The sequence below is a fragment of the Streptomyces sp. NPDC091376 genome (genome assembly GCF_044757085.1).
GTDB classification, from domain to species: domain Bacteria; phylum Actinomycetota; class Actinomycetes; order Streptomycetales; family Streptomycetaceae; genus Streptomyces; species Streptomyces pratisoli.
The window spans coordinates 1-55,669 of sequence record NZ_JBIVUF010000016.1 but is presented as its reverse complement, the minus strand read 5'-3'; the positions used below and the strand labels follow the sequence as shown (position 1 = coordinate 55,669).

The 55,669-nt window shown below is 70.2% G+C and carries 55 protein-coding genes and 2 pseudogenes (1 of these 57 cut by a window edge); 13 read left to right on the top strand and 44 right to left on the bottom strand.

Annotation, left to right across the window (positions count from 1 at the left end):
- Positions 1-422, bottom strand: the 5' portion of a protein-coding gene (locus ACIQMR_RS29070) for an outer membrane lipoprotein carrier protein LolA (protein WP_401393377.1). Its footprint begins 856 nt before the window's first position; the window shows 422 of its 1,278 coding nt (coding positions 1-422); the start codon lies at positions 420-422; the stop codon falls past the left edge of the window.
- 412 nt (positions 423-834) lie between these two features.
- Entirely contained in the window at positions 835-1,845 is a 1,011-nt protein-coding gene (locus ACIQMR_RS29065; protein WP_401393375.1) for a polyprenyl synthetase family protein, read from the bottom strand.
- A 282-nt stretch (positions 1,846-2,127) separates the two neighbouring features.
- On the opposite strand from ACIQMR_RS29065, the gene ACIQMR_RS29060 reads away from it, so the two are divergent.
- Entirely contained in the window at positions 2,128-4,155 is a 2,028-nt protein-coding gene (locus ACIQMR_RS29060; RefSeq protein ID WP_401393372.1) for a CocE/NonD family hydrolase, read from the top strand.
- Positions 4,156-4,306: 151 nt separating this feature from the next.
- On the top strand, positions 4,307-5,548 hold the full coding sequence (gene fahA, locus ACIQMR_RS29055; protein WP_401393369.1) for a fumarylacetoacetase: 1,242 nt from the start codon (positions 4,307-4,309) through the stop codon (positions 5,546-5,548).
- A gap of 379 nt (positions 5,549-5,927) precedes the next feature.
- Here the strand turns inward: fahA and ACIQMR_RS29050 are convergent, their stop codons facing one another.
- From ACIQMR_RS29050 to ACIQMR_RS28975, 16 genes are all read right to left on the bottom strand, one after another.
- Positions 5,928-6,224 carry a hypothetical protein gene (locus ACIQMR_RS29050; protein WP_401393366.1) on the bottom strand — a complete coding sequence of 99 codons (297 nt, stop codon included), beginning with the start codon at positions 6,222-6,224 and terminating at the stop codon, positions 5,928-5,930.
- Between the two features lie 99 nt (positions 6,225-6,323).
- A complete protein-coding gene (locus ACIQMR_RS29045) occupies positions 6,324-6,485 on the bottom strand; it encodes a hypothetical protein (protein WP_401393364.1) in 162 nt (53 codons plus the stop codon).
- Positions 6,486-6,613: 128 nt separating this feature from the next.
- Positions 6,614-8,263, bottom strand: coding sequence for an NADH-quinone oxidoreductase subunit NuoN (gene nuoN / locus ACIQMR_RS29040; protein ID WP_401393362.1), 1,650 nt, complete (start codon positions 8,261-8,263; stop codon positions 6,614-6,616).
- A complete protein-coding gene (locus tag ACIQMR_RS29035) occupies positions 8,260-9,831 on the bottom strand; it encodes an NADH-quinone oxidoreductase subunit M (RefSeq protein WP_401393359.1) in 1,572 nt (523 codons plus the stop codon). Before ACIQMR_RS29035 ends, nuoN begins: the two co-directional genes overlap by 4 nt.
- 4 nt (positions 9,832-9,835) lie before the next feature.
- Positions 9,836-11,740, bottom strand: a complete 1,905-nt coding sequence (gene nuoL, locus ACIQMR_RS29030; protein ID WP_401393356.1) for an NADH-quinone oxidoreductase subunit L — start codon at positions 11,738-11,740, stop codon at positions 9,836-9,838.
- A 14-nt stretch (positions 11,741-11,754) separates the two neighbouring features.
- Positions 11,755-12,054: an NADH-quinone oxidoreductase subunit NuoK gene (gene nuoK / locus ACIQMR_RS29025; protein WP_266381381.1), complete on the bottom strand. Its 300-nt coding sequence runs from the start codon at positions 12,052-12,054 to the stop codon at positions 11,755-11,757.
- Positions 12,051-12,944 (bottom strand): NADH-quinone oxidoreductase subunit J, encoded by an 894-nt coding sequence (locus ACIQMR_RS29020; RefSeq protein WP_401393353.1) that lies wholly within the window; start codon positions 12,942-12,944, stop codon positions 12,051-12,053. The genes nuoK and ACIQMR_RS29020 overlap by 4 nt, the downstream gene beginning before the upstream one ends.
- On the bottom strand, positions 12,941-13,543 hold the full coding sequence (gene nuoI, locus ACIQMR_RS29015; protein ID WP_401393350.1) for an NADH-quinone oxidoreductase subunit NuoI: 603 nt from the start codon (positions 13,541-13,543) through the stop codon (positions 12,941-12,943). The genes ACIQMR_RS29020 and nuoI overlap by 4 nt, the downstream gene beginning before the upstream one ends.
- A complete protein-coding gene (gene nuoH / locus ACIQMR_RS29010; protein ID WP_401393347.1) occupies positions 13,536-14,927 on the bottom strand; it encodes an NADH-quinone oxidoreductase subunit NuoH in 1,392 nt (463 codons plus the stop codon). The genes nuoI and nuoH overlap by 8 nt, the downstream gene beginning before the upstream one ends.
- Complete coding sequence (locus tag ACIQMR_RS29005) at positions 14,924-17,434, bottom strand: NADH-quinone oxidoreductase subunit G (RefSeq protein WP_401393344.1); 2,511 nt, start codon at positions 17,432-17,434, stop codon at positions 14,924-14,926. Before ACIQMR_RS29005 ends, nuoH begins: the two co-directional genes overlap by 4 nt.
- A 175-nt stretch (positions 17,435-17,609) precedes the next feature.
- The gene (nuoF, locus tag ACIQMR_RS29000; RefSeq protein ID WP_401393341.1) at positions 17,610-18,974 is read right to left on the bottom strand and encodes an NADH-quinone oxidoreductase subunit NuoF; all 1,365 of its coding nucleotides are present in this window, start codon (positions 18,972-18,974) and stop codon (positions 17,610-17,612) included.
- Positions 18,974-19,780: an NADH-quinone oxidoreductase subunit NuoE gene (gene nuoE, locus ACIQMR_RS28995; protein ID WP_401393668.1), complete on the bottom strand. Its 807-nt coding sequence runs from the start codon at positions 19,778-19,780 to the stop codon at positions 18,974-18,976. Before nuoE ends, nuoF begins: the two co-directional genes overlap by 1 nt.
- Positions 19,781-19,797: 17 nt before the next feature.
- Positions 19,798-21,120, bottom strand: a complete 1,323-nt coding sequence (locus ACIQMR_RS28990) for an NADH-quinone oxidoreductase subunit D (protein ID WP_401393338.1) — start codon at positions 21,118-21,120, stop codon at positions 19,798-19,800.
- Complete coding sequence (locus ACIQMR_RS28985; RefSeq protein WP_401393335.1) at positions 21,117-21,857, bottom strand: NADH-quinone oxidoreductase subunit C; 741 nt, start codon at positions 21,855-21,857, stop codon at positions 21,117-21,119. Before ACIQMR_RS28985 ends, ACIQMR_RS28990 begins: the two co-directional genes overlap by 4 nt.
- Entirely contained in the window at positions 21,854-22,408 is a 555-nt protein-coding gene (locus ACIQMR_RS28980; protein WP_007383964.1) for an NADH-quinone oxidoreductase subunit B family protein, read from the bottom strand. The genes ACIQMR_RS28985 and ACIQMR_RS28980 overlap by 4 nt, the downstream gene beginning before the upstream one ends.
- A gap of 30 nt (positions 22,409-22,438) precedes the next feature.
- Positions 22,439-22,798, bottom strand: coding sequence for an NADH-quinone oxidoreductase subunit A (locus ACIQMR_RS28975; protein ID WP_266381359.1), 360 nt, complete (start codon positions 22,796-22,798; stop codon positions 22,439-22,441).
- Positions 22,799-23,488: 690 nt separating this feature from the next.
- On the opposite strand from ACIQMR_RS28975, the gene ACIQMR_RS28970 reads away from it, so the two are divergent.
- Positions 23,489-24,295: a C40 family peptidase gene (locus ACIQMR_RS28970; RefSeq protein WP_401393332.1), complete on the top strand. Its 807-nt coding sequence runs from the start codon at positions 23,489-23,491 to the stop codon at positions 24,293-24,295.
- Between the two features lie 78 nt (positions 24,296-24,373).
- Here the strand turns inward: ACIQMR_RS28970 and ACIQMR_RS28965 are convergent, their stop codons facing one another.
- Both ACIQMR_RS28965 and ACIQMR_RS28960 read right to left on the bottom strand, forming a co-directional pair.
- Positions 24,374-26,275: an FAD-dependent oxidoreductase gene (locus ACIQMR_RS28965; RefSeq protein ID WP_401393329.1), complete on the bottom strand. Its 1,902-nt coding sequence runs from the start codon at positions 26,273-26,275 to the stop codon at positions 24,374-24,376.
- A gap of 100 nt (positions 26,276-26,375) precedes the next feature.
- On the bottom strand, positions 26,376-27,665 hold the full coding sequence (locus ACIQMR_RS28960; protein ID WP_401393327.1) for a geranylgeranyl reductase family protein: 1,290 nt from the start codon (positions 27,663-27,665) through the stop codon (positions 26,376-26,378).
- Between the two features lie 99 nt (positions 27,666-27,764).
- On the opposite strand from ACIQMR_RS28960, the gene ACIQMR_RS28955 reads away from it, so the two are divergent.
- Entirely contained in the window at positions 27,765-28,277 is a 513-nt protein-coding gene (locus tag ACIQMR_RS28955) for a GNAT family N-acetyltransferase (RefSeq protein WP_401393324.1), read from the top strand.
- 164 nt (positions 28,278-28,441) lie between these two features.
- Here ACIQMR_RS28955 and ACIQMR_RS28950 read toward each other — a convergent pair whose 3' ends face one another.
- The 5 genes from ACIQMR_RS28950 to ACIQMR_RS28930 all read right to left on the bottom strand — a co-directional run bounded on the left by ACIQMR_RS28950 (position 28,442) and on the right by ACIQMR_RS28930 (position 34,028).
- The gene (locus tag ACIQMR_RS28950) at positions 28,442-29,353 is read right to left on the bottom strand and encodes a glutaminase (RefSeq protein WP_401393321.1); all 912 of its coding nucleotides are present in this window, start codon (positions 29,351-29,353) and stop codon (positions 28,442-28,444) included.
- A gap of 16 nt (positions 29,354-29,369) precedes the next feature.
- On the bottom strand, positions 29,370-30,065 hold the full coding sequence (locus ACIQMR_RS28945) for a demethylmenaquinone methyltransferase (protein ID WP_401393319.1): 696 nt from the start codon (positions 30,063-30,065) through the stop codon (positions 29,370-29,372).
- A 226-nt stretch (positions 30,066-30,291) separates the two neighbouring features.
- Positions 30,292-30,951 carry an imidazolonepropionase-like domain-containing protein gene (locus ACIQMR_RS28940; protein ID WP_401393316.1) on the bottom strand — a complete coding sequence of 220 codons (660 nt, stop codon included), beginning with the start codon at positions 30,949-30,951 and terminating at the stop codon, positions 30,292-30,294.
- Positions 30,952-30,957: 6 nt separating this feature from the next.
- The gene (gene mqnC / locus ACIQMR_RS28935; RefSeq protein WP_401393313.1) at positions 30,958-32,157 is read right to left on the bottom strand and encodes a cyclic dehypoxanthinyl futalosine synthase; all 1,200 of its coding nucleotides are present in this window, start codon (positions 32,155-32,157) and stop codon (positions 30,958-30,960) included.
- Between the two features lie 155 nt (positions 32,158-32,312).
- The gene (locus ACIQMR_RS28930) at positions 32,313-34,028 is read right to left on the bottom strand and encodes a serine/threonine-protein kinase (RefSeq protein WP_401393310.1); all 1,716 of its coding nucleotides are present in this window, start codon (positions 34,026-34,028) and stop codon (positions 32,313-32,315) included.
- A gap of 239 nt (positions 34,029-34,267) precedes the next feature.
- On the opposite strand from ACIQMR_RS28930, the gene ACIQMR_RS28925 reads away from it, so the two are divergent.
- Positions 34,268-35,305 carry an alpha/beta hydrolase gene (locus tag ACIQMR_RS28925; protein WP_401393307.1) on the top strand — a complete coding sequence of 346 codons (1,038 nt, stop codon included), beginning with the start codon at positions 34,268-34,270 and terminating at the stop codon, positions 35,303-35,305.
- Between the two features lie 53 nt (positions 35,306-35,358).
- On the opposite strand, the gene ACIQMR_RS28920 is transcribed toward ACIQMR_RS28925, so the two are convergent.
- Positions 35,359-36,264 (bottom strand): menaquinone biosynthetic enzyme MqnA/MqnD family protein, encoded by a 906-nt coding sequence (locus ACIQMR_RS28920; protein WP_401393304.1) that lies wholly within the window; start codon positions 36,262-36,264, stop codon positions 35,359-35,361.
- A 270-nt stretch (positions 36,265-36,534) separates the two neighbouring features.
- On the opposite strand from ACIQMR_RS28920, the gene ACIQMR_RS28915 reads away from it, so the two are divergent.
- Positions 36,535-36,738: a cold-shock protein gene (locus tag ACIQMR_RS28915; RefSeq protein WP_003967102.1), complete on the top strand. Its 204-nt coding sequence runs from the start codon at positions 36,535-36,537 to the stop codon at positions 36,736-36,738.
- Positions 36,739-36,913: 175 nt separating this feature from the next.
- Here the strand turns inward: ACIQMR_RS28915 and ACIQMR_RS28910 are convergent, their stop codons facing one another.
- On the bottom strand, positions 36,914-37,396 hold the full coding sequence (locus ACIQMR_RS28910) for a GNAT family N-acetyltransferase (protein WP_401393301.1): 483 nt from the start codon (positions 37,394-37,396) through the stop codon (positions 36,914-36,916).
- A 57-nt stretch (positions 37,397-37,453) separates the two neighbouring features.
- On the opposite strand from ACIQMR_RS28910, the gene ACIQMR_RS28905 reads away from it, so the two are divergent.
- Positions 37,454-37,852 carry a DUF1992 domain-containing protein gene (locus ACIQMR_RS28905; RefSeq protein ID WP_401393298.1) on the top strand — a complete coding sequence of 133 codons (399 nt, stop codon included), beginning with the start codon at positions 37,454-37,456 and terminating at the stop codon, positions 37,850-37,852.
- Between the two features lie 52 nt (positions 37,853-37,904).
- On the opposite strand, the pseudogene ACIQMR_RS28900 reads toward ACIQMR_RS28905, so the two are convergent.
- Positions 37,905-38,158, bottom strand: a pseudogene (locus tag ACIQMR_RS28900) (acetyl-CoA C-acyltransferase); the annotation flags it as partial.
- Between the two features lie 194 nt (positions 38,159-38,352).
- On the opposite strand from ACIQMR_RS28900, the pseudogene ACIQMR_RS28895 reads away from it, so the two are divergent.
- Both ACIQMR_RS28895 and ACIQMR_RS28890 read left to right on the top strand, forming a co-directional pair.
- Positions 38,353-38,544, top strand: a pseudogene (locus tag ACIQMR_RS28895) (short chain dehydrogenase); the annotation flags it as partial.
- Position 38,545: 1 nt separating this feature from the next.
- Positions 38,546-39,421 carry a MaoC family dehydratase gene (locus ACIQMR_RS28890; RefSeq protein WP_401393296.1) on the top strand — a complete coding sequence of 292 codons (876 nt, stop codon included), beginning with the start codon at positions 38,546-38,548 and terminating at the stop codon, positions 39,419-39,421.
- Here ACIQMR_RS28890 and ACIQMR_RS28885 read toward each other — a convergent pair.
- The 9 genes from ACIQMR_RS28885 to ACIQMR_RS28845 form a co-directional block, all read right to left on the bottom strand.
- Complete coding sequence (locus tag ACIQMR_RS28885) at positions 39,384-40,004, bottom strand: TetR/AcrR family transcriptional regulator (RefSeq protein ID WP_401393293.1); 621 nt, start codon at positions 40,002-40,004, stop codon at positions 39,384-39,386. The two genes, ACIQMR_RS28890 and ACIQMR_RS28885, sit on opposite strands and share 38 nt — an antisense overlap.
- Before the next feature lie 157 nt (positions 40,005-40,161).
- Positions 40,162-40,236 carry a 50S ribosomal protein bL37 gene (locus ACIQMR_RS28880; RefSeq protein ID WP_099048249.1) on the bottom strand — a complete coding sequence of 25 codons (75 nt, stop codon included), beginning with the start codon at positions 40,234-40,236 and terminating at the stop codon, positions 40,162-40,164.
- A gap of 190 nt (positions 40,237-40,426) precedes the next feature.
- Positions 40,427-41,773 (bottom strand): dicarboxylate/amino acid:cation symporter, encoded by a 1,347-nt coding sequence (locus ACIQMR_RS28875; protein WP_401393290.1) that lies wholly within the window; start codon positions 41,771-41,773, stop codon positions 40,427-40,429.
- A gap of 85 nt (positions 41,774-41,858) precedes the next feature.
- Entirely contained in the window at positions 41,859-41,936 is a 78-nt protein-coding gene (locus tag ACIQMR_RS28870) for a putative leader peptide (RefSeq protein ID WP_323137333.1), read from the bottom strand.
- 219 nt (positions 41,937-42,155) lie between these two features.
- Complete coding sequence (locus ACIQMR_RS28865) at positions 42,156-42,461, bottom strand: DUF4229 domain-containing protein (protein ID WP_401393287.1); 306 nt, start codon at positions 42,459-42,461, stop codon at positions 42,156-42,158.
- 152 nt (positions 42,462-42,613) lie between these two features.
- Positions 42,614-43,138: a GNAT family N-acetyltransferase gene (locus ACIQMR_RS28860; protein ID WP_401393284.1), complete on the bottom strand. Its 525-nt coding sequence runs from the start codon at positions 43,136-43,138 to the stop codon at positions 42,614-42,616.
- Between the two features lie 63 nt (positions 43,139-43,201).
- Positions 43,202-44,380 (bottom strand): aminofutalosine synthase MqnE, encoded by a 1,179-nt coding sequence (gene mqnE, locus ACIQMR_RS28855; protein WP_266381303.1) that lies wholly within the window; start codon positions 44,378-44,380, stop codon positions 43,202-43,204.
- Between the two features lie 49 nt (positions 44,381-44,429).
- On the bottom strand, positions 44,430-44,885 hold the full coding sequence (locus ACIQMR_RS28850; protein WP_266381302.1) for an Lrp/AsnC family transcriptional regulator: 456 nt from the start codon (positions 44,883-44,885) through the stop codon (positions 44,430-44,432).
- Positions 44,886-45,016: 131 nt separating this feature from the next.
- Positions 45,017-45,682, bottom strand: coding sequence for a UbiX family flavin prenyltransferase (locus ACIQMR_RS28845; RefSeq protein WP_266381301.1), 666 nt, complete (start codon positions 45,680-45,682; stop codon positions 45,017-45,019).
- 89 nt (positions 45,683-45,771) lie between these two features.
- On the opposite strand from ACIQMR_RS28845, the gene ACIQMR_RS28840 reads away from it, so the two are divergent.
- Complete coding sequence (locus tag ACIQMR_RS28840; RefSeq protein ID WP_401393279.1) at positions 45,772-46,377, top strand: rhomboid family intramembrane serine protease; 606 nt, start codon at positions 45,772-45,774, stop codon at positions 46,375-46,377.
- 53 nt (positions 46,378-46,430) lie between these two features.
- Here the strand turns inward: ACIQMR_RS28840 and mqnP are convergent, their stop codons facing one another.
- Both mqnP and ACIQMR_RS28830 read right to left on the bottom strand, forming a co-directional pair.
- Complete coding sequence (gene mqnP / locus ACIQMR_RS28835) at positions 46,431-47,333, bottom strand: menaquinone biosynthesis prenyltransferase MqnP (RefSeq protein WP_401393276.1); 903 nt, start codon at positions 47,331-47,333, stop codon at positions 46,431-46,433.
- Positions 47,330-48,781: a menaquinone biosynthesis decarboxylase gene (locus ACIQMR_RS28830; RefSeq protein WP_401393274.1), complete on the bottom strand. Its 1,452-nt coding sequence runs from the start codon at positions 48,779-48,781 to the stop codon at positions 47,330-47,332. Before ACIQMR_RS28830 ends, mqnP begins: the two co-directional genes overlap by 4 nt.
- Before the next feature lie 85 nt (positions 48,782-48,866).
- On the opposite strand from ACIQMR_RS28830, the gene ACIQMR_RS28825 reads away from it, so the two are divergent.
- Genes ACIQMR_RS28825 through ACIQMR_RS28815 form a run of 3 tightly spaced genes read left to right on the top strand, consistent with a single transcriptional unit; the run spans position 48,867 to position 50,638 of the window.
- The gene (locus ACIQMR_RS28825; RefSeq protein ID WP_401393271.1) at positions 48,867-49,232 is read left to right on the top strand and encodes a PLD nuclease N-terminal domain-containing protein; all 366 of its coding nucleotides are present in this window, start codon (positions 48,867-48,869) and stop codon (positions 49,230-49,232) included.
- A gap of 16 nt (positions 49,233-49,248) precedes the next feature.
- Positions 49,249-49,719 carry a nucleoside deaminase gene (locus tag ACIQMR_RS28820; protein ID WP_401393270.1) on the top strand — a complete coding sequence of 157 codons (471 nt, stop codon included), beginning with the start codon at positions 49,249-49,251 and terminating at the stop codon, positions 49,717-49,719.
- Positions 49,709-50,638 (top strand): isopenicillin N synthase family dioxygenase, encoded by a 930-nt coding sequence (locus ACIQMR_RS28815; protein WP_401393268.1) that lies wholly within the window; start codon positions 49,709-49,711, stop codon positions 50,636-50,638. Before ACIQMR_RS28820 ends, ACIQMR_RS28815 begins: the two co-directional genes overlap by 11 nt.
- Positions 50,639-50,642: 4 nt before the next feature.
- On the opposite strand, the gene ACIQMR_RS28810 is transcribed toward ACIQMR_RS28815, so the two are convergent.
- From ACIQMR_RS28810 to ACIQMR_RS28790, 5 genes are read right to left on the bottom strand one after another with little or no spacing between them, the layout of a single operon-like run.
- On the bottom strand, positions 50,643-51,173 hold the full coding sequence (locus ACIQMR_RS28810; protein WP_401393265.1) for an SRPBCC domain-containing protein: 531 nt from the start codon (positions 51,171-51,173) through the stop codon (positions 50,643-50,645).
- Positions 51,174-51,211: 38 nt separating this feature from the next.
- Entirely contained in the window at positions 51,212-52,294 is a 1,083-nt protein-coding gene (ccsB, locus tag ACIQMR_RS28805) for a c-type cytochrome biogenesis protein CcsB (protein WP_401393262.1), read from the bottom strand.
- On the bottom strand, positions 52,291-54,096 hold the full coding sequence (locus ACIQMR_RS28800; protein ID WP_401393259.1) for a cytochrome c biogenesis protein ResB: 1,806 nt from the start codon (positions 54,094-54,096) through the stop codon (positions 52,291-52,293). The genes ccsB and ACIQMR_RS28800 overlap by 4 nt, the downstream gene beginning before the upstream one ends.
- A 3-nt stretch (positions 54,097-54,099) precedes the next feature.
- Positions 54,100-54,837, bottom strand: a complete 738-nt coding sequence (locus ACIQMR_RS28795; protein ID WP_401393256.1) for a cytochrome c biogenesis CcdA family protein — start codon at positions 54,835-54,837, stop codon at positions 54,100-54,102.
- A gap of 2 nt (positions 54,838-54,839) precedes the next feature.
- Positions 54,840-55,442 (bottom strand): TlpA family protein disulfide reductase, encoded by a 603-nt coding sequence (locus ACIQMR_RS28790; protein WP_401393253.1) that lies wholly within the window; start codon positions 55,440-55,442, stop codon positions 54,840-54,842.
- Between the last annotated feature and the right edge of the window lie 227 nt (positions 55,443-55,669).

Here is a 55,669-nt window from a genome sequence, read left to right as displayed (position 1 = left end):
TTCTGCCGGTCCGGACCGTCGGCCGCCACCCGCAGCGTGTGCGTGCCGGACGCCAGTTCCATCAGCTTGGCGTCGGGCGACGCGGCGGAGCCGCCTTCGCCGCCGTCCTCGCCCTTCGGCGCGAAGCTGCTCGCGGCGTCCCCCGCGAGCCCGCCCAGCGACGGAAGGCCCAGGTCGGTGCTGATCTTGACCGTACCGGACAGCTGCTCGACGTCCGACGCGGCCATCTTCTCGATGAGTTGCTGTGCGGTGACCTCCGGCAGATCGGGGTCGCCGGACGCGGCGAGCGCCGGGACGAGCCCGATGGTCGCCGCGGCAACCCCCGCCACCGCGACGGGGACCGCGTACCGCGCCGCCTTGCGGCGGACGGCGGAGCGCTCCCCGGCCTCCTCGGTGGTCCGTGCGTTGTCGTTCGGTGCCATGGTGTGCCCTACCTCCGTGATCGGCGGCGTCGTCCGTCCAGTGCACGAGTCCACCCCGCGCCGCCATTCTCACCCGTATCGGTCAGGTTGGTGAGGAGTGGTTGTCTCCATCTGACCAAATCGGCCGGTACGAAGCGTCAGCCCCCGGGATCAACTCCGCGTACTGCTCCGGTATGACCCGAGGGCCTGTCCCGTCCCCCGTCCATTAGGGGTCACGACGGCGGAAGTCGCACGATCGGGGTCGCGGGTGAAGGTGCGGGTCGTGCGAAGGAGGTCACGCGGCACCGGTAGGCGTCACGCTGTACCGGTAGGCGTCACGCGCTAACGGCAGCCGTCGCACGATCAGCCGTCGGAGGTACCAGGTACCAGGCAGCGGGCAGCGGGCGCGACACCGTGAGCCGCGCGGGTCGCCTCAGGCGGCGCGGTGGACCACCGCGTCGCACAGCTCCACCAGCGCGGCCTTCGCCCAGCACTCGGGCAGCGGCGCCAGCATGGCCCGTGCCTCCTCCGCGTACCGCACGGTGTCCCGCCTGGCCTGCTCCAGCGCGGGGTGGACCCGCAGCCTGGCCAGCGCCTCCGCGTGCCGGGTGTCGTCCGTCAGATCACCCGCGAGGAGCTCGACCAGCTCCAGGTCCTCCGGCCGGCCGTGCACGGCGGCCTGCTCGCGCAGCCGGAGCACCGGCAGGGTGGGGATGCCCTCGCGCAGATCGGTGCCGGGGGTCTTGCCGGACTCGTGCGAGTCGGAAGCGATGTCGAGGACGTCGTCGGCGAGCTGGAAGGCGACCCCGAGCCGCTCCCCGTACTGGGTGAGAACGTCCGTGAGGTGCTCGTCCGCGCCGGACATCATCGCGCCGAAACGGCACGAGACGGCGACCAGCGAGCCGGTCTTGCCCGCGAGCACGTCGAGGTAGTGGTCGACGGGGTCGCGCCCGTCGCGCGGGCCCGCGGTCTCCAGGATCTGGCCGGTGACCAGCCGCTCGAAGGCCTCGGCCTGGATGCGGACGGCCTCGGGACCCAGATCGGCCAGGACGTGCGAGGCACGGGCGAACAGGAAGTCACCGGTCAGGACGGCCAGCGAGTTTCCCCAGCGGGCGTTGGCGCTGGCCACCCCGCGGCGCACCTCGGCCTCGTCCATCACGTCGTCGTGGTACAGCGTCGCCAGGTGCGTCAGCTCGACGACGACGGCCGAGGGCACGACGCCCGGCGCGTACGGGTCACCGAACTGTGCCGCCAGCATCACCAGCAGCGGCCGGAAGCGCTTCCCGCCCGCGCGGACGAGGTGCTGCGCCGCTTCCGTGATGAAGGGCACCTCGCTCTTGGTGGCATCGAGCAGCCCCGCCTCGACAGCCGCCAACCCGGTCTGGACATCGGCCTCAAGAGCCTGGTCCCGCACGCTCAGCCCGAACGGCCCGACGACGGTCACGAGAGGTACTCCTGTCTGCTGACGATCACACGGATTGTCGATGTGTCGCTGCCTTCACTCAAGTCAGCGTATCCGGTCGCCGTTCGATCACCATGGGCGCCTTCCCGCCACCCCCGGTATGTTCTTGATCAGCTCATACGACCGGGAGTGAGAGTTTTGTCCGGAACCACGATCGAACACGAAGGGAACGGCGAACGGCCGTCCGGCGAAGTCGATCGTGCGTCGTTCGGCCGGCCGGGCGTACCCGGCGTACGCGCCGTCCGGGCCCGCTGAGGTCCCGCCATGAAGATCCGTACCGCGTACCCGTACGAGACCCGCCACCAGGACCTGCGCATCCCGGTGCCCGACGGCGCGGGAGGCACCACCCTGCTCCACGCCCGCGTGTGGCGGCCGGTCACCGACGAGCCCGTGCCGGCGCTGCTCGAATACCTCCCCCACCGGCTGAGCGACGGGACCGCACCCCGCGACTCCCAGCGTCACCCCTGGTACGCGGGCCACGGCTACGTCTCCGTACGGGTCGACGCGCGCGGCCACGGGAACAGCGGAGGCCTGCCGGCCGACGCCTGCCCGGCCATCGGCACCGCCGACGCGGCCACCGTCGTCGAATGGCTCGCCGGACAGACGTGGTGCACCGGACGGGTCGGCATGTTCGGGGTCGGCTCGGGCGGGACCGCCGCGCTCCGGATCGCTGCACTCGCGCCCGAGCCGCTCAAGGCCGTCGTCACGGTCTGCTCCACCGACGACCCGTACGACGACGACGGCCACTACCTGGGCGGCTCGGTCGCGGCCTGCGCGACGCACTCCTCGGCCGCGGCCATGCTCGCCCGCACCGCCCGGCCGCCCGATCCGCTGTTCGCGGGCGACGAGTGGCGCAGGATGTGGCTGGAACGGCTGGAGGCGATGGAACCCCTCGTCCACACCTGGCTGGCCCACCAGACCCGCGACGACTACTGGAAGGGTGGCAGCGTCCGCGAGGACTACGGCGCCGTCCGGGCCGCCGTCCTCGCGGTGGGCGGTTGGCACGACCCGAGCCGGGACACCGTCCTGCGGCTCGTCGAGCACCTCGACCCGGCGCGCGTACGCGGGATCATCGGCCCCTGGCCGCGGGGATACCCGGACGAGGAGCGACCGCCGGCCCCCGCGATCGGTTTCCTCCAGGAGACGCTGCGCTGGTGGGACCACTGGCTCAGGGACACGGACACGGACCCGGGCGTGATGGCCGGGCCGCTGCTGCGCTCCTGGATCACCGGGCCGCATCCCCCCGCGACGGTCTACGAGGAGCTGCCCGGCCGCTGGGCGGGCGAGACCGCATGGCCCTCGCCGCGCGTCACCCATGTGGCCTATCCCTTCCAGGGGCCGCCGCAGATCGTCGACTCCCCGCAGCACACCGGACTCGACGCCGGCCGCTTCACCCCCCGCGGCAGTGACGCCGATCTGCCGCCCGACCAGCGCGACGAGGACGCGAAGTCGGCGAGCTTCGAGTTCACGGTGACGGAACCACTGGAGGTCCTCGGACGGCCACGGGTGACCCTCCGGCTGCGCATGGACGTCCCCTTCGGGCAGGCCGTGGCACGGCTGTGCGACGTGGCCCCCGACGGCTCGTCGACGCTCCTCACCCATGGCGTCCTCGATCTCTCGGCCCGGGCCGGTCGCGACCACGCCGACGCCTGGCCGGCCGGCTCGGCCGTGGACGTCACCTTCGAGCTGGCCGGCACCGGCCACACCTTCGCGCCCGGCCACCGCATCCGGCTCGCCGTCTCCTCCGCGTACTGGCCCTGGATCTGGCCCCGGGCGGACTCCGCGGGCTTCACCCTCGACCCTGCGGGCTCCGTCCTCGAACTCCCCGTCCACGCCGTCACCGGGTCCGGCACCACGGAAGCCGACGCGGCCGTCGCCTTCGAGGCCCCCGAGCACGCCGAGCCGCTCGGCGTCGTCATTCCTGTCACGCTCGACCCACCCCGTCCCGGACGGCTGATCGTCCGGGACGTCGCCGAGGGCGAATGGCGCCTGGAGGTCGTCCCGGAGAACGGCGGCACCCGTGTCCACCCGGACGGTCTCGAGCACACCGAGCAGTCGGTGGAGACGTACACGATCCGGGAGAACGACCCGCTGTCCGCCCGCACCCGCTCCGACTGGCGCATCCGGCACCACCGCCCCGACCTCGCCTGGGACGTGACGATCGAGACCCGGTCCGAAATCGCCTGCGACACGGGCCACTTCCTCACCTCGGACGAGGTGGTGTGCCGGCACGGACAGGAAGTCGTCTTCCACCGCACCTGGGAGAAGCGGATCCCGAGGACGGCGGGCTAGGTGTATTGATCACGAGCGTTGTTGACGCGAACGGGGGCCCGGCCGGAGGGAATCCGGGCTCCGCCCGCGACCCCGGTCGGGCGCCGCTGTGCCGGTGCCCCGGCCCCACGTAACGTGTCCCCCACACACGTGGAAAGCGAGGCAAGCACCGATGCCCGAGCAGAGCCCGCTCGATCTGGCCGAGGGCGATCCCTTCGGCCCGCACAACCTTCCGTACGGCGTGTTCACCACGGCGGACGAGCCGGACCGGCGGCGGCTCGGCGTCCGCATCGGTGACCACGTGCTCGACGCGGGGGCCGCGGCGCACACCCTCGGCTCCCCGTACGCCGCGCTGCTCGCGCAGCCGGATCTGGGCCCGCTGCTCGCGGCCGGGCGCACGGCCTGGCGGGACGTGCGCCGCGCGCTCACCGCGTGGGTGACGGTGCCGGCCCACCGTCAGGACATCGAGCCGCTGCTGCACCCGCTGGGCGCGGTCACCCTGCACCTTCCGTACGAGGTCGCCGACTACGTCGACTTCTACTCCAGCGAGCACCACGCCACCAACGTCGGGCACATCTTCCGTCCCGACGGCGAGCCGCTCACGCCCAACTGGAAGCACCTGCCGATCGGTTACCACGGCCGTTCCGGAACGGTCGTCGTCTCCGGCACCGACGTCATCCGCCCCTCCGGGCAGCGGAAGGCCCCCGCCGACCCGGCGCCCGTCTTCGGCCCCTCCGTCAAGCTCGACATCGAGGCGGAGGTCGGATTCGTCGTCGGCACGCCCTCCGCACTGGGCCGGCCCGTCCCGCTGAACGGCTTCCGCGACCACGTCTTCGGGCTGCAGCTGCTCAACGACTGGTCCGCGCGCGACATCCAGGCCTGGGAGTACGTGCCGCTCGGCCCGTTCCTCGGCAAGTCGTTCGCCACCTCGGTCTCCGCGTGGGTCACCCCGCTGGAGGCCCTGGACGCCGCACGCGTCTCCCCGCCCGCCCGGGACGTCGATCCGCTCTCCTACCTGGACGACTCCGCCGACGAGGAACCCGGCGGCTTCGACCTCCGCATCTCCGTCGCGATCAACGGACAGACCGTGTCCGAGCCGCCGTTCGCCACCATGTACTGGACGGCCGCCCAGCAGCTCACGCACATGACCGTCAACGGCGCTTCCCTGCGCACCGGAGACCTGTACGGCTCCGGCACGGTCAGCGGCCCCGAGGTCCACCAGCGCGGCTCGCTCCTCGAACTCACCTGGAACGGCCGCGATCCGCTGGAACTGCCGTACGGGAAGCGGACCTTCCTGGAGGACGACGACGAGGTCACCATCACCGCGTGGGCCCCCGGCCCGGACGGTGTGAAGGTCGGACTCGGCGAGGTCACGGGCCGTGTCGTTCCCGCCGTCCCCTTCGGCGACGAGTGAGTGCGGCAGGACGGATCGGACGAAGGGCCTGTGAGGGCCGCGGGCCGGCCGGAGCCAGGACCGCCGTGAGCGTGCGGCGACCGGTGGCAGATCCTCCCGGCACGACCGCGTAACGCGGTTCAGAGCCGCCCTCCCGGAGCACGGGAGTGGCGCGACTCTGCCGCAGCACGAACGGCGGGCACGCGTCGGCATGGTCCGACGCATGCCCGCCGACGAGCCTTGCGGAGCGCTGCACGCGCTCGGCGACACGGACGCCGATGTCCGCATGCGGCCGTCCTCGCACTGCCGCGTCACGACGGAGTCGAGGCCCGTGCCGCGCTCGTCGGCACGGCCGCGGACGATCCCGGGGCCGGCGTACGGGCCTACGCGGCCCGCGGCGTCACCAGCGCTCGGCCAGTCTGAGCACCAGGTGCACCGACGCGGCCACCAGCACGAGGAGGACCCAGACCGCGACCCACGGCTTGCGCCGCTTCGCCAGGTGCTTGGCCGCGGCGGTGATCTCGAAGGCCGCTCCGGTCAGTCCGAACAGGCCGATGACCGCCCCGGTCCAGTAGGCCCAGCCGTGCTCGCCGACGTACCTCAGCAGCAGGAGGGCCGGGAGGAGCAGCACCGTCGGCCAGGTGTCGGCGCTGCTCGCGGCCCGTCGCTGCTCGGCCTGCGCCGCTGATGCCCCCATGGTGTCCCCCCCACGTACATGATCAAGGTCCTGCGCCCTGGAGGACGTCGGGCGGCGGCCGTGGGTTGCCCGGGCGCCGGGGCCGATCCGGCCGGCCGCTCAGCGGTCGTCGTCCGCCGTCCGCTCGCCCTCGGCCTGGGACGGGGTCGTCCTCGGGGTTTCGGGGTGCTGTTCCTCGGTCGACTCGGTGTCCTCGCCCTCGGCCTGCGAGGGGGTGGTGTACTCGGGGTACTGGTACTGGTTCTGGTACTGGTCGATCATGACGGCTCTCCTTTGACCTGCCAGCCCTCCCGCTGTCGAGCGTAGTCCTCTTCCGGCGGCCCGGCGCAGCCGAAGGCCCGGCCCTCCGTCGGGAGGAGCCGGGCCTTCGGGATGATCACGCCCCGGGGCTACCGGACGAACACGCTCGCCTGCCCGGCGAGATCCAGGAAGTACTGCGGCGCCACACCGAGGACCAGCGTGACGGCGACGCCGACCGCGATCGTCGTCATGGTGAGCGGCGACGGCACGGCCACCGTCGGCCCCTCGGGCGTCGGCTCGCTGAAGAACATCAGCACGATGACCCGGATGTAGAAGAACGCGGCGATCGCGGACGAGATCACACCGACCACGACCAGCGCTCCGGCGCCGCCCTCCGCCGCCGCCCGGAAGACGGCGAACTTGCCGGAGAAGCCGGACGTCAGCGGAATGCCGGCGAAGGCCAGCAGGAACACCGCGAAGACGGCGGCCACCAGGGGCGAACGCCGCCCGAGCCCCGCCCACTTGGACAGATGCGTGGCCTCGCCGCCCGCGTCCCGGACCAGTGTGACGACGGCGAACGCGCCGATCGTCACGAAGGAGTACGCGGCCAGGTAGAAGAGCACGGACGAGACGCCGGTGGGGGTCACCGCGATGACACCGGCGAGGATGAACCCGGCGTGCGCGATGGACGAGTACGCGAGGAGCCGCTTGATGTCGGTCTGGGTGATCGCGACGATCGCACCGCCGAGCATGGTGACGATCGCGATGGCCCACATGACCGGCCGCCAGTCCCAGCGCAGGCCGGGCAGCACCACGTACAGCAGCCGGAGCAGCGCACCGAACGCGGCGACCTTGGTGGCCGCCGCCATGAAGCCGGTGACCGGGGTCGGCGCACCCTGGTAGACGTCCGGGGTCCACATGTGGAACGGCACGGCGCCGACCTTGAAGAGCAGCCCCATCAGGATCAGCGCGCCGCCGATGAGCAGCAGCGCGTCGTTGCCCATCGTGCCGGCGAGGGCCGGGTCGATCGTCTTGACCGTGCCGTCGACGACGTCGGCGATCCGGGCGTACGAGACGGAGCCCGCGTAGCCGTACAGCATGGCGATGCCGAACAGCAGGAACGCGGAGGAGAACGAGCCGAGCAGGAAGTACTTGACCGCGGCCTCCTGCGACATGAGCCGCTTGCGGCGGGCCAGGGCGCACAGGAGGTACAGCGGCAGGGAGAAGACTTCGAGGGCGACGAACAGCGTCAACAGGTCGTTGGCCGCCGGGAAGACGAGCATGCCGGCGACGGCGAAGAGCGCCAGCGGGAACACCTCGGTGGTGGTGAACCCGGCCTTGACCGCGGCCTTTTCGCTGTCGCTGCCCGGCACGGACCCGGCCTGAGCGGCGAAGGAGTCGATGCGGTTGCCGTGGGTGGCGGGGTCGAGCCGGCGCTCGGCGAAGGTGAAGATCGCGACGAGCGAGGCCAGCAGGATCGTGCCCTGCAGGAACAGCGCGGGCCCGTCGACCGCGATGGCGCCCATCGCGGCGATGTGCGCCTTGGTCGTGCCGTATCCGCCGGCGGCGAGGCCGACCACCGCGGCGAACGCGGCAGCCAGCGCGACGACGGCGAGGAACACCTGGGTGTAGTGGCGGCTTCGACGCGGGACGAAGGCCTCGACCAGGACACCGAGGACCGCCGCGCCGACCACGATCAGGGTGGGCGCGAGCTGGGCGTACTCGATGTGCGGGGCCGGGATCTTGTCCAGCGGCTGGGCTGCCGTTGTCCACAGGCTGTGGACAGCTGTCGTGCTCACTTGGCCGCCTCCACCTCGGGCTGGGGGTCCTTCTTCTGGACGTCGGACATGGTGTGCTCGACCGCCGGGTTCACGATGTCCGTCAGCGGCTTCGGATAGACGCCGAGGAAGATCAGCAACGCGATCAGCGGCGTGATCACCACCAGTTCACGCAGGCGCAGATCCGGCAGGGTCCGCACCTCCTCCTTCACCGGGCCCGTCATCGTCCGCTGGTAGAGCACCAGCGTGTAGAGCGCGGCGAGCACGATGCCGAAGGTCGCGATGATCCCGACCACCGGATAGCGCGCGAACGTCCCGACCAGGACCAGGAATTCGCTGACGAACGGCGCGAGTCCCGGCAGCGACAGCGTCGCGAGCCCGCCGATGAGGAACGTGCCGGCGAGCACCGGGGCGACCTTCTGCACTCCGCCGTAGTCGGCGATGAGCCGCGAGCCGCGCCGCGAGATCAGGAAGCCGGCCACCAGCATCAGCGCGGCCGTCGAGATCCCGTGGTTGACCATGTAGAGCGTGGCGCCGGACTGGCCCTGGCTGGTCATCGCGAAGATGCCCATCACGATGAAGCCGAAGTGCGAGATCGACGCGTAGGCGACCAGGCGCTTGATGTCGCGCTGGCCGACGGCGAGCAGGGCACCGTAGACGATGCTGATCAGCGCCAGGGCCAGGATCACCGGTGTCGCCCACTCCGACGCCTCCGGGAACAGCCCGAGGCAGAAGCGGAGCATCGCGAAGGTGCCGACCTTGTCGACGACGGCCGTGATCAGCACCGCGACCGGAGCGGTCGATTCACCCATGGCGTTGGGCAGCCAGGTGTGCAGCGGCCACAGCGGCGCCTTCACCGCGAAAGCGAAGAAGAAGCCGAGGAACAGCAGCCGTTCGGTGTTCGTCGCCATGTCGAGCGTACCGTTGGCGCGGGCCTCGGCGATCTCCGTGAGCGAGAAGTTGCCCGCCACGACATAGAGCCCGATCACCGCGGCCAGCATGATCAGGCCGCCGGCCAGGTTGTACAGCAGGAACTTCACGGCGGCGTAGGACCGCTGGGCCGCCGCGTTCTCGTCGCTGCCCGCGTGGGCGCGGTCCCCGAAGCCGCCGATGAGGAAGTACATCGGGATGAGCATGGCTTCGAAGAGGATGTAGAAGAGGAAGACGTCGGTGGCCTCGAAGGAGAGGATCACCATCGCCTCGACCGAGAGGATCAGGGCGAAGAAGCCCTGTGTCGGCCGCCAGCGCTTGCTCTTCGTCTCCAGCGGATCGGCGTCGTGCCAGCCGGCCAGGATGATGAACGGGATCAGTACGGCGGTCAGGGCGATCAGCGCCACCGCGATCCCGTCGACGCCCAGCTCGTACCGCACCCCGAAGTCCTTGATCCAGGCATGGGATTCGGTGAGCTGATAGCGGGCCCCGCCGGGCTCGAACCGTACGGCCACGACCGCCGCCAGCACCAGCGTGCCGAGCGAGACCAGCAGCGCCAGCCACTTGGCGGCGGCACGCCGGCCGGCCGGCACGGCCGCGGTGGCGATCGCACCGAGCGCCGGGAGCGCCGCCGTCGCGGTGAGGAGTGGGAACGACATCGGGTTACACCGCCCTCATCAGCAGGGTCGCGGCGATCAGCACAGCCGTACCTCCGAACATCGTGACCGCGTAGGTGCGGGCGTAGCCGTTCTGCAGCTTGCGGAGCCGGCCGGAGAGGCCACCGATCGAGGCCGCGGTGCCGTTGACGACCCCGTCGACCAGGCTGTGGTCCACGTACACGAGCGAGCGGGTGAGGTGCTCGCCGCCGCGGACCAGGACGACGTGGTTGAAGTCGTCCTGGAGGAGGTCCCGGCGGGCCGCCCTGGTGAGCAGCGAGCCGCGCGGGGCGGTGGCGGGCACCGGACGCCGTCCGTACTGGAGGTAGGCGAGGGCGACGCCGAGGACCATCACGGCGACCGTGGAGAGGGTGACCGTGGAGGCGCTGAGCGGTGAGTGGCCGTGGTCGAAGCTGGTGACCGGCTCCAGCCACTTCACGAACGCCTCGTGCCAGGAGAACAGCCCGCCGGCGAAGACCGAGCCGAAGGCGAGCACGATCATCGGCGCCGTCATCGTCTTCGGGGACTCGTGCGGATGCGGCAGGTCACCCTTCTCGTCGGGCTGCCAGCGCTTCTCGCCGAAGAAGGTCATCAGCATCACGCGTGTCATGTAGAACGCGGTGATGGCCGCGCCCAGCAGGGCCGCGCCACCGAGGATCCAGCCCTCCGTGCCGCCCTTGGCGAAGGCCGCCTCGATGATCTTGTCCTTGGAGAAGAAGCCGGACAGGCCGGGGAAGCCGATGATCGCGAGATAGCCGAGACCGAAGGTGACGAAGGTGATCGGCATGAACTTCCACAGACCCCCGTACCTCCTCATGTCCACCTCGTCGTTCATGCCGTGCATGACCGAACCGGCACCGAGGAACAGCCCGGCCTTGAAGAAGCCGTGCGTCACGAGATGCATGATCGCGAAGGCGTATCCGATGGGGCCGAGGCCGGCCGCCAGGATCATGTAGCCGATCTGCGACATCGTCGAACCGGCCAGTGCCTTCTTGATGTCGTCCTTCGCGCAACCGACGATCGCACCGAAGAGGAGCGTGACCGCGCCGACCGTCACGACCGCGAGCTGTGCGTCCGGAGCGGCGTTGAAGATCGCCCCGGAGCGGGTGATGAGGTAGACGCCGGCGGTGACCATGGTCGCCGCGTGGATCAGGGCCGAGACCGGGGTCGGGCCCTCCATCGCGTCCCCGAGCCAGGACTGCAGCGGCACCTGGGCGGACTTGCCGCAGGCGGCGAGCAGCAGGAGCAGGCCGAGGGCGGTCAGCGTGCCCTCGGACGTCTTCCCCGTGGACTCCAGCACCGGCCCGAAGGCGAAGGTCCCGAAGGTGGTGAACATCAGCATGATCGCGATCGACAGGCCCATGTCGCCGACCCGGTTGACCAGGAAGGCCTTCTTCGCGGCCGTCGCCGCGCTGGGCTTGTGCTGCCAGAAGCCGATGAGCAGGTACGACGCGAGGCCGACGCCCTCCCAGCCGACGTACAGCAGCAGATAGTTGTCGGCGAGGACCAGCAGGAGCATCGCCGCGAGGAAGAGGTTGAGATAGCCGAAGAAGCGGCGGCGGCGCTCGTCGTGCTCCATGTACCCCACGGAGTACAGATGGATGAGCGAGCCGACGCCGGTGATCAGGAGGACGAAGGTCATCGACAGCTGGTCGAGCTGGAAGGCGACGTCCGCCTGGAAGCCCTCGACCGGGATCCAGCTGAACAGATGCTGGGTGAGCGTCCGTTCGTCACCGGGCCTGCCGAGCATGTCGGCGAAGAGCACGACGCCGATGACGAAGGAGACGGCGGCGAGCGCGGTGCCGATCCAGTGGCCCGTGCGGTCGAGGCGGCGCCCGCCGCACAGCAGCACCGCCGCTCCCAGCAGGGGCGCCGCGATCAGCAGCGCGATCAGGTTCTCTGCGTTGTCCACGAGTCTGCGACCCCTTACAGCTTCATCAGGCTGGCGTCGTCGACCGAGGCCGAGTGGCGGGAACGGAACAGCGACACGATGATCGCGAGCCCGACCACGACCTCGGCGGCGGCGACGACCATCGTGAAGAACGCGATGATCTGGCCGTCGAGATTGCCGTGCATCCGGGAGAAGGCGACGAGCGCGAGGTTGCAGGCATTGAGCATCAGCTCGATGCACATGAAGACCACGATCGCGTTCCGCCTGATCAGTACGCCCACCGCGCCGATGGTGAACAACAGGGCGGCGAGATAGAGATAGTTGACGGGATTCACCGCTTGGCCTCCTGTCCGTCGCGCCGGCCGTCCCGGTCGTGCTCGTCCCGGTCGTGCTCGTCCCGGCCGTTCTCGTCCCGGCCGGACTCCTCGCGGGCCCGTCCCAGGCGCTCCTCGGAGCGCCGCTCCAGCGCCTTGAGGTCGTTCAGCGCCTCACTGGAGACGTCGCGGATCTGACCGCGGGCGCGCAGCGTCTTGTTGACGGTGAGCTCGGACGGCGTGCCGTCCGGGAGCAGACCCGCGATGTCCACCGCGTTGTGCCGGGCGTACACCCCGGGCGCGGGCAGCGGCGGCAGGTGCTTGCCCTCGCGCACCCGCTGCTCGGCCAGCTCGCGCTGGGTCCTGGCGCGCTCGGTGCGCTCCCGGTGGGTGAGGACCATCGCACCGACGGCCGCCGAGATGAGCAGCGCGCCGGTGATCTCGAAGGCGAAGACGTACTTGGTGAAGATCAGCGCCGCGAGGCCCTCGACATTGCCGCCCGCGTTGGCCCGGCCGAGTCCGATGAAGGAGGCGGAACTCAGGGAGGCATGGCCGATTCCGGCGATCAGCAGGACGCCGAAGCCGAGTCCGCACAGGGCGGCCCACCAGCGCTGTCCCTTCAGCGTCTCCTTGAGGGAGTCCGCCGCCGTCACACCGACGAGCATGACGACGAAGAGGAACAGCATCATGATCGCGCCGGTGTAGACGACGATCTGGACGACGCCCAGGAAGTACGCCCCGTTGGCGAGGTAGAAGATCGCCAGGATGATCATGGTCGCGGCGAGGCACAGCGCGCTGTGCACGGCCCGCTTCATCAGGATCGTGCAGAGTGCGCCGATGACGGCGACGGTGCCGAGCACCCAGAACTGGACGGCCTCACCGGTGGAGGCCGCGGCGGCCAGCGCGCTCATGCGTCGACCTCCTGCTCGTCCGGCTTCTCTCCCTTGGAGGTGGCGACCTGGCGCTCCGTGCCGGGCGCGGCCTCGGTGACCAGCCCCCGGTAGTAGTCCTGCTCGTCCATCCCCGGGTAGATCGCGTGCGGGCTGTCGACCATGCCCGTCTCCAGGCCCGCGAGGAGCTGCTCCTTGGTGTAGATCAGATTCTCGCGGGAGCTGTCGGCCAGCTCGAACTCGTTGGTCATCGTCAGCGCCCGGGTCGGGCAGGCCTCGATGCACAGGCCGCACAGGATGCAGCGGGCGTAGTTGATCTGGTACACCCGCCCGTAGCGCTCGCCCGGCGAGTAGCGCTCCTCGTCGGTGTTGTCCGCGCCTTCCACATAGATGGCGTCCGCCGGACAGGCCCAGGCGCACAACTCGCAGCCGACGCACTTCTCCAGCCCGTCCGGATGCCGGTTGAGCTGGTGCCGGCCGTGGAAGCGCGGCGCCGTCGTCTTCTGCTGCTCCGGATACTGCTCCGTCAGCCGCTTCTTGAACATGGCCTTGAAGGTCACGCCGAAGCCGGCGACCGGGTTCTGGAACCCGCTCTCGGAGTCCTTGGACTGCTCAGGCACCGTCAGCCTCCTTTCCCTCACGAGGACCGTCACTCTGAGTATCGGGGCCGCCACTGACAATCAGCTCGCGGTCGTGGCGCGGCCGCCTGCGTGGCACCGGCGGTAGTTGCTGCCCGGGCAGCGGGGGTACCGGGAAGCCGCCCGCCATCGGGTCGAAGCCGGCGGGCGCCGCCCCCTGCTCCGACTCCTCCTCGGCCCGTTCCCTCTTGCCCCGGAACAGGTCGGCGACGAAGGACAGCAGCAGCACGGCGAGGACCGCCCCGCCGACGTACAGCACGATCTGCGAGAAGTCCTGTCCCTCGTTGCGCAGCGCCCGGACGGTCGCGACGAGCATCAGCCAGACGACCGAGACCGGGATGAGCACCTTCCAGCCGAGCTTCATCAGCTGGTCGTAGCGGACGCGTGGGAGCGTGCCGCGCAGCCAGATGAAGAAGAACAGCAGCAGCTGCACCTTGATGACGAACCAGAGCATCGGCCACCAGCCGTGGTTCGCGCCCTCCCAGAAGGTGCTGATCGGCCACGGGGCCCGCCAGCCGCCCAGGAAGAGAGTGACGGAGACCGCCGAGACGGTGACCATGTTGACGTACTCGGCGAGCATGAACAGCGCGAACTTGATCGACGAGTACTCGGTGTTGAAGCCGCCGACGAGGTCGCCCTCGGACTCCGGCATGTCGAACGGAGCCCGGTTGGTCTCACCGATCATCGTCACGATGTAGATGAGGAACGAGACCGGCAGCAGCAGGACGTACCAGCGGTCCGCCTGCGCCTCGACGATCGTCGAGGTCGACATCGATCCCGAGTAGAGGAAGACCGAGGCGAAGGCCGCGCCCATCGCGATCTCGTACGAGATCATCTGCGCACAGGACCGCAGTCCGCCGAGCAGCGGGTAGGTCGAACCGGACGACCAGCCCGCCAGCACGATGCCGTAGATGCCGACCGAGGCGACCGCGAGGATGTAGAGCATCGCGATCGGCAGGTCGGTGAGCTGCATCGTGGTCCGCTGGCCGAAGATCGAGATCTCGTTGCCCGCCGGGCCGAACGGGATGACGGCGATCGCCATGAAGGCCGGGATCGCCGCGATGATCGGCGCGAGGACGTAGACCACCTTGTCCGCGCGCTTGACGATCACGTCCTCCTTGAGCATCAGCTTGACGCCGTCCGCGAGGGACTGGAGGAGGCCCCACGGACCGTGCCGGTTGGGGCCGATGCGCAGCTGCATCCAGGCGACGACCTTGCGCTCCCACACGATGGAGAACAGCACGGTCAGCATCAGGAAGGCGAAGCAGAAGACCGCCTTGATGACGACGATCCACCAGACGTCCCGCCCGAACAGCGAGAGGTCCTCCGCCGCGAGCAGGGTCGGGTCGAGGAGTGGCGGGTTCACGCGCGCACCTCCGGTACGTCGTCGGCGGGCCTCGGCGCCGCCGGGCCGATACGGACGAGCCGGCCGGGCGTCACACCCGTGTCGCTCAGCACGCCTGCGCCCGTGGAGTTGAGCGGGAGCCAGACCACCCGGTCGGGCATCTCGGTCACCTGGAGCGGGAGTTGCACGGAACCCGAGGGTCCGCTGACGGAGAGGACATCGCCGTCCTTCACCCCGGTCTCGGCCGCGGTGGCGGCGGAGAGCCGGGCGACCGCGGCGTGCCGGGTGCCCGCCAACGCCTCGTCGCCCTCCTGGAGCAGCCCCTGGTCCAGCAGGAGCCGGTGGCCCGCCAGGACCGCCTCGCCCTCACCGGGGAGGGGCAGCGGCCGGCCGGACTCGGCGGGCTCGGTGGCCCGCGGTCCGTCCCACACCCCGAGCCGGTCCAGCTCCCGCCGCACCGACTGCAGGTCGGGCAGGGCCAGATGGACGTCCAGGGCGTCGGCCAGCATGTGCAGCACCCGCGCGTCGGTCGGCGCGAGCGTGCGCGTCATCTGGTCCGGCTTCAGCGCGGCCTCGAAGAGCCGCGCCCTGCCCTCCCAGTTGAGGAACGTGCCGGCCTTCTCGGCGACGGCCGCGACCGGGAAGACCACGTCGGCCCGCTCGGTGACCTCGCTGGGCCGCAGCTCCAGCGAGACGAGGAAGCCGACCGCGTCGAACGCCTCGCGCGCACGTTCCGGGTGCGGAAGATCGGCGGCCTCGACACCGGCGACGACCAGGGCGGCCAGTTCGCCGTTGGCCGCGGCCTCGACGATCTGGCCGGTGTCCCGGCCGTAGCGGTGCGGGAGTTCGCGGACGCCCCAGGCCGCCGCGGTCTCCTCACGGGCCCGCGGATCGGTGGCGGGGCGGCCGCCGGGCAGCAGCGACGGGACGGCGCCCGCCTCGATCGCACCGCGTTCACCGGCCCGGCGCGGGATCCACACCAGCTGGGCGCCGGTCGCGGCCGCGGCTCGTACGACCGCGGTCAGGGCGCCCGGCACTCCGGCCAGCCGCTCACCGACCACGATCACGGCGCCCTCGGCCCGCAGCGCCTCGGCGGCCGTGGCACCGTCCCCTTCGAGTCCGGTGCCGGAGGCCAGGGCGTTCAGCCACTCGGTCTCGGTGCCGGGGGCGGCGGGCAGCAGGACGCCGCCGGCCTTCGTCAGACCACGGGTGGCGTGCGTGGCGAGGGCGTAGGTCCGCAGGCCGTGCCTGCGCGCGGCCTTGCGCAGCCGCAGGAAGACGCCGGGGGCCTCCTCCTCCGACTCGAAGCCCACGAGCAGCACCGCCGGAGCGGCCTCCAGGGAGGTGTACGTGACCCCCTCCCGGTCCAGGTCCCGGCCGTGGCCGGCGACCCTGGCGGCCAGGAAGTCGGCCTCCTCCGAGGAGTGGACCCGGGCCCGGAAGTCGATGTCGTTGGTGTCGAGGGCGATCCGGGCGAACTTGGCGTACGCGTAGGCGTCCTCGACCGTGAGCCGGCCGCCGGTGAGCACCGCCGCCCGGCCGCGTGCCGCCGTGAGCCCGGCGGCCGCGGCCTCCAGGGCCTCCGGCCAGCTCGCCGGCTCCAGCCGACCGGTCTCCTTGTCACGTACGAGCGGAGTGGTGAGCCGGTCGCGCTGCTGGGCGTAGCGGAAGGCGAACCGCCCCTTGTCGCAGATCCACTCCTCGTTGACCTCGGGGTCGTCGGCGGCGAGCCGCCGCATGACCTTGCCGCGCCGGTGGTCGGTGCGGGTGGCGCAGCCGCCCGCGCAGTGCTCGCAGACGGACGGCGACGAGACGAGGTCGAAGGGCCGGGAGCGGAACCGGTACGCGGCGGAGGTCAGCGCGCCGACCGGGCAGATCTGGATGGTGTTCCCGGAGAAGTACGACTCGAAGGGGTCGCCCTCGCCGGTGCCGACCTGCTGGAGCGCGCCGCGTTCCAGCAGCTCGATCATCGGGTCGCCCGCGACCTGGTTGGAGAAGCGGGTGCAGCGCGCGCAGAGCACGCATCGCTCGCGGTCGAGCAGCACCTGGGTGGAGATGCCGACCGGCTTCTCGTACGTCCGCTTCCTGCCCTCGAAGCGGGACTCGGCCTGGCCGTGCGACATGGCCTGGTTCTGCAGCGGGCACTCGCCGCCCTTGTCGCAGACCGGGCAGTCCAGCGGGTGGTTGATGAGCAGCAGCTCCATCACGCCCTTCTGCGCCTTCTCGGCGACGGGCGAGGTGAGCTGTGACCTGACGACCATGCCGTCGGTGCAGGTGATGGTGCAGGAGGCCATCGGCTTGCGCTGGCCCTCGACCTCGACGATGCACTGCCGGCAGGCGCCGACCGGGTCGAGGAGGGGGTGGTCGCAGAACCGGGGGATCTCGATGCCGAGCTGCTCGGCGGCACGGATGACCAGGGTGCCCTTGGGCACGGAGATCTCGACGCCGTCGATGGTCAGCGAGACGAGGTCCTCGGGCGGGACGGCGGCGGCGCCGCCTCCGGCGGAGGCCGGGGTGGTCACGGTCACGACCGCACCTCCGTCCGTGCCGCGGGCCGGTCCACGGCGGAGCCGCGGCCGGGGTTCGGCGCATGGGCCACAGTCATGCGGACAGCCTCCAGATGGCGCTCGACGGGCCGGGACGGGCCGCCCCCGAGGCGGCCCGCGGCGTGGCCGCGGAGAGGAATCGGCGAGGAGAGCGAAGTCATGCCGGCACCTCCAGGTCGTTGTCGGCCCAGGCGGTGGACCTCGCGGGGTCGAAGGGGCAGCCCCGGCCGCTGATGTGCTGCTCGTACTCGTCACGGAAGTACTTCAGCGAGGAGAAGATCGGCGCGGCGGCACCGTCACCGAGGGCGCAGAACGACTTGCCGTTGATGTTGTCGGCGATGTCGTTCAGCTTGTCGAGGTCCTCCATGGCGCCCTTGCCGTCCTCGATGTCGTGCAGCAACTGGACGAGCCAGTACGTGCCTTCGCGGCAGGGCGTGCACTTTCCGCAGGACTCGTGGGCATAGAACTCGGTCCACCTGGTCACCGCGCGCACCACGCACGTCGTCTCGTCGAAGCACTGCAGCGCCTTGGTGCCGAGCATCGATCCGGCGGCGCCCACACCCTCGTAGTCCAGCGGGACGTCGAGGTGTTCGTCGGTGAACATCGGGGTCGAGGAGCCGCCCGGGGTCCAGAACTTCAGCCGGTGGCCCGGGCGCATGCCGCCGCTCATGTCGAGCAGCTGGCGCAGGGTGATCCCGAGCGGGCCCTCGTACTGCCCGGGCCGCGCGACATGGCCGCTCAGCGAGTACAGCGTGAAGCCGGGGGACTTCTCGCTGCCCATCGAACGGAACCAGTCCTTGCCCCGGTTGAGGATCGCGGGAACGGACGCGATGGACTCGACGTTGTTCACCACAGTGGGGCACGCGTACAGACCGGCGACCGCGGGGAAGGGGGGACGCAGCCGGGGCTGGCCGCGCCGGCCTTCCAGGGAGTCCAGCAGCGCGGTCTCCTCACCGCAGATGTACGCGCCCGCACCCGCGTGCACGGTGAGTTCGAGGTCGAGTCCGCTGCCCAGGATGTCCTTGCCGAGGTAGCCGGCCTCGTACGCCTCGCGCACGGCCTCCTGCAGCCTGCGCAGTACGGGGACGACCTCGCCGCGCAGATAGATGAAGGCATGGTTCGACCGGATCGCGTAGCAGGCGATCACGATCCCCTCGATGAGGGAATGCGGGTTGGCGAAGAGGAGCGGGATGTCCTTGCAGGTCCCGGGCTCCGACTCGTCGGCGTTGACAACGAGATAGTGGGGCTTGCCGTCGCCCTGCGGAATGAACTGCCACTTCATTCCGGTGGGGAAGCCGGCGCCGCCGCGGCCGCGAAGGCCGGAGTCCTTGACGTAGGCGATGAGGTCGTCCGGGGCCATCGCGAGGGCCTTGCGCAGCCCCTCGTAGCCCTCGTGGCTCCGATAGGTGGCCAGCGTCCAGGACTCGGGCTGGTCCCAGAAGGCGGACAGGACGGGCGCGAGCAGTTTCTCGGGGCTCGTCCCGCCGCCGGCCTCCGGCCCGTACTCGGTGGACACGGTCATCACTCCCCCTCCTCGGAAACCGGGCCCGCGGGGTGCGCGGGGTCGGACTCGGACGTGTGCTGCGGGGCGTCGTGGGAGCTGAGGTGCTCGGCCGCCGACCCGCCCTGCGGGGCGGCGCCGCGCGGGTGGACCACGCGTGGCTGGGGCGACTCGCCCTTGGCCAGCCGCAGGCCGACCAGGGAGGCGGGGCCCGCTCCGCCGGTGGCCTCGACGGCGCCGGGGCGCTCGTCGGGGAAGCCGGCCAGGATGCGGGACGTCTCCTTGAAGGTGCACAGCGGGGCACCGCGGGTGGGTTCGACGGTCGCTCCCGCCCGCAGGTCGTCGACGAGCCTGCGTGCCGACTCGGGAGTCTGGTTGTCGAAGAACTCCCAGTTGACCATCACGACGGGCGCGAAGTCGCAGGCCGCGTTGCACTCGATGTGCTCAAGGGTGACCTTGCCGTCCTCGGTGGTCCCGCCGTTGCCGACGCCGAGGTGCTCCTTGAGTTCGTCGAAGATCGCGTCGCCGCCCATCACCGCGCAGAGGGTGTTGGTGCAGACACCGACCTGGTAGTCACCGGACGGCTTGCGGCGGTACATGGAGTAGAAGGTGGCGACCGCGGTGACCTCCGCCGTCGTCAGATCCAGCATGTCCGCGCAGAACCGCATGCCGGTGCGGGTGACATAGCCCTCCTCCGACTGCACGAGGTGGAGCAGCGGCAGCAGCGCGGACCGGCTGTCCGGGTAGCGGTCGATGATCTGCCGGGCGTCCGTCTCCAGCCTCGTGCGCACCTCCGCCGGGTATTGCGGGGCGGGGAGCTGTGGCATCCCGAGCGATACGTCTGTCACCGGTCGACGCCTCCCATCACGGGGTCGATGGACGCCACGGCCACGATGACGTCGGCGACCATGCCGCCCTCGCACATCGCCGCCATGGACTGCAGATTGGTGAAGGACGGGTCGCGGAAGTGGACCCGGTAGGGGCGGGTGCCGCCGTCGGAGACGACATGGACGCCGAGTTCGCCCTTGGGCGACTCGACAGCCGCGTACGCCTGGCCGGCGGGGACCCGGAAGCCCTCGGTCACCAGCTTGAAGTGGTGGATCAGGGCCTCCATGGAGGTGCCCATGATCTTCTTGATGTGGTCGAGGGAGTTGCCGAGGCCGTCCGGGCCGAGCGCGAGCTGCGCGGGCCAGGCGATCTTCTTGTCCTCGACCATCACCGGGCCGGGGCTGAGCCGGTCCAGGCACTGCTCGACGATCCGCAGCGACTGCCGCATCTCCTCAAGACGGATGAGGAAGCGGCCGTAGGAGTCGCAGCTGTCAGCGGTCGGGACGTCGAAGTCGTACGTCTCGTAGCCGCAGTACGGATCGGTCTTGCGCAGGTCGTGCGGGAGGCCGGTGGAGCGCAGGATCGGTCCGGTCGCGCCGAGGGCCATGCAGCCCGCCAGGTCGAGGTAGCCGATGTCCTGCATCCGGGCCTTGAAGATCGGGTTCCCGGTGGCGAGCTTGTCGTACTCGGGAAGGTTCTTCTTCATCTTCTTCACGAACTCGCGGATCTGGTCCACGGCGCCCGGCGGCAGGTCCTGGGCGAGCCCGCCGGGCCGGATGTACGCGTGGTTCATCCGCAGGCCGGTGATGAGCTCGTAGATGTCGAGAATCAGTTCACGATCACGGAATCCGTAGATCATGATCGTGGTTGCGCCGAGCTCCATACCGCCCGTGGCGATGCACACCAGGTGGGAGGAGAGCCGGTTCAGCTCCATGAGGAGCACGCGGATGACCGTCGCCCGGTCGGGGATCTGGTCCTCGATGCCGAGCAGCTTCTCCACCGCGAGGCAGTACGCCGTCTCGTTGAAGAACGGCGTGAGGTAGTCCATGCGCGTGACGAAGGTGGTGCCCTGCGTCCATGTCCGGTACTCGAGGTTCTTCTCGATGCCGGTGTGGAGGTAGCCGATACCGCAGCGGGCCTCGGTGACGGTCTCGCCGTCGATCTCCAGGATCAGCCGGAGCACGCCGTGGGTGGACGGGTGCTGCGGACCCATGTTGACGACGATGCGCTCGTCGTCGGCCTTGGCCGCGGACCGGGCGACCTCGTCCCAGTCGCCGCCGGTGACTGTATATACAGTCCCCTCGGTCGTCTCACGTGCGGATGCGGACGGTGTTGTCACGAGTACGACCTCCGCTGGTCCGGAGCCGGGATCTGGGCGCCCTTGTACTCGACGGGGATGCCGCCGAGGGGATAGTCCTTGCGCTGCGGGAAGCCCTGCCAGTCGTCCGGCATCATGATCCGGGTGAGGGCGGGGTGGCCGTCGAAGATCAGGCCGAAGAAGTCGTAGGCCTCGCGCTCGTGCCAGTCGTTGGTCGGATAGACCTCGACGAGGGACGGGATGTGCGGGTCCGTGTCCGGGGCGCTGACCTCCAGGCGGATCAGCCGGCCGTGGGTGAGCGAGCGCAGGTGGTAGACGGCGTGCAGCTCGCGGCCCTTGTCTCCGGGGTAGTGGACGCCGCTCACCCCCGTGCAGAGCTCGAAGCGCAGCGCCGGGTCGTCTCGCAGGGTCCTGGCGACGCGGACGAGGTGCTCGCGGGTGATGTGGAAGGTGAGCTCGTCACGGTCGACGACGGTCTTCTCGATCGCGTTCCCGGGGACGAGGTCCTGTTCCTCCAGGGCGCCTTCGAGCTCGTCGGCGACCTCGTCGAACCAGCCGCCGTAGGGGCGCGTGGCCGGGCCGGGCAGCCGTACGGAGCGGACGAGCCCGCCGTAGCCGGAGGTGTCGCCGCCGTTGGCGGCGCCGAACATGCCTCGCTGGACCCGGATCTCCTCGCCGTGCTCACCGCGCTGCCCCGGCAGGTTCTGCTCGCTGAGTTCCTTCTCGGGGTTCGGCTGGTCCTCGCGTGCGTCGCTCATCGCAGCAGCCCCTTCATCTCGATCGTCGGGAGCGCCTTGAGAGCCGCTTCCTCCGCCTCGCGGGCCGCTTCCTCCGCGTTCACACCGAGCTTGGAGCTCTGGATCTTCTGGTGGAGCTTGAGGATCGCGTCCATCAGCATCTCCGGCCGCGGAGGGCAGCCCGGCAAATAGATGTCAACGGGAACAATGTGGTCAACACCCTGCACAATCGCGTAATTGTTGAACATACCGCCCGAAGATGCGCAAACCCCCATGGAGATCACCCACTTGGGGTTGGGCATCTGGTCGTAGACCTGCCGCAGGACGGGCGCCATCTTCTGGCTCACCCGCCCGGCCACGATCATCAGGTCGGCCTGCCGTGGCGAGCCGCGGAAGACCTCCATGCCGAAGCGGGCCAGGTCGTAGCGGCCGGCGCCGGTCGTCATCATCTCGATGGCGCAGCAGGCCAGACCGAAGGTGGCGGGGAAGACGGACGCCTTGCGCACCCAGCCCGCGGCCTGTTCGACGGTGGTCAGCAGAAAGCCGCTCGGCAGTTTCTCTTCGAGTCCCATTGGTGTGCTCCTCAGCCCCTCAGTAGCCCTTCAGTCCCATTCCAGGCCGCCGCGCCGCCAGACGTAGGCGTAGGCGACGAAGACGGTGAGCACGAAGAGCAGCATCTCCACGAGCCCGAAGATCCCCAGGGCGTCGAAGGTGACGGCCCAGGGATAGAGGAAGACGATCTCGATATCGAAGATGATGAAGAGCATCGCCGTCAGGTAGTACTTGATGGGGAAGCGGCCCCCTCCGGCCGGCGTCGGCGTCGGCTCGATACCGCACTCATAGGCCTCGAGCTTCGCGCGGTTGTAGCGCTTCGGACCGATAAGCGTGGCCATGACCACGGAGAAGATCGCGAAGCCTGCCCCTAGGGCGCCGAGCACGAGGATGGGCGTATAGGCATTCACGCTCCTCGCTCCTTCCAGTCGTCCTTGACCGTTGGACCGCACCGGGCCCCGCAACCCGCCCCACGAAGATCGCCTACATGTGAGGCAGTTCACAAGCCCGACTGCTCCGCATCCTATGCCTGCCGGTCTGTGATCTGCGACACGGGGTACGGCAACGACTTTGTGATCTCCACCACCTGACGAAGGATCATGAAGTCGGATGAGCGGTGATCTTCATACGGGAAGCGCACGAGCGATTACAAAAGGTGACCAACTCCATCGTTACCGCTGGTCAGGGGCGCGTGCGCCTACCAGCCGCCGGGCGTCCAGGCAAATTCGCGAGGGGCCGGACCGGGTGATAAAGGACGGCCGTCACCCGGGCGAGGGGATGCCTGGACGGGAGTGGACGCGTGCACACATTCACGAGCGCCCAGACCCACCTTCGAGCGTGATCACTCTGTGACCTGTACCACTCGGACGGGGGCCCGGAAAACCGGGGCTTGGCCATCGGTACGAGGGGGTGGTAGGTGGCGGGCAATCCGGACCTTTTTCTGAAAGCCCATGATCATGGCCCTGATCACGCATGCCCGTTTTGCCCGTTACGGCGTCAATAAGGGTCCCAGGGAAGCGGATTCGGCGCCTCCGGGCACAACTGTGGCGCAAAGCACGTTTCTTGAAGGGAACCGTGAAGCCCTGATAGCGGTTGTACTCATGTCCCACACCGCTCACATACGTAGCCACCGGAAGCCCCGCCCTCGCAGCGCCTCGACGCTCGCGCTGCGGGCCGGAGTTGCCGGTGGCGTCCTCAGCACCCTCGCGGTGGCCGGAAGCGCCGGGCCGGCGAACGCCGAGCCGGTGACCGAGACCATCGAGATGCCCGCGCTCACCTTCGACACCCCCGAGCTCGCGAGCGCGGTCGCCCTCTCCGCCGAGACGACCCAGCAGGCCGCCCTGGATCTGAATCTTCAGACCCAGGAGAACGCCGCCGCCGCGAAGGCCGCCAAGGCCGCGAAGAAGGCCAAGGACGAGGCCGACCGCAAGGCCGAGGCCGTGAAGAAGGCCGAGGAGGCCGCCCGCGCCGAGGCCCAGGCGCGCTCCTCGCGCTCCTCCGAGCGCACCACGCTCTCCGCCTCCGGCTCCTCCCAGGGCGTCTCCCAGGCGACCGGGTCCGCCGCGACCGTCATCGCCTTCCTCAAGGCACAGCTCGGCGACGCCTACGTCATGGGCGCCACCGGCCCCAACTCGTGGGACTGCTCCAGCCTCGTCCAGGCCGCCTTCCGCCAGGTGGGGATCGACCTCCCGCGGGTCTCCCAGGACCAGTCGCTGGCCGGCACCCCGGTCTCCCTCGACAACATCCAGGTCGGCGACATCCTGTACTGGGGCGGCGCCGGCTCGGCGTACCACACCGGCGTCTACATCGGCGACGGCCAGTACCTCGACGCCGCCAACCCCAGCAAGGGCGTCGTCATCCAGGACCTGTCGGGCTACCCCGCGAGCGGTGCGGTCCGCGTCCTCTGAGCGCATCCCGGCGAAGGCCACCGCTCCCCTCCGGGGCGGTGGCCTTTCCCGTGCGCCCTTCCGGTCCTCCCCGCCTCGTCACCCCAGGTCGAAGGTGTTCGGCAGACCGAGGCGGAAGCGCGCCTCGTCCACCCGCTTGAGCGGCTCCAGCTCCGGCGGGCGGTACAGCTCCCACACCGTGCAGCGCGGGGCGTCCGAGCCGTCCCGGTCGAGGAGGGCGTTGACGGCCCGCCGCGCGGACTCGTTGGCGCCCTCCATCGTCGCCAGGTCCACGTCCGTGCGTACGTAGTCGCCCGCGAGGAAGAGGTTCGGGACGGCGGTACGGGCGGTGGGGCGCAGATGCCAGGTGCCGGTCGGATGGATGAACAGCGGCTCGCGGTTCTGCGGATCGGGGCCACCGAGCCCACTGACCGCCGGGTCCATGAACCACGCCACCCGGTCGGCGTCCTCGATGAGCGTCCGCCCCGCGTCGTTCACCCCGTCCTTCAGCTGCGCCCAGCACTCCTCGACGATCTCCTCGCGCGTGCAGGCGCGGGCCGGCTTGCCGTACAGGATCCCGGGGCGGTCCCACTCCGACACAATCGCCGACACGCAGTCGAGCGCGCTGCCGTCCCCGTAGTCGGCGGCGAAGTCGCGGCCGTCCCAGAACTGTGCCTGGCCGATGGCGGTCACCGACCATGGCGAGTCCAGGCAGTTGACGTGTCCGTGGACAAGAGGGACTTTTCGTCGCGTATAGAACATGATGCCCGTCATCCAGTCGGTGCGGAGCTCGTCGCAACGGGCCAGCTGCGGGTCGGCGGCGCGCAGGGCGGCACCCCAGGTGCGCCGGGCGTGCTCCACGGGCATCGCCTGGACGTAGTGGTCGGCCGTGACGGTGCGCGGACGCGCCCCGTCGGGGCCGGTGACACGTACGCCGGTGACCCGGCCGTCGGCGTACAGCACCTCCCGTACGTCGCTGGAGAACACGAACTGCACACCCAGCGTGGCGAGATGGGCACGCCAGGGGTCGATCCACGCCTCGGACGTGGGGGCGTTCAGCACCCGGTCGATGTCCGCGTCGTCACCGTCGAGGCCGCGGCCGAGCAGTCCCCACAGGATCAGCGCCTCGATGATCACGCGGCCGACCGTGCGGGTGGACGCCTCCTGGGCACGCGTCGCGACGAGATTGCGGGTCTGGCCGATGCCGAGCAGGATCCGGTACTCGTCGCTGAAGTCCCCCGCCCGGATGAAGTCCCACCACGACGTGGCTTCCCACTCGCTCTCGCGGCGGGCGTCGCAGCTGGTCAGATGGACGAGAAGTCGGTTGGCGAAGTACGCGGCCTCGTGCGCGGGCAGTTTCGTCGCGGTGTCGAGCGCGGCCGTCACCTCGTCGCGGATCCATGTCGTCGTGAGATCGCCGAGGCGCGGCGGGGTCGTCAGGCGCCGTAGCGGGAAGTGCAGGTCCGGCCGGCCCGCCTCGCGGGCGAAGAGTTCCTCGGTGGCGTTGCGCAGATTGCCGCGCACACCACCGGGGTTGCCGGGGAAGGGGATGCGGCGCATCGTGTCCGGCAGGTTCCGGTAGAAGCCGGGAAAGAAACGGAAGCCGTGCTCCGCCGGGAGCGGTTTGCGGCCGCCGCCGCCGGTGCCGGGTACGTCCATGGAGCGGGCCTTGCCGCCGAGCACGTCGTGGTACTCGTACACGGTCACGGCATAGCCGCGCTCGGCGAGTTCATGGGCCGCACTGAGCCCGGACACTCCGCCGCCGAGGACGGCGACGGTACGGCCGGCGGCCGAGGGCGTCGCCGCCGCCCGGGAGGTCGTCGCGAGGGCGGCAGCACCGAGGGCGCCACCGGTGGCCGCCAGGAAGCGCCTCCGCGTCCGGCCGACGGCGGTCGGTACGCCCGTCGTCGGTACGCCCTCCGTCGGCCCACCTGCGGTCTGTCCGTCGGCGGTCCGTCCGTCGGCGGTCCGTCCGTCGGCGGTCTGTCCACTGTCCGTCATGGTCACCGCAGGCTAGGGACGCCTGCGGCCTCCCGGAAGCGCCGCGGAGGGGCGCCCACAGCATCCTCACACTGCGTTCGCCCCGCGCTCACGGTGCGTGTCAGGCCTTCGGAGCCACCTTGCTCAGCCCGTTGATGATGCGGTCCATCGCGTCGCCGCCCGACGGGTCCGTCAGGTTCGCGAGCATCTTCAGCGTGAACTTCATCAGCACCGGGTGCGTCAGGCCGCGCTGTGTCGCGATCTTCATGACCCTCGGGTTGCCGATGAGCTTCACGAAGGCGCGGCCCAGTGTGTAGTAGCCGCCGTAGGTGTCCTTGAGGACCTTCGGGTAGTTGTGGAGAGCCAGTTCGCGCTGAGCGGGGGTGGCCCGGGCGTGTGCCTGGACGATGACGTCCGCGGCGATCTGGCCGGACTCCATGGCGTACGCGATGCCTTCGCCGTTGAAGGGGTTGACCAGGCCGCCCGCGTCGCCGACCAGCAGCAGGCCCTTGGTGTAGTGCGGCTGCCGGTTGAAGGCCATGGGGAGCGCGGCTCCGCGGATCGGGCCCGTCATGTTGTCGGGTACGTAACCCCAGTCTTCCGGCATCGAGGCGCACCAGGCCTTGAGGACCTCGCGCCAGTCCAGCTCCTTGAAGGAGGCGGAGGTGTTGAGGACGCCGAGGCCGACGTTGGAGGTGCCGTCGCCCATGCCGAAGATCCAGCCGTAGCCGGGCAGCAGCCGGTCCTCGCCGGGGCCGCGCCGGTCCCACAGCTCCAGCCAGGACTCCAGGTAGTCGTCGTCGTGCCGGGGGCTGGTGAAGTACGTACGGACCGCGACACCCATCGGGCGGTCCTCGCGGCGGTGCAGGCCCATCGCGAGGGAGATCCGGGAGGAGTTGCCGTCGGCGGCGACGACGAGCGGGGCGTGGAAGGTGACCGGGGTCTTCTCCTCGCCGAGCTTGGCCTCGACGCCCGTGATGCGTCCCGTGCGGTCGTCGATCAGCGGCGCGCCCACGTTGCAGCGCTCGTACAGCCGCGCACCGGCCTTCTGCGCCTGCCGCGCCAGCTGCTCGTCGAAGTCGTCACGCTTGCGGACGAGACCGTAGTCCGGGTAGCTGGCGAGGTCCGGCCAGTCCAACTGGAGCCGTACGCCACCGCCGATGATCCGCAGGCCCTTGTTGCGGAGCCAGCCGGCCTCTTCGGAGATGTCGATGCCCATCGCGACGAGCTGCTTGGTGGCGCGGGGCGTGAGCCCGTCGCCGCAGACCTTCTCGCGCGGGAACGCCGTCTTCTCCAGGAGCAGTACGTCGAGGCCGGCCTTGGCCAGGTAGTACGCCGTCGTCGAACCGGCCGGGCCTGCCCCGACGACGATCACATCTGCGCTGTGCTCGGAGGGGGTCGTCTCGGTCACGGCGGGTTCTCCCGAAGACTCGAATTCGCGTGCCGGGCGGCACAGGTCATGTGCAGTCTATGGGGGCGTACTGATCGGCAAACGAAGGGCTCCCTCGCGATGACCTCTGCGTCTCTCCCCGTCGTACGGCTCCGCGTCCCCACCGAGGAGGACGCCTACTCCTGGCATCGCGTCTTCGACGACCCGGACGTCATGGAGTTCCACGGCGGCAGGTCCGCCGAGGTGTCCGTCTACGAGGAGTTCACCGCGCGGCAGCGCCGCCATGACGCGGAGCGGGGCTTCTGCCTGTGGACGCTGCTCGACGAGGCGGGTGAGGTGATCGGCTTCACCGGCGCGCAGCCGTGGCCTCACGAGTCCTTCGGCCCGGTCGGCGAGATCGAGATCGGCTGGCGGCTGGCACGCGCGTCCTGGGGACGCGGGTACGTGACGACCGCCGCCCGGATCACGCTGGAGAGGCTGCGGGCGGCCGGTGTCCCGTCGGTGGTCGCGATGGTCGACTGCCGCAACGAGCGGTCGATCGCCGTGACGCGACGGCTGGGCATGGAGGCGGCGGAGACGTTCGGCGTCCCGGGCACCGAGCGCAAAGCCTATTGCTTCCGGCTGGAGTTGTAGCCCGCTCCCGGCGCGCGGGTGCGGTGCGGTGCCACGCTGTCGGGTGCCGCACCGGGCCCGCGCTGCACGTGCGGCACGCGCGGCACGCCCAGTGCCGCGGGACCAGTGCGGCGTACCTCGTGCCGAATGGCAAGTGCGGCGTACCTCGTGCCGCGTGACCGGCGCTAGAAGACGGACAGCCCCGTCAGCGTCGTGAACCGGTCCAGCGCCGCCACGCCCGCCACCGAGTTGCCCTGCCTGTCCAGTCCCGGGCTCCACACGCCCAGCGTGCAGCGGCCCGGCACGACCGCGACGATGCCACCGCCGACCCCGCTCTTGCCCGGCAGCCCGACCCGGTAGGCGAACTCCCCCGCCGCGTCGTACGTGCCGCAGGTGAGCATCACCGCGTTGATCTGCTTGGCCTCGCTGCGGGTCAGCAGCCTGCTGCCGTCCGCGCGCAGCCCATGGCGGGCCAGGAAGAGGGCCGCACGGGCCAGATCGGCACAGTTCATCTCGATCGAGCACTGCCAGAAGTAGTGGTCGAGCAGCGCGGGGACGGGATTGGCGATGTGGCCGTACGAGGCCATGAAGTGCGCCAGCGCGGCGTTGCGGTCGCCGTGCGCCGACTCGGATTCGGCGACCTCCGGATCGAAGGCCAGCTCCGGATTGCCGCTCTCCTGCCGCAGGAACTCGAGCAGTTCGCTGCTCGCGTCGCCGGTCAGGGTCTGCAGCCGGTCGGTGACGACGAGCGCGCCCGCGTTGATGAACGGATTGCGCGGGACGCCGTTCTCGTACTCCAGTTGCACCAGGGAGTTGAACGGATTGCCGGAGGGCTCCCTGCCCACGTGCTCCCAGAGGCTGTCACCGCCCAGGGACAGTGCGAGGGCCAGGGCGAAGACCTTGGTGACGGACTGGGTGGAGAAGGCCCGCTCCCAGTCGCCCACCCCGTGCACGGTGCCGTCGAGACCGGCGATGGCCATGCCGAAGCGGCCCGGGTCGACCGCGGCGAGGGCGGGGATGTACTCGGCGGGCGTGCCGGTGCCGAGGAGCGGCTCGACGTCCCGTGCGATCTGCTCCAGGAGCGCCTGGTGGTCCATGGTGCTCGGCCCGGGACTACTGGGGCTTGGTGCCGCGGTGCAGTGCGACGATCCCGCCGCTCAGGTTCCGCCAGGCCACCTTCGACCAGCCTGCCTTCTGCAGCAGCCCGGCGAGTTCCGCCTGTTCGGGCCACGACTGGATGGACTCGGCGAGGTAGACGTACGCGTCCGGGTTGGACGAGACCGCGCGGGCCACCGGCGGCAGCGCCCGCATCAGGTACTCCTCGTACACGGTCCGGAACGGCGCCCACGTCGGATGCGAGAACTCGCAGATCACGACGCGCCCGCCGGGCCTCGTCACCCGGTTCAGCTCACGCAGCGCGCCTTCCGTGTCCTGGACGTTGCGCAGCCCGAAGGAGATCGTCACGGCGTCGAAGGCATCGTCCCGGAACGGGAGCCTCGTCGCGTCGCCGGCGGTCAGCGGCAGCCATGGGTGCCGCTTCTTGCCCTCGCGCAGCATGCCGAGCGAGAAGTCGCAGGGCACGACGTAGGCACCGGTACGGGTGAAGGGCAGGGACGACGTGCCGGTGCCGGCGGCGAGATCGAGGATCTTCTCGGCGGGACGCGCGCCGACCGCCTTGGCGACCTCCTTGCGCCAGCGCCGGTCCTGGCCGAGCGAGAGCACATCGTTGGTGAGGTCGTAGTTCGCCGCGACATCGTCGAACATCGAGGCGACTTCGTGCGGCTGCTTGTCCAGGGAAGCGCGGGTCACTGGCGTTCGGCCTCGCAGTATCGGGTGCGGACAGTACCCGCCCATTGTCTCAGGCACACCCCTGGCGCCCCTGCGGGGGCGTGCCGACGCGCTCGCGCGCGGTACGGGTACGGGTACGCGCCACGGGCACGGGCACGCGTACGGGTACGGGTACGCGCCACGGGCACGGGCACGCGTACGGGCACAGGCACGCGTACGGGCACGAGCACGCCGGTGACCCGACCGCCTACCGCCGCCGGTACACCAGTCGGCCGGCGAGGACGGTCGCGACGCAGGTGCCGGCGCCATGGGTGGCGAGCGTGGCGTACGTGTCGCCGCCCGAGGAAGCCGGGACGTCGAAGACGGCGAAGTCCGCGTCGGCGCCCTCCGGTCCCAGCGGCACCAGGAACGCCTCCGCCGGCGGCCGTCCGGCGAACGGGTCGAGGGACGGCGTCCCTCCGGGCTCCGTGAAGCGTTCCTCCATGTGCAGTCCCGCCCGGGTCACCGCGTCCACGACCGTGCCGCGCCACAGGTCCCCCGCGACGGCGACCGTGCCGTGCGCCAGCATCCGCTGGGCTCCGCGCCGGGCGCTCGCGCCCCAGCGGGCGTCCGTCATCCCCAGGGCGGACAGCGCCTCGCCGGTGAGTGGCTCGGTGCCGAGGTCGTCCGCCTCACGGGGGTCGGGGTGGTAGGCCCGCTCCAGCAGTTCGGGGCCGTACGGGTTGCACAGGCCGGGCGTCAGGACACCGGGCCAGCGGCGCACCCGGGCGACAGGGTGGGCGGCGGCGAGCTGCTCGTACGGGCCGACGGCCGCGATCTCCCGGCCCCGGACGGCGACCGCGCCGCCCGGCACGGGCTCGCGCCCGCCCCCGGGCAGCAGCAGATCCGCGACGTGGATCGTCAGCACGGGACGTCAGTTGGCGTTGAGCAGCTTCAGCTCGGGATGCGCCGTGCCGCCCGCGATGGCCGTCGACGAGATGTGCGAGGCGACGCGGTCGTCGGCGGGGTCGTTCGCCGGGTCGTCGTGGACGACGATGTGCTCGTACGTCGTCGTGCGCTGCGCCGGCACCCGGTCCGCCTTCCGGATCAGGTCGATGATCTCCTGCCGGTTGGACCGGTGCTTCGCGCCGGCCGAGGAGACGACGTTCTCCTCCAGCATGATCGAGCCGAGGTCGTCCGCGCCGTGGTGCAGCGACAGCTGGCCGACCTCCTTGCCCGTCGTCAGCCACGAGCCCTGGATGTGGGCGACGTTGTCGAAGAAGAGCCGGGCGACCGCGATCATCCGCAGGTACTCGAAGATCGTCGCCTGGGTCCGGCCCTTGAGGTGGTTGTTCTCGGGCTGGTACGTGTACGGGATGAAGGCCCGGAAGCCGCCCGTCCGGTCCTGTACGTCACGGATCATCCGCAGATGCTCGATGCGCTCGGCGTTGGTCTCGCCCGTACCCATCAGCATCGTCGACGTCGACTCGACCCCGAGTCCGTGGGCGATCTCCATGATCTCCAGCCAGCGCTCGCCGGACTCCTTCAGCGGGGCGATCGCCTTGCGCGGTCGCGCCGGGAGCAGTTCGGCGCCGGCGCCTGCGAAGGAGTCGAGGCCGGCGGCGTGGATGCGCTGGACGGCCTCCTCCACCGACACCTTGGAGATCCGGGCCATGTGCTCGACCTCGGAGGCGCCGAGGGAGTGGATGACGAGCTGCGGGAAGTCCTTCTTGATGGCCGCGAAATGCTTCTCGTAGTACTCGACGCCGTAGTCCGGGTGGTGGCCGCCCTGGAACATGATCTGGGTGCCGCCCAGCTTCACCGTCTCCGCGCAGCGCCGCAGGATGTCGTCGAGGTCACGGGTCCAGCCCTTGGCGGTGTCCTTGGGCGGAGCGTAGAAGGCGCAGAACTTGCAGGCCGTGACGCAGACGTTGGTGTAGTTGATGTTGCGCTCGATGATGTACGTCGCGATGTGCTCCGTGCCGGCGTAACGGCGGCGGCGTACGGCGTCGGCGGCGCTGCCCAGCGCGTGCAGGGGTGCGGACCGGTAGAGGTCGAGCGCTTCCTCGGGGGTGATCCGTCCGCCCTCGGCGGCACGGTCCAGGACGGACTGAAGGTCGGCCTTCTGGGTCACCGGGGTGTCACCTTTCGGTGGTGGATCAGGGCATTACCGGACCGGGCCAGCCTACGCCAGCCGCCCTGGCCGGCCCTGCGGTCCCCCCGGCCGAAGCCCGGTGGAAGTCCGACGGAGGCTGGGTGGAGGCCGGGTGGAGGCCGGGTGGAGCGGTGTCAGCGCTTCCTCGCCAGATCGCCCGCCGGGTTCCCGGCCCGGGCGTCGGCGGAGACGTACCGAAGCCCACCGTCGCCGAGCACGAGCCGCAGACCGGTGGTGCTCTCCGTGCACATGCCCTGGCTGCGCGGCCCGCGCTTCGCGTCCACGACGAGGGTCCGCTCGTCGACGCGGGTGGCGGTGAGGAGGTCCTCGCAGATGAAGTTGCCGAGGATGTCGGTCTGTTCGGCCTTGCCGACCTGCTGGCCGGTGCGGCCGGCCTCGATGGTGACCTTCATGGTCCCGGCGGGGAGCCCCGCGGCGGTGATGGCGCCCTCCCAGGTGCCGACGAACGCCTTCGGCACCTCCTTCGCCGCAACCGTCGCCCCGTCCCCCGGGTTGCCGGGCGTCGCCGAGGAACTGGACGGCGGCTCCGCGGCCGTGTCGTTGGGGTCGCCGCCGCCGGGGAAGAGGTCGAAGAGGACTCCCGCGCCGACGGTCACGGCCGCCAGCGCGCCCGCCACGGCGAGGGCGACCGTGCAGCTCATCTTGCGGCCGCCGTCCCCGGCGGCCCGTTGCGAGCCGGCGGTCACGGAGACCGAGAAGCGGCCGTCGGCCGGCCGCGACGGCGGCACGGCGTCGGCGACGCCCGTGCCCGGCGGCGGCGACCACGGCGAGGACGGCATCGATGAGGCCGCCATCGGAGAGGACGGCATCGGAGAGGACGGCATCGAAGAGGGCCCGCCCGGCAGTTCTCCCGACGGTTCGACCGGCGGGCCGAAGACCCCGACCGCCGGGCTGCTGAACGGTACGGGCCCCGAACCGGACGGATCGTGCCGTGCCGGTTCCAGGTCGAGCAGCCGCACCGCCGCCCGGCTGACCTGCTCCACCAGCGCTCCCGGCAGCCAGCCCGCCGCCACCAGCGCGTCCGCGCCGCCGGGCGCGAGCCACTGGGCGATCTCGGCGGGAGCGGGCCGCGCGGCCGGGTCCTTGCCCAGGCAGGCGGCGACCACATCGCGCAGTTCCCCGGCCAGCGGGCCCAGTTGGGGTTCCTCGTGGACCACCTTGTAGAGCAGGGCCGCCGAGGAGTCCCCGGGGAAGGGCGCGGTGCCCGTCGCGGCGTACGCGAGGACCGCGCCGAGCGAGAAGACGTCGGCGGCGCCGGTGACGCCCTGGCCGAGGATCTGCTCGGGCGCCATGTAGCCGGGCGAGCCCACGGACACACCGGTCGTGGTGAGCGAGGCGGTGCCGTCGACCGCCCGGGCGATGCCGAAGTCGATGAGGCGCGGGCCGTCGAGCGCGAGCAGCACGTTCGAGGGTTTGACGTCCCGGTGGACCAGGTCCAGCGCGTGCACGGCGGCGAGCGCCTCGGCGAGGCCCGCGCCCAGCGTCCGTACCGTGTGCTCCGGCAGCGCCCCGTGCTCCATGACCGCCTGGGACAGGGCGGGTCCGGCGACATAGCCGGTGGCCACCCAGGGGACCGGGGCGTCCGGGTCGGCGTCCAGGACCGGCGCGGTCCAGGCCCCGCCCACCCGCCTGGCCGCCTCGACCTCTCGCCGGAACCGCGCCCGGAACTGCTCGTCGAGCGCGAAGTGCGGATGGACGACCTTCACCGCGACCGTACGGCCGCCCTCGCTGCGGGCGAGATACACGCGGCCCATGCCGCCGGCGCCGAGCCTGCCCAGCAACCGGTAGGCGCCGATGGTTCGCGGTTCGCCGGCTTCCAGCGGCTGCATGCGCTTCTCCCCCAATGAACCGGTACGGCCGGACGGTCGAGTTCGCCCCTGCAGCAGCGTAGAGCTCCGCGTGCGACGGATCACGGGGATTGGGCCCGGCCCCGGGCCAACCGATCCGCGCCCGCCCGCATCTCCCTTGGCGTAAACCGCACACCGTGCCCGTAATCCGCGCGAGACATCACGAGTCACCACAGACACCTTCAAAGCACACCGAAAGCACCGGAAAAACGGAGTTCGCAATGAATCGCCTGCCCAAGGCCCTCATAGCCGCCGTCGCCCTCGGCTCTGTCGCGCTCGTCTCGGGCTGCTCGGACGAGGGCGAACCGGTCACCTTCGACGGTCCGTCCGCCGCGGCCCCCGCCGGCAAGGGCGGCGGCAAAGGCGGCGGCGGCACGGACGGCGAGGCCGCCGCCAAGACCCTGATGCCGACCGGCCCCAAGGCGGAGTTCACCACCCAGAACACCATCGACGACGGCACCAAGATCGGCGTGACCACGCTGCACGGCAAGAAGTCCGGCTTCACGGGCAAGGTATGGGTCTGGGCGCCCAAACAGTACTTCGACCCCAAGTACGCCGGCAGCGGCTTCCCGGTCCTCATCGCGCTCCCGGGCGGCAACGGCTACCCGAACAATTACTGGATGGGCACCGACCTGAAGCTGCAGAGCAGCATCAGCAAGTGGTCGGAGGAAGGAAAGAGCCTTCCGTTCATCGTCGTGATGCCCGTACTCAACCCGGACGACAAGTACTACTACGACGGCAGCGATATCCCGGGCCAAGCGAAAATGGGTACATGGATGACGGAGGACGTGCCCGATTTCGTGAAGGCCAATTTCCGTACGTTCAAATCCCGGGACGGCTGGGCCTTCATGGGATCGTCGTCCGGTGCCTTCGTCGGACTGAAGTCGGTACTGAAGCACCCCGACAGGTTCAAGGCGGTCATCGCCTCCGGACCCGACATCGTGCCGGACTCACCGCTGTGGGCCGGGCACACCACGGAGCAGGCCGCGAACGACCCGGAAAAGCTCGCCAAGGCGCTCGGCGCGAAGCCGGCCGGCCAGGATCGCGACGTCTATCTCGCGTTCCAGGCGGGCACCAAGGAGTCCGCGGTGCGGAAGGTGAAGGCCTTCATCCGGGATTACTCCAAGGGGCCGGTGAAGACCCGGCTGCAGCTGATCCAGGACGGCGAGCACAACGCGGCGACCTACGTGAAGGGCATGGAGGACGGCTCGATCCAGTGGATCAGCCAGCACATGCAGGCACCCGTCCCCACGTCGTGACGGCCTGACGTCGTGACGTCACGACGTCGTCCGCACTCCCCGGCGACGGGAGCTCAGACGCCAAGCAGCTCGACCCGTACGTCCGCGGGGAAACCGGTCGTCGCACCGGTCCTGCGCGCGAACTCGCGCACCCCGGCGAGCTGCTCGGCACCGAAGCGGAAGTCGAGCGTCGTGAAGTACCTCCGCAGCAGCTCCGCGTCGAACGCCTCCCAGCGCGCCGCCTGCTCGGCGACCTTCGTGACCTCCTCCAGAGAGACGTCACGCGAGGCCAGGAACGCCTCGTGGACCTTCCGTACGACGCGGGGCTCGCGCGCGAGATAGTCCTTGCGGGCCGCCCACACTGCGAAGACGAACGGCAGCCCGGTCCAGTCCTTCCACATCTGCCCCAGGTCATGGACGCGCAGGCCGAGCCTCGGCGCGTCGTGCAGCGAGGCGCGCAGCGCGGCGTCCCCGATCAGCACGGCCGCCTCCGCCTCCTGCATCATCACGCCGAGGTCGGGCGGGCAGGTGTAGTAGTCGGGCGTCACCTTGTACTGCTCGGCGAGCAGCAGCTGCGCCAGCCGCACCGAGGTGCGGGAGGTGGAGCCCAGGGCGACCCGCACGCCGTCGAGCTGCTCCAGCGGCAGCTGCGAAACGATCACGCACGACATGACCGGCCCGTCGCAGCCGACGGCGATGTCGGGGAAGGCGACGAGATCGTCCGCGTTGCGCAGGTATTCCACGAGGGTGATCGGCCCGATGTCGAGGTCACCGGCGACCAGCCGCTCGGAGAGCTTCTCCGGAGTGTCCTTCGTGAGCTCCAGATCCAGGAGCGTCCCGGTGCGGGCGAGGCCCCAGTAGAGGGGCAGGCAGTTCAGGAACTGGATGTGCCCGACGCGCGGCCGGCTGCGACGATCGGCGGCGGCGGCGGCGTTCTCGGCGTGTGCCGCGAGTCCCGCGGGGTCTGCGTGAGTGTCCACATCGTGAGGCTAGACCCGTGGGTACGCCTTCGAATGGGCGGGGCACGCCCGCCGGGAGCGTCAGCATGTCAAGCGTGCATCAAACATCCGGGTGAAGTGATCTTTCCCTCTACCGCTCGGAACAGCCTGCGTGCTACGCTCAGCGCAAGTTGCAGTTTGGTTTCCCTTGCAGTACAGAGCCTGCGGAGCATGTGACCCGCAGGCTTTTGTAGTTTTCAGACTTGTTTGCAGGTTCTGGAGCAGGGCAACCCTTTGGCCCAAGGAGGGCTTATGGCTACCGGAACCGTCAAGTGGTTCAACGCTGAAAAGGGCTTCGGCTTCATCGCCCAGGACGGCGGCGGCCCGGATGTCTTCGTCCACTACTCCGCGATCAACGCGTCTGGTTTCCGCTCGCTCGAGGAGAACCAGGTCGTGAACTTCGACGTCACCCAGGGCCCGAAGGGCCCGCAGGCGGAGAACGTCACCCCGGCCTAATGGCCCGGGTCGGCGAATCGCGCACGACTTAGCAGTACCAAGGAGCTCCGTTCCGTACTTTCTGTACGGAACGGAGCTCCTGCCCTTTTCCGACCCGGATCACCGGGCCCAGACCACCGGGACCGGCTCCGGGTCCCGGACGTGGGGCAAAGCCCGGGTCGTATCAGACGGCGGCCTAGAGATCCCGGTACATGATGCGCAGCCCCACCGGGCCCTGCTCCGGATGCCGGAACGCGCCCGGGACCGTCCCCAGAGTGCGAAAGCCCAGCGACTCCCACAGCTTCAGCGCCGGGTTCGTCTCCACGACCGCGTTGAAGACCATCCCCGTGTAGCCGTCCTGCCGCGCCCGGTCGAGGACGTGCTCGGCCAGCCGCCGGCCGATGCCGAGGCCCGTCCGGTCCGGGTCGACCATGAAGCCCGCGTTCGCGACGCCGGCGGCCGGACCTCCGTAGTTGGGCTTCACGTACGCCGTGGCGACGAGCGCACCGTCCTCGTCCTCGACGACGAACACGCGGTGGCCCGGCGCCATCCACAGCGCGCGGGCGGCGGACTCGGAGGTGTCCGGATCCCAGGCGTAGGTGTCCCCGGCGGACACGATCCGGTGCCAGATCGGCCAGATCCGGTCCCAGTCCTCCGCGGTCGCGTCTCTGATCAGCACGCTCCAAGTCTCGCAGAGGCCTCACCGCTGCTCGGGTGCGTCCGTACCCTGGAACGCATGACCGAGCGCAAGCCCCCGGGCGTCAGTTTCGAATCGTGGGTCGACAAGCAGATCAGTGACGCGAACGACCGCGGCGAGTTCACGGATCTGCCCGGCTTCGGGAAGCCGCTGCCCGACGACGGGGCGCCCTACGACGAGCTCTGGTGGATCAGGGGAAAGATGCACAAGGAGGGCATGGCCGTCCTGCCCCCGGCCCTCGCCCTGCGCAAGGAGGCCGAGGACGCCCTGGAGAAGGCGTACGGGGCGCCGTCGGAGACGGCGGTGCGCCGCATCATCGAGGAGATCAACGAGAAGATCACCCGCATGCTGCGCATGCCTCCCCCGGGTCCGCCGCTCGGACGCAAGCCGTACGACGTCGAGGAGATCCTGCGGGACTGGCGGCTCAGGCGCGCGTGACGCGGTGACGCGGTGGCGCGACAGCGGCGCAAGCTCCGGGGCCGCACCCGCTGCACCCGGTCGACCGGGGCGAGTCCCTGCTTCTCCCAGGCCGCGAGGGTGGCGAGGACCTGGGAGGCGAACGCCTCGTGGATCTCGACGAGGGCGCAGCCGCCGAAGCCCCGGCCGGTGCGCTCCGGCATGCGCGGTACGGCTCGCCGGCGCCGTCGACAGACCGTCGCCGCCGCCCATGTGGTCGACCGCGGCCGTCTCGTGCGCCGTGAGGTACGCGAGCACGTCGAGGCCGCGCTCCTCGGCCCACTCATCCCTGACCCTCGACCAGCTCCTGACCCCTGGGTAACCTTACTCGGGAGTAAGAATCGACGCAGCAGGCTGCGACCCAGCAGGGAGTCCGGACAACCATGGCCGACCGCTATCTGCGCTTCACCCACACCGCTCCCGGCCGTTTCCTGACCCGCCGGCTCGGTCTCCCGGCACCGGCAGCGCCGCGGCGCCGGACCTTCACCGAGACGGTGATGACCGCTGCGGTCCTCCTCCTCATCCGCGAGGCGGGCCGCCGCATGAACTCCCTGACCCAGGCCGGCCTCCCGCGGGACGTCGCGGAAACGACGTCCTGGCCGGCCCACCCGGCATCGGCCCCGGTGAACGGCCAAGTGGTGCGGGTCTGCGGCCAGTCGCTCCTGGGCGCCTGACATGGAGACCCGCACCCTGTCCTCGCCGCCCGCGCTGTGGCCCGCCCTCCTGCGCGGCGCGCTCGCCTCGCCGGTCAGGCGCCGCCGTCTACGGGACGACCCCGCGACCCCGGCGACACGGCTCGTGCTCGCGGAAGCCGTCGTCGTACCCGAACGCCTCACCGCGTACACACACGAGTGCGCCTTCCCCGCGACCGGCACGCTCCCGATCACGTACCCCCATGTCCTCGGATTCCCGCTCGCCATGCGCCTCATGGCGGACCGAACGTTCCCGCTCCCCGTCCTCGGACTCGTCCACACGCGCATCGCCATCACGCAGCACCACCGGCTACTGCCGACGGACCGCCCCGAGATCGCCGTGTACACGGCGGGAGCAGCCCCGCACCGGCGCGGCACGGAGGTCACGTTGGCCACCGAGGCCCGGCTCGGAGGTGAGCTCGTGTGGGAGTCCCGCAGCGCGTACCTGTCCCGGCATCCGAGGAGTACGGACGCACCCGGCGCGACGTCCGTGCCCAGGACACCCCTGCCGCCGACGGCCGTACAGGCGCGATGGCCGCTCGCCGCGGACCTCGGGCGTCGCTACGGCGCGGCGTCCGGGGACCGCAATCCCATCCACCTGTTCGCGGCGACCGCCCGCGCCTTCGGCTTCCCCCGCGCCATCGCCCACGGCATGTGGACGTTCGCCCGCTGCCTGGCCGAACAGCCGGATCCCGGTGGACCGCGCTACGCGGAAGCCGAGTTCAAGGCTCCCGTGCTGCTGCCGGGGACGGTCGAGTACGCCGTACGGGAGGACGCCGGCGTCTTCGAGGTGCGCGACCCGCGCGACGGCCGCGTCCACCTCACCGGGAGGACGGCGACCAGCGCTCCCCCCGCATGAGGCTCCCCAGGCCCTCCCACGCGAAGTTCATCAGCGTGGCCGCCGCCTCCTTCGCCGAGACGCCGGGGGTGTCGTTGGCCCACCCCGCCAGCGATTCCGCGGCCCCGACGAGCGCCTGCGCCAGCCCGGCCATGTCCCGGTCGGCAAGCTCCCCTTCACCGTGCGTCTCGCGCGCCGCCGCCCCGATCAGCCCGGTCACGAACGCCACGATCTCGTCCCGCATCACCGCGACCTCCGCGGCGAACGGCTCCCCGTGCGTCCGCGCCTGCCGGTGCAGCACCGCCCACGCGTCGGGGTGCTCGGCGGTGTGCCGGAAGAACGCCGCGAGCCCCTCCCACAGCTGCCGGTCCGCCGGCAGCCCCGGCGCCACGGCCGCCTGCACCGCGGCGACCAGCGCTTCCGACTCCCGCCGGATGCACGCCGTGAAGAGGTCCTCCTTGGAGTTCAGATACAGATAGACCAGCGGCTTCGACACCCCGGCCAGCTCGGCGATCTCGTCCATGGACGCCGCACGGTAGCCGCGCTGCCCGAACGTCTGCACCGCGGCGTCGAGCATCTGCCGCTCCCGCACGGCACGCGGCATCCGCTTGCCCCTACCGGCATCACCCACGTCTGACGCCCTCCCGGCCCCGGCCCGTCGTTCTACTGTTCGGTAAGACTAAGGCCCGCCACAGCGCGGAAACGCCGAAGGCCGGTCCCGCTCGCAGCGGGACCGGCCTTCGGACTTGCGCCAGGGCGCCTCAGGCGTTGGGGCGCTTGCCGTGGTTGGCCTTCTTGCCCTTGCGGGCCCTCCGCTTGTTCCCACGCTTCGACATGGTGCAGATCTCCTTATTTCAGGACTTTCTCCACGATCATGTCAGTCTAGGTGCGGGACCACGGCATCACCACGGCGACGACGCGCGGCCATCGGGGTCGAGGCCGCACCGCGACGCGCGACCACCACGACAAGCGCCCCGGATCGGGCGAGATCCGGGGCACTCTTGCCTGCGATGTCAGCAGCAGCGGTCACGCGGTGGCGGGGACGGCCACCTTCTGCCCGGCCGCCTGCCCGGCGTCACGCTCGTCGACGTCGTCGACCGGCGAGGCCGAGGCCGAGTTGTACACGTCGAGGTCCAGGATCTTCTCCCGGGCGGCGACGATCACCGGCACGAGGGCCTGGCCGGCGACGTTGGTGGCGGTCCGGACCATGTCCAGGATCGGGTCGATCGCCATCAGCAGGCCCACGCCCTCCAGCGGGAGGCCGAGGGTGGAGAGGGTCAGCGTCAGCATGACCGTCGCGCCGGTGAGGCCCGCGGTGGCCGCGGAGCCGACGACCGAGACGAAGGCGATCAGCAGGTAGTCCTGGATGCCGAGCTGTACGTCGAAGATCTGCGCGATGAAGATCGCGGCGAGCGCCGGGTAGATGGCGGCGCAGCCGTCCATCTTGGTCGTCGCGCCGAAGGGCACGGCGAAGGACGTGTACTCCTTCGGGACGCCGAGGCGCTCGGTGACCTTCTGGGTGACCGGCATCGTGCCGACGGAGGAGCGGGAGACGAAGGCCAGCTGGATGGCCGGCCAGGCACCCTTGTAGAACTGCACCGGGTTGACCTTGGCGACGGTCGCGAGCAGCAGCGGGTACACGCCGAAGAGGACCAGCGCGCAGCCGATGTAGACGTCGGCGGTGAAGGTCGCGTACTTGCCGATGAGGTCCCAGCCGTAGTCGGCGATGGCGTAGCCGATGAGGCCGACGGTGCCGAGCGGGGCGAGGCGGATGACCCACCACAGGGCCTTCTGGAGCAGCTCGAGGACGGACTCGCTGAGGGCGAGGATCGGCTTGGCGCGGTCGCCGAGCTTGAGCGCCGCGATACCGGCGACGGCGGCCATGAAGACGATCTGAAGGACGTTCAGCTCGGTGAAGGGAGTGATGACGTCCGTCGGGACGACGCCGGTGAGGAAGTCGATCCAGGAGCCGGCGTGCTCGGGCTTGGCGCCGTCCTTGCGGGTGAGGCCGGTGCCGGCACCAGGGTTGGTGAGCAGACCGATCACGAGGCCGATCGCGACGGCGATCAGGGAGGTGATCATGAACCAGAGCAGGGTGCGGGTGGCCAGCCGCGCGGCGTTGTTGACCTTCCGCAGGTTGGTGATCGACACCAGGATGGCGAAGAAGACGAGCGGCGCGACGGCCAGCTTCAGCAGCTGGACGAAGATGTCGCCGACCTGCTCCAGCGTCTTGTAGAGCCAGTTGATGTCCTGGCTGCGGGCGAGCCAGCCGAGGAGGACACCGACGACGAGGCCGGTGACGATCTGGGCCCAGAACGGGACCTTGGGTATGCGGCTACTGGTACGGGTGGGCGTCGCGGAGTTCGCGGACACGGACATCTCCGGAAGGCGTGTCGGAAGGTAAGGGGGGAGGGGGGCGGCGCCCGTTCACTCGGGAAGCCGCTGTATGACGCCGGGTTCAGACCGAGCGGCGACAGACCGCGGACATACAGCGGCACAGGTCGACATGCAGGCGCGCCACGAGCGGGGGGCTCATGGCTGTTCCGGGGCGCACTGCTGTCGTCATGGCGCACACGTTAACACTTGAACTTTGGGAACCTCAAAGCTGAGCTTTGAGTCGGGATCACGCCATGGCCCGCCCGGAAAACGACGCCGCCCCGGCGTGGGAGCGGGTGCTCCCGGCCGGGGCGGGCGGTTGTGCGCCGCCGAGATGTTCCGACGTGCGCTGACGCGTGTGATGAAGCTTACGTTCCGCTTACTGGGCGTCGGCCTGCTGGACGTCCTCGCGGGTGCGGTTCTCCTCCAGGCGGGACTTGGCCCGGTCGACCCTCGCGGCGATCTGCTCGGCCATCGCCTCGCGCTGCTTGCGCAGCACGATGAGGCTGAGCGGCGCCGAGATCAGGATGGAGAGGACCAGGACCCACAGCAGGTTGGAGTCGCCGAGGCCCCTGGGCAGTACGCGCAGGTACACCAGCCCCCACAGGACGAAGAAGCAGCCGGCGAAGATGCCGATCCGCATGAGGGTGTACCGGAGCGTGGCGCTCGTCTTGCTGTCGGACACGACGGCCCCTTTCCTTCACTGAGTTGCCCACCCAGTGAAGCACGTCCCGAGTGTGCTCTTTTAGGGGGCTCCGCCCCCGGAGATCACGTCGGAGATCACGTCGGAGTTCACTTCGGAGATCAGGTCGGGGATCGCCTCGTGGACCGGCGAGGTCAGAGGAGCGGGAGCAGCATCGTGATGTCGTCGCGATAGTCCCCGTCGGCGACCCTGATCGCCTCGGGCACCCGCCCGACCTCCTTGTAGCCGCAGGACTCGTAGAACCGCTCCAGTCCCGCACCACCGCGGCAGGTCAGCCGTATCGCCGTGACACCGCCCATCCCGCGGGCAGCGTCGGCGGCCGCGGCGAGCAGGTCGCGGCCGTATCCCTTGCCCTGGTGCCGTGGATGCACCATGACCGTGTAGAGCCAGATCCAGTGCCGCATCAGCCGGTGCGTGTTGTGCGTGAGGAACACGGCGGCCGCGACCTCGCCGTCCGTGTCCCGCCCGACGAGCAGCCGCGCCCGCCCCTCGGCCATCGCGACCAGGTGACGCACCAGCTCGGGCCGCACTTCGTCCGCACTCACCGGTGGGACGAAGCCGACGGACCCGTTCGCGTTGGTCACATCCGTCCAGAGCCCGAGGATCCCGTCACGCAGGACGGGATCGACGGGCGGATCGAGCGTGAAGTCGAGAGCCATGGCCCCGACGATAACAACGCGCGTGCGGGGCACATCGAGTGCGCCCGCCCAGCGCCCGGTGGCTCAGACGCGCATCGGCTGCGGGGACTCGCGGCGGTCGCCGTCCGGCCCCGGGTACTCGCGGATCACCTCGTAGCGCGTGTTCCGTTCCACCGGGCGGAAGCCCGCGTCGCGGATCAGCTCCAGCAGGTCGTCCCGCGTCAGCTTGTTCGGGGTGCCGTAGTTGTCCGCGTCGTGGGTGATCTTGTACTCGACGACCGACCCGTCCATGTCGTCCGCGCCGTGCTGCAGCGCCAGTTGCGCCGTCTGCACACCGTGCATCACCCAGAAGACCTTGACGTGCGGGACGTTGTCGAACAGCAGCCGCGACACCGCGAAGGTCTTCAGCGCCTCCGCACCCGTCGCCATCGTCGTCCGCGCCTGCAGCTTGTTGCGGACCTTGCCGTCCTTCATGTCGACGAAGTCGTGCTGGTAGCGCAGCGGGATGAAGACCTGGAAGCCACCGGTCTCGTCCTGCAGTTCACGCAGCCGCAGGACGTGGTCCACGCGGTGGCGCGGCTCCTCGATGTGCCCGTACAGCATCGTGCTCGGGGTCTTCAGACCCTTCTCGTGCGCGAGGCGGTGGATCCGGGACCAGTCCTCCCAGTGCGTGCGGTGGTCCACGATGTGCTGACGGACCTCCCAGTCGAAGATCTCCGCGCCGCCGCCGGTCAGCGACTCCAGGCCGGCATCGATCAGCTCGTCCAGGATCTCCGACGCCGAGAGCCCCGAGATGGTCTCGAAGTGGTGGATCTCCGTCGCGGTGAAGGCCTTCAGCGAGACGTTCGGCAGCGCCTTCTTCAGCTCGCTCAGCGACCGCGGGTAGTAGCGCCAGGGAAGGTTCGGGTGGAGCCCGTTGACGATGTGCAGCTCGGTGAGGTTCTCGCCCTCCATCGCCTTGGCGAGACGGACGGCCTCCTCGATGCGCATCGTGTACGCGTCCTTCTCGCCCGGCTTGCGCTGGAACGAGCAGTACGCGCACGACGCCGTGCACACGTTCGTCATGTTGAGGTGGCGGTTGACGTTGAAGTGGACCACGTCACCGTTCTTGCGCGTGCGCACCTCGTGGGCGAGGCCGCCGAGCCAGGCCAGATCGTCCGACTCGTAGAGGGCGATGCCGTCCTCGCGGCTCAGCCGCTCGCCGGCCCGGACCTTCTCCTCCAGCTCGCGCTTGAGCCCTACATCTTTGATAGATGCAGTCATGCGGCCGCCTCCCAACGTCTGCGCAAAAAAGACCCCACTCACCGTACGCCTAGACCTCTTCGGGCAGGTCTCCGACCCGGTTCTCCCACTTCGTCGACAGCACGATGGTCGTACGCGTCCGCGACACGCCCCGCGTACCGGACAGCCGCCGGATCGTCTTCTCCAGCCCGTCGACGTCGGACACCCGCACCTTGAGCATGTACGAGTCGTCGCCCGCGATGAACCAGCAGTCCTCGATCTCCGCGAGGTCGCGCAGCCGGTGCGCCACGTCCTCGTGGTCGGCGGCGTCGGAGAGTGAGATGCCGATCAGCGCGGTGACACCGAGGCCGAGCGAGGCGGCGTCGACGGTCGCCCGGTAGCCGGTGATGACCCCCGCCGCCTCGAGGCGGTTGATGCGGTCGGTGACGGAGGGACCGGAGAGTCCCACGAGCCGGCCGAGCTCGGCGTACGAAGCCCTGCCGTTCTCGCGCAGGGCCTGGATGAGCTGCCTATCCACGGCGTCCATATGCCTGAGCCTTCCATTATTCATCGCTACCGCAATTTTACGTGTGCAATCCAAGGCATGCAGGGTGGACACCCGGCATGCCCGTGTTACCTCGGGCGGTCAAGGACGTACGCGACCTGCCCGGTGGTCCCCTATTCGGCCCTGGAGCCCCCCAGCTCGCCCTCCCAGCGGCGGTACAGCCCGTGCGCCACCCCGGCCGCGTCGAGCACCCGGCCCGCCACGAAGTCGACCAGGTCCTGGATGTGCGTCGCGCCCGCGTAGAAGGCCGGAGACGCGGGCAGCACGACCGCGCCGGCCTCGTCGAGCGCCACCAGGTGCCGCAGTGTCTGGCCGTTCAGCGGGGTCTCCCGCACCGCGACCACGAGCTTGCGGCGCTCCTTCAGCGTCACGCTCGCGGCCCGCTGCAGCAGGTCCTTGGACAGTCCGAGCGCCACGCCCGCGACACAGGCCGTGGACGCCGGGACGATCAGCATCCCCTTGACCGGGTACGAGCCCGAGGACGGGCCCGCGGCGAGATCGCCGGCCGCCCAGTGGCGGACGTCCGCCCCCTCCACCCGGAAGGTGCCGGGCTTGCCGTCGGCGCCCCGTTCCAGCCATGCGCGCAGATCCTCCTGCCAGTGCGCGTCCCGGAACGCGATCCCGGTCTCGTCGAGCAGGGTGAGCCGCGACGCCCGCGACACCACGAGGTCGACGCTCTCACCGGCGTCGAGCAGCCCGCGCAGCACGGCGGCGGCGTAGGGGGTCCCGGACGCCCCGGAGACCCCGACGACCCATGGGGTGCGGTTGGCGTCGTTCATGGAGTTGAGCCTATCCGGCCACCGGACGGCGGAACTGAGTAAGGTACCCCGGACGTTTCCGGGGGGAGACGCGGGAAGCGCAGGGGGTCATGGTGTCGACGACATCGCTCGAACGGAGCCGGACGGACCGGGCCAGGACGGCCGGGAAGCTGATGCTCGGCTGGGTGGCGTTGCTGTGGGCGCTGGAGGCCGTCGACTTCGCGTCCGGCCACAGCCTCGACGCCTACGGGATAACGCCGCGTGAGCCCGGCGAGCTGGGCGACATCGTCTCCGCGTCGTTCCTTCATTTCGGCTTCGCCCATGTCGCGGCGAACAGCGTCCCGCTGCTGGTCTTCGGCTTCCTCGCCGCGCTCGGCGGCGTCCGCCGCTTCCTTGCCGTGGCCGCGCTGATCATCGTGGCCGACGGCATCGGCGTCTGGCTGATATCGCCGCCGAACACCAACACCGCGGGGGCGTCAGGGCTCGTCTTCGGCCTCTTCGGCTATCTCCTGGTCCGCGGCTTCGTGGACCGCCGCCTGGTCGACGTCGCCACCGGCCTCGTGATCGGCGCGATCTGGGGCGGCTCGATCCTGCTCGGCGTCTCCCCCGCCAACACGGAGGTGAGCTGGCAGGGCCACCTCGTGGGCCTGGTGGCGGGAGTGGTGGCGGCGTTCGTCTTCCGCCGCCCGAAGCGCGCGCCCGTGCTCACGGCATAGCGCCGCCGTCGGCGGGCACAGGGGCACACCGACGGCCGTCCCGGCCGCGGCGGTTACAGGGTCAGACCCCGAACGGCGAGATCGAGCAACGCACACACGAACAGGGCGATCCCGATGAAGCCGTTGACCGTGAAGAACGCCCTGTTCAGCCGGGACAGGTCGTGCGGGGTCACGATCGTGTGCTCGTAGACGAAGGCGGCTGCGACGATCAGCAGGCCGAGCCAGAAGAAGAGGCCGACGCCGGTGGCGAGGGCGTACCAGACGAAGAGGGCCATCGTCACGGCGTGGCAGACGCGTGCGCCCCACAGGGCCGCCGGGATGCCGAAGCGGGCCGGGACCGACATCACGCCGTGGGCGCGGTCGGCCTGGACGTCCTGGCAGGCGAAGATCAGGTCGAAGCCGCCGATCCAGACACCGACCGCCAGGCCGAGGATCACCGCGTCCCACGACCAGGACCCGGTGACCGCGATCCATGCGCCGACCGGGCCGATCGCTTGGGCGAGGCCCAGGATCGCGTGCGGGAAGTTCGTGAAGCGCTTCCCGTACGGGTAGACCACCATCGGGACGACGGCGAGGGGCGCGAGCGCGAGGCACAGCGGGTTGAGCAGCGCCGCGGCCCCCAGGAAGATCACGAGCGCGATGCCCGCCCCGGTCCACGCGGACCGTACCGACACCGCCCCGGTCACCAGCTCGCGGCCCGCCGTGCGCGGGTTACGGGCGTCGATCTCGCGGTCGATGATCCGGTTGCAGGCCATCGCGAAGGTCCGCAGGCCCACCATCGCGACGGTGACGAGCAGCAGCTTGCCCCAGTGGATGCTCCGGTCCAGCTCGAACATCGCGGTGAGCGAGGCGATGTACGCGAACGGCAGCGCGAAGACCGAGTGCTCGATCATCACCAGCCGCAGGAACGCCTTGGTGCGTCCCGGGCTCGGGACCGCGGCCGCGGACGCGCTCACAGGCCGTACTCCTTCCAGCGACGGTCGACCAGCGCCGCCGTATCGGGGTCGGAGAGCACCATGTTCGGCCAGCCCCCGTCCCGGGTGTAGCCCTCCTCGGGCCACTTCTTCGTCGCGTCGATACCCGCCTTGCCGCCCCAGAACTGCTGGTAGGAGGAGTGGTCCAGATGGTCCACCGGGCCCTCGACGACGGTGAGGTCGCGGGCGTAGTCGGTGTTGCCGAGCGCCCGCCACGACACCTCGTGCAGATCGTGGACGTCGCAGTCGGAGTCGACGACCACGATCAGCTTGGTCAGCGACATCATGTGCGCGCCCCAGATCGCGTGCATGACCTTCTGCGCGTGCTTCGGGTACTTCTTGTCGATCGAGACGATCGCGCAGTTGTGGAAGCCGCCCGACTCGGGCAGGTGGTAGTCCACGATGTCCGGGACAATGATCTTCAGCAGCGGCAGGAAGAACCGCTCCGTCGCCCGGCCCAGCGGCCCGTCCTCCGTCGGCGGCCGGCCGACCACGATCGACTGGAGCAGCGGACGCTTCCGCATCGTCACGCAGTCGATCGTCAGCGCCGGGAAGTCCTCCTGCGGCGTGTAGAAGCCGGTGTGGTCGCCGAACGGCCCCTCCGGCAGCGTCTTCCCCGGCTCCAGCCAGCCCTCCAGCACGACCTCAGCCTGCGCGGGCACCTGGAGCGGCACGGTCTTGCAGTCGACCATCTCGATCCGCTTGCCCTGCACGAAACCGGCGAACAGGTACTCGTCGATGTCACCGGGCAGCGGCGCCGTCGAGGCGTACGTCACGGCCGGCGGACAGCCGAAGGCGATCGCGACCGGCAGCCTCTCACCGCGCCGCGCCGCCACCTGGTAGTGGTTGCGGCTGTCCTTGTGGATCTGCCAGTGCATGCCGATGGTGCGCTTGTCGTGGCGCTGCAGCCGGTACAGACCGAGGTTGCGCACCCCCGACTCCGGGTCCTTGGTGTGGGTCAGCCCCAGGTTGAAGAACGAGCCGCCGTCCTCGGGCCAGGTGAACAGCGCCGGCAGCCGGTCCAGGTCGACGTCGTCGCCGCGCAGGACCACCTCCTGCACCGGCGCGTCCTTCACCTTCCTCGGCGGTACGTGCGTCATCGCGCCGAGCTTCCCGAACGCCTCGCGCACCCCGACGAACCCGTGCGGCAGCTCCGGCTTCAGCAGCCCGCCGATCTTCCCGCTGATCTCGTCGTACGACTTCAGGCCCAGCGCCTTCAGCAGCCGGCGGTCCGTCCCGTACACGTTCATCGCGAGCGGCATGGAGGCGCCGCGCACGTTCTCGAAGAGGAGCGCCGGGCCGCCGGACTTCTGGACCCGGTCGACGATCTCCCCGATCTCCAGGTACGGGTCGACTTCGGCCTTGATGCGCTTGAGGTCGCCCTCGCGCTCCAGCGCCCGGAGCAGGGAGCGAAGATCGTCGTAAGCCATGCCGTCCAGTATCGGCCACTCGCTACCCTGGACCTGTCACGGGGGCCGTTCCACGGTCCCGTTCTCCGCACGTAGGGGGCAGCCAATGCTTCGGGTACTGATGTTCTTGGTGCCGCTGGCGCTCAGCATCTACGCCTTCATCGACTGCATCTCCACGGACGAGAAGGAGATCAGGTACATCCCCAAGCCGATCTGGGCGATCCTCGTGCTGCTGTTCCCGCTCGTCGGCTCGATCTCCTGGCTGATCGCCGGCAAGGAGCGCGCGACGCCGCGTCCGGCGCGGCGCGGCGACTGGGTGGCTCCCGACGACAACCCCGACTTCCTGAAGTCCCTCAACGAGGACAAGGACCCGACCCGGCACCTGCCCCAGGACCCGGCCGAGGATCCCGCCGAGGACGCGAGGGACCGGGCGAAGGACCCGAGGCGGGACGAGGATCCGGGCACGTCCTGACGGAGGGGCCGAGCCCATGGACCGGGAACTGGCACGGCAGTGGCTGTCCACCGCGCTCGACGAGGCGCGCACGGGCCTGGCCGAGGGCGGCATCCCGATCGGCGCCGCACTGTACGGCCCGGACGGCGCCCTCCTCGGCCGCGGGCACAACCGCCGCGTCCAGGACGACGATCCGTCGCTGCACGCGGAGACCGCCGCCTTCCGCGCGGCGGGACGCCGGCGCTCGTACCGCGACACGACGATGGTCACCACCCTCTCCCCCTGCTGGTACTGCTCCGGGCTGGTGCGGCAGTTCGGGATCCCTCGGGTCGTCGTCGGCGAGGCCGAGACCTTCCCCGGCGCCCACGGCTGGCTGGCGGCGCACGGCGTGGAGGTGGTGGTCCTGGACGACCCCGCCTGCACGGAGCTGATGCGGGAGTTCATCAGCGGCCATCCGGACCTGTGGTACGAGGACATCGGCAGCGAGGACACCGGCCATGACACGTGACCGCATCCCTGTGATCGACCTGGGCCCATGGCTCTCCGCCGGCCCCGCCGCCCGCGCACGTCTCGCCGCGACCGTCGACGAGGCCCTGCGCACCGCCGGCTTTCTGCTGGTCACCGGCCACGGGGTGGACCCGGGTCTGCGTACGGAGATCCGGCACCTCGCGCGCGGCTTCTTCCGGCTGCCGCCGACCGCGAAGGAACCGTACGCCGTGAAGGTCGGCGGCCGTGGCTGGCTCGGCCCCGGGGCCGAGGCCAACGGCTACGCGGAGGGCACCCGGACGCCGCCCGACCTGAAGGAGTCGCTGTCGTTCGCGGCGGACGTGCCGACGGGTGATCCGGCGGTCGACGCGGAGTGGTTCCTGCCGAACACCTGGCCGACGGAGGTACCGGAGCTACGCCCTGCCGTGGAGGCGTACCTGCGGCGGATGCGGGCGCTGTCGGACCGGCTGCTCGCACTGCTCGGGGTGGCCCTGGGCGAGCCGGAGGACTTCTTCACCCGGCACACCGCCCATCCGACCTGGGGCTTCAACATCAACTGGTACCCGGGCCGGGACACCGTCGGAGAGCCTCGGCCCGGCCAGTTCCGGATCGGTCCCCATACGGACTTCGGCACGGTCACCGTCCTCGACCGGCAGACCGGCAAGGGCGGCCTCCAGGTCTTCACGGACGAGGGCGGCTGGGAGGACGCGCCGTACGCACCGGACGCGCTGACGGTCAACATCGGGGATCTGATGGCCCGGTGGACGGACGGCCGCTGGTGCTCGGGACGGCACCGCGTGCTGCCGCCGCCCGCGGACGAGCCGGCCGAGGAGCTGATGTCGCTCGTCTACTTCTACGAGTGCGATCCGGGCACGGACGTCCGGGGCACCGACTCGCACACGTATCTGCGGGACCGGCTGGACGCGATCACCGCCGACTGAGGGGTCACCGACCGTCGGCGTACTCGGCGCGCAGCTGCTGGAAGCGGTCCGGCGTCCAGGCGGCCCAGTCCGCCGGGCGGCCGTCGAGCGCGTCGGAAAGGTACTCGAAGTGCTGGTGCCAGCCCGCCAGGTTGTCGAGGCGCTGTTCGTCGGAGCCGGTGAACTCGTTGGTGAAGCGCAGCACGGTCGCGAGGGAGTCGGCGGGCGCCGGCTCCATGTGGAACCGGACCCGGCCGTGGACCTCCACCGTGTACTCGGCGACGGCCTCCATGTCCCAGGCCGTGACCCGCCCGGAGACCACGGTGCCCGCTCCATCCCGCTCGGCGTTCAGCCAACGCAGTGTCACTCCGCCGCCCAGGTGGGGCTCCAGCAGGTCCGCGGCGGCCAGCCACTGCGGCAGACCCTCAGGCGTGGCCACGGCGGCCCAGACCCGGACCACCGGGTGCGGCAGATGCAGCACGAAGTGCAGGACGTGGGTGGTGCCGTCGTCGCCGTCGCGGGTCTCGCCGGTGCCGTAGGGGATCGCTTCCGTCATGGCACCAGCGTCGCCCGTCGCCGCCGGGAACGCGACCCTTACACGCCCGCGTAGCCGTGGAGGCTGTTCACGAAGAGGTTGACGCCGTAGTAGTTGAAGAGGAAGCAGGCGAAGGCGATCAGCGCGATGTACGCGGCCTTGCGGCCCTTCCATCCGGCGGTCGCGCGGGCGTGCAGATACGCGGCGTACGCCACCCAGGTGATGAAGGACCAGACTTCCTTGGCGTCCCAGCCCCAGTAGCGACCCCAGGCGTCGCCGGCCCAGATCGCCCCGGCGATGATCGTGAAGGTCCACAGCGGGAAGACCGCGGCGTTGATGCGGTACGCGAACTTGTCGAGGGACGCGGCGGCGGGCAGTCGCTCCAGCACCGAGCGGGCGAAGGAGCCCGGGTTGCCGCCGTTCGCCAGCTTGTTCTCGTACGAATCCCGGAAGAGGTACAGCAGGGTGCCGACCGCGCCCAGGTAGAAGACGGCGCCGCAGAAGATCGCGGTGGAGACGTGGATCCACAGCCAGTACGAGTGCAGCGCCGGGACCAGCTGGTCGCTCTCGGTGTAGAGCCAGGTGACGGCGATGCCCAGGTCCAGCAGGACGGAGGTGACGAGCGGCAGTCCGATCCAGCGGACGTTCTTCTTGGCGAGGAGGAAGCCGAGGTACGCGCCGACCGCCACGGTGGAGAAGGTGGTGGAGAACTCGTACATGTTGCCCCAGGGGGCGCGCTGCACGGACACGGCGCGGGCGATGACGCCGGCGGCCTCGACGAGGAAGGCGAGGACGGTCAGCGAGACGGCGATCCGGCCGTACATGTCGCCCTGCTGGTCACCGCCGGCGGCGCCGGGGCCGTCGGGGACGTCCCGGGCACCGGCCGAGGACCGGGTGACGACCTTGGGGCGTTCCAGAACGGCGGTGCCGCCGCCCTTCTGTGCCACGCGGATCGTCGGAGCGGCGGCGGCCGCAGTGCCGGTCGTGAGGGCTGCGGCGGTACGGCCGACGCGGCTGCGGCTGCCGAAGGTCCACTCGGCGATGTGCGCGAGGAAGGCCAGGGTGTAGACGGCCATCGCCGAGTAGATCAGCACGTTACTGAACTCGGCGAGGCTCTCGTTGGTGGCGGCGGCGAGAGTCACTTCTCAGCCCCTTCGGCAGGAACAGGATCGGCGGGATCTGCGGGATCGGGCGCGGTCGGCGCCTGTGCGTTGAGGGTGACGGCCAGGTCGGCCAGCTCCTCGGGGAGTTTCGCGGACTCGCTCCGGCCGAGGCCGGCCATCTCGACGACGGTGACGCCGTCCTCGCCGCGCACGGCACGGACCCAGACCCGGCGCCGCTGGATGAACAGCGAGCCGACGAGTCCGGCGATGGCGGCGATGGCGCCCGAGAGGGCGAGGCTGTTGCCCGGCTGCTGGGAGATCTGGAAGCTCGCCCACTCCTTGATCTCCTTCTCGAAGGTGATCGAGCCGGCGCCGTCGGGCAGCTTCATCGTCTCGCCGGGGAGCAGGGTCTGCTTGAACACGCCGCCCTTGGCGTCCTTGAACGGCTTCATCTTGCGGGTGTCCAGCTGGTACACGTTCTGCGGAACGCCGGAGTCGACGCCGAGACTGCCGTGGTACGCGCTGAGGTTGAGCGCCGGGAACACCAGGGCCGGGAACTCGGAGAACATCTGGCCCTGGCCCTTGCCCGCGAACGTCGGCACGAAGAAGGCCGGGAAGCCCAGTTGTTCCTTCTTGCCCGCCTTGTTCCGATAGCCGTCCATCACCTTGATGACGCCGGTGGAGCTGACGTTGCTGTCGACGGGAAGCAGCGGCACGGCGCCCTTGTAGACGACGTCGCCCTTGCGGTCGCGGACGGTGACGACGGGCGCGTAGCCGTGCGAGAGCAGATAGACCTTGGCGCCGTCGATCTCCAGGGGCTCGTTGACGCGGATGAGGCCCTTCCGCTCCTCGCCCTCGGTGCCCTTGGTGTACGTCACCGCGGCCTCGTAGGTACGCGGAGTGCCCTTCTGCGGGCCGTTGGGCTCGTACGTACCCGTGAACCGGTCCAGGGTGAAGCTGAACGGCGGCAGCTCGTCGACGCTGAACATCGACCCGGACTTGAAGTCGTCGTACTGGGTGAGGGTGTTCGCGAAGCCGTCGCCCTCGACGATCAGCTTGCCTCCCTCGGACTTGAAGAGCTGCCCGGCTGCGAAGGCCACGAGCATCACGATCAGGGCGACGTGGAAGAGGAGGTTGCCCACCTCACGGAGGTAACCCTTCTCGGCCGCGACCGCGTCCCCGGCCACATGGGCCCGGAACCGCCGCTTCTTCAGCATGGCGAGCGCGGCCTCGCGCACCGCCTCGGGCTCGGCCCCGGTGCGCCAGGTCGTATAGACGGGCAGCCGGGTGAGGCGCTTGGGTGCGCCCGGCGGGCGGCCGCGCAGCTGGCCGGTGAACTGCCAGGTGCGCGGGACGATGCAGCCGATGAGCGACACGAACAGCAGGATGTAGATCGCGGAGAACCACACCGAGCTGTAGACGTCGAAGAGCTGGAGCTTCTCGAAGACCGGCGTCCAGAACTCGTTGTTCGCCTTCCAGGTGCGGACCTTCACCTCGTCCACGCTGTCCTGCGGGATGAGGGAACCGGGGATCGCGCCCAGGGACAGCAGGAAGAGCAGGATCAGCGCGACCCGCATCGAGGTCAGCTGCCGCCAGAACCAGCGCGTCCAGCCGAGGACCTCGCGGCCGGCCCAGGCGAGGGCGCCGCCGGCGCCCGGCGCGCGCGGTCCGCCGAACGAGCCGGGTACGGCACGTTCCTGGGGGGCGGTGGAGAGCTGCTCCCCGGCGCTGCCGAGTTCACCCGCCTCCTCCTGGCCGCCGGTGTCCGTGTCAGCGGATTCCGGCGCGTCGGTGGTCCCCGGCGTGTCGGTGGTCTCCGTCGTCGTCTCGGTCTTGCTCATGGATCAGATTCCCACCTGGAAGCCACTGGACCAGCTCTGCACGTCCTGCACGAGGATGTCCCACATACCTGTGAGAAGGAGCAGGCCGGTCACGATCATCATGCCGCCGCCGATCCGCATCACCCAGGCATAGTGCCGCTTCACCCAGCCGAACGCACCGAGCGCCTTGCGGAACGCGACGGCGGCGAGGACGAACGGCAGGCCCAGGCCCAGACAGTACGCGGCGGTCAGCAGCGCCCCCCGGCCCGCGCTGGCCTCCTGGGCGGCGAGCGCCTGGACGGACGCGAGGGTCGGGCCGATGCACGGGGTCCAGCCGATGCCGAACAGCGCACCGAGCACCGGCGCTCCCACGAGCCCCGTCGCGGGTCGCTTGTGGAAGCGGAACTCACGCTGGGTGAGGAAGGGCATCAGCCCCATGAAGAAGACGCCCATCAGGACCATCAGCACCCCGAGGACCCTGGTGAGGGTCTCCCGGTGCTCCTGGAGCGTCCAGCCGAAGTAGCCGAACAGCGCCCCGCCGGAGATGAAGACGGCGGAGAAGCCGAGGACGAAGAGCCCGGCTCCGGCGGCCATCCGCCCCCGCCGTGCCTGCTCCAGGTCGGTACCGGTGACCCCGGTCACGTAGGACAGATAGCCGGGCACCAGCGGCAGCACACAGGGCGAGAAGAAGGAAACGAGTCCGCCGAGCACGGCGATGGGCAGCGCGAGCAGCAGCGCACCACTGAAGACCGTCTCGTTCATCCCTACTTCTCCGCGACCAGCGGGTCGATCATGGAGCGCAGCTGCTTGTCGTCGATCGGCATCAGCGCGCGCGCCGCGATCTTTCCTTCACGGTCGATGACGAGCGTGGTCGGGATGGCCTGCGGGTTGACATCGCCCTTGGGGAACTTCAGGACCAGCTTGCCGGTCGGGTCGTGGAAGCTCGGGTACCCGACCTTGAAGTCCTTCTCGAAGGCCAGGGCCTGGTTGATCTGCGCGTCGCGGGTGTTGATCCCGACGAACTCCACGCCCTTGCTCCTGGTCTCCTCGGCGACCTTGGTCAGGTAAGGCGCTTCGGCGCGGCAGGGCGCGCACCACGAGCCCCAGAGGTTCATCACGATGATCTTGCCCTTGTAGTCGGCGAGATCGAGCGGCTTGCCGGTGAGGTCCTCACCGGTCAGTGCCGGGACCGCCTTGCGCTCGCCCTTGGCGACGACCGAGATGCCGCCGGTGCCGGTGACGAAGTTGGTGCCGCCTCCGCCACCGGACTTGCCGTTGGAATCGCCGCTGCACGCCGACAGCGTCAGCGCGGCCGCGAGGGCGCCGATGGCGAGCAGGGTGCTACGAGGGGCACGGGCAAGGGTCATGTGAAAAGTTTCGCATGGGGGTGCATGAGATCTTGGGCGCCCCCCTTGCTGCCCGTAACGCCCCTTGTCAAGAGAGGTTAAGCGGTGGCTTTGAGGAAGGTGTTCCAGCCGCCTGCCGGGGACTGTCCGACTTGCAGCGTGCGGAGCTTGGTGAGGATCTTCGGGTCCTGGACGTCCAGCCAGTCGCAGAACTGCCGGAACGACACCAGCCGTACGTCCTTCTTCCC

What these genes read in the sequence shown, in the direction of transcription:
- ACIQMR_RS29060 (WP_401393372.1), top strand. Translation starts at nt 2,128, where the DNA reads ATGAAGATCCGTACCGCGTACCCGTACGAGACCCGCCACCAGGACCTG.
- fahA (WP_401393369.1), top strand. Translation starts at nt 4,307, where the DNA reads ATGCCCGAGCAGAGCCCGCTCGATCTGGCCGAGGGCGATCCCTTCGGC.
- ACIQMR_RS29050 (WP_401393366.1), bottom strand. Translation starts at nt 6,224, where the DNA reads ATGGGGGCATCAGCGGCGCAGGCCGAGCAGCGACGGGCCGCGAGCAGC.
- ACIQMR_RS29045 (WP_401393364.1), bottom strand. Translation starts at nt 6,485, where the DNA reads ATGATCGACCAGTACCAGAACCAGTACCAGTACCCCGAGTACACCACC.
- ACIQMR_RS29035 (WP_401393359.1), bottom strand. Translation starts at nt 9,831, where the DNA reads ATGTCGTTCCCACTCCTCACCGCGACGGCGGCGCTCCCGGCGCTCGGT.
- ACIQMR_RS29020 (WP_401393353.1), bottom strand. Translation starts at nt 12,944, where the DNA reads ATGAGCGCGCTGGCCGCCGCGGCCTCCACCGGTGAGGCCGTCCAGTTC.
- nuoF (WP_401393341.1), bottom strand. Translation starts at nt 18,974, where the DNA reads ATGACCGTGTCCACCGAGTACGGGCCGGAGGCCGGCGGCGGGACGAGC.
- nuoE (WP_401393668.1), bottom strand. Translation starts at nt 19,780, where the DNA reads ATGCCACAGCTCCCCGCCCCGCAATACCCGGCGGAGGTGCGCACGAGG.
- ACIQMR_RS28985 (WP_401393335.1), bottom strand. Translation starts at nt 21,857, where the DNA reads ATGAGCGACGCACGCGAGGACCAGCCGAACCCCGAGAAGGAACTCAGC.
- ACIQMR_RS28980 (WP_007383964.1), bottom strand. Translation starts at nt 22,408, where the DNA reads ATGGGACTCGAAGAGAAACTGCCGAGCGGCTTTCTGCTGACCACCGTC.
- ACIQMR_RS28970 (WP_401393332.1), top strand. Translation starts at nt 23,489, where the DNA reads ATGTCCCACACCGCTCACATACGTAGCCACCGGAAGCCCCGCCCTCGC.
- ACIQMR_RS28965 (WP_401393329.1), bottom strand. Translation starts at nt 26,275, where the DNA reads ATGACGGACAGTGGACAGACCGCCGACGGACGGACCGCCGACGGACGG.
- ACIQMR_RS28955 (WP_401393324.1), top strand. Translation starts at nt 27,765, where the DNA reads ATGACCTCTGCGTCTCTCCCCGTCGTACGGCTCCGCGTCCCCACCGAG.
- ACIQMR_RS28950 (WP_401393321.1), bottom strand. Translation starts at nt 29,353, where the DNA reads ATGGACCACCAGGCGCTCCTGGAGCAGATCGCACGGGACGTCGAGCCG.
- ACIQMR_RS28930 (WP_401393310.1), bottom strand. Translation starts at nt 34,028, where the DNA reads ATGCAGCCGCTGGAAGCCGGCGAACCGCGAACCATCGGCGCCTACCGG.
- ACIQMR_RS28925 (WP_401393307.1), top strand. Translation starts at nt 34,268, where the DNA reads ATGAATCGCCTGCCCAAGGCCCTCATAGCCGCCGTCGCCCTCGGCTCT.
- ACIQMR_RS28915 (WP_003967102.1), top strand. Translation starts at nt 36,535, where the DNA reads ATGGCTACCGGAACCGTCAAGTGGTTCAACGCTGAAAAGGGCTTCGGC.
- ACIQMR_RS28905 (WP_401393298.1), top strand. Translation starts at nt 37,454, where the DNA reads ATGACCGAGCGCAAGCCCCCGGGCGTCAGTTTCGAATCGTGGGTCGAC.
- ACIQMR_RS28890 (WP_401393296.1), top strand. Translation starts at nt 38,546, where the DNA reads ATGGAGACCCGCACCCTGTCCTCGCCGCCCGCGCTGTGGCCCGCCCTC.
- ACIQMR_RS28885 (WP_401393293.1), bottom strand. Translation starts at nt 40,004, where the DNA reads ATGCCGCGTGCCGTGCGGGAGCGGCAGATGCTCGACGCCGCGGTGCAG.
- ACIQMR_RS28870 (WP_323137333.1), bottom strand. Translation starts at nt 41,936, where the DNA reads ATGAGCCCCCCGCTCGTGGCGCGCCTGCATGTCGACCTGTGCCGCTGT.
- ACIQMR_RS28860 (WP_401393284.1), bottom strand. Translation starts at nt 43,138, where the DNA reads ATGGCTCTCGACTTCACGCTCGATCCGCCCGTCGATCCCGTCCTGCGT.
- mqnE (WP_266381303.1), bottom strand. Translation starts at nt 44,380, where the DNA reads ATGACTGCATCTATCAAAGATGTAGGGCTCAAGCGCGAGCTGGAGGAG.
- ACIQMR_RS28850 (WP_266381302.1), bottom strand. Translation starts at nt 44,885, where the DNA reads ATGGACGCCGTGGATAGGCAGCTCATCCAGGCCCTGCGCGAGAACGGC.
- ACIQMR_RS28845 (WP_266381301.1), bottom strand. Translation starts at nt 45,682, where the DNA reads ATGAACGACGCCAACCGCACCCCATGGGTCGTCGGGGTCTCCGGGGCG.
- ACIQMR_RS28840 (WP_401393279.1), top strand. Translation starts at nt 45,772, where the DNA reads ATGGTGTCGACGACATCGCTCGAACGGAGCCGGACGGACCGGGCCAGG.
- ACIQMR_RS28830 (WP_401393274.1), bottom strand. Translation starts at nt 48,781, where the DNA reads ATGGCTTACGACGATCTTCGCTCCCTGCTCCGGGCGCTGGAGCGCGAG.
- ACIQMR_RS28825 (WP_401393271.1), top strand. Translation starts at nt 48,867, where the DNA reads ATGCTTCGGGTACTGATGTTCTTGGTGCCGCTGGCGCTCAGCATCTAC.
- ACIQMR_RS28820 (WP_401393270.1), top strand. Translation starts at nt 49,249, where the DNA reads ATGGACCGGGAACTGGCACGGCAGTGGCTGTCCACCGCGCTCGACGAG.
- ACIQMR_RS28815 (WP_401393268.1), top strand. Translation starts at nt 49,709, where the DNA reads ATGACACGTGACCGCATCCCTGTGATCGACCTGGGCCCATGGCTCTCC.
- ACIQMR_RS28810 (WP_401393265.1), bottom strand. Translation starts at nt 51,173, where the DNA reads ATGACGGAAGCGATCCCCTACGGCACCGGCGAGACCCGCGACGGCGAC.
- ACIQMR_RS28800 (WP_401393259.1), bottom strand. Translation starts at nt 54,096, where the DNA reads ATGAGCAAGACCGAGACGACGACGGAGACCACCGACACGCCGGGGACC.
- ACIQMR_RS28795 (WP_401393256.1), bottom strand. Translation starts at nt 54,837, where the DNA reads ATGAACGAGACGGTCTTCAGTGGTGCGCTGCTGCTCGCGCTGCCCATC.
- ACIQMR_RS28790 (WP_401393253.1), bottom strand. Translation starts at nt 55,442, where the DNA reads ATGACCCTTGCCCGTGCCCCTCGTAGCACCCTGCTCGCCATCGGCGCC.